This is a genomic window from Microbacterium suaedae, from assembly GCF_003254645.1.
Classification (GTDB): Bacteria; Actinomycetota; Actinomycetes; order Actinomycetales; family Microbacteriaceae; genus Microbacterium; species Microbacterium suaedae.
Genome location: NZ_PNFD01000002.1, coordinates 508,552 through 566,222 on the forward strand (window position 1 = coordinate 508,552; position 57,671 = coordinate 566,222).

Annotated in this window: 52 protein-coding genes and 1 tRNA gene (1 of these 53 running past the window's edge); 12 read left to right on the forward strand and 41 right to left on the reverse strand. The window is 68.6% G+C overall.

Translation table 11 applies throughout. The features are described 5' to 3' along the window. The first annotated feature begins 228 nt into the window (after positions 1-228). Positions 229-756 carry a CGNR zinc finger domain-containing protein gene (locus C0012_RS09035; protein ID WP_110588957.1) on the forward strand — a complete coding sequence of 176 codons (528 nt, stop codon included), beginning with the start codon at positions 229-231 and terminating at the stop codon, positions 754-756. 28 nt (positions 757-784) lie between these two features. Here the strand turns inward: C0012_RS09035 and C0012_RS09040 are convergent, their stop codons facing one another. Both C0012_RS09040 and C0012_RS15805 read right to left on the reverse strand, forming a co-directional pair. Beyond that, on the reverse strand, positions 785-1,213 hold the full coding sequence (locus C0012_RS09040) for a cupin domain-containing protein (RefSeq protein WP_110588956.1): 429 nt from the start codon (positions 1,211-1,213) through the stop codon (positions 785-787). 92 nt (positions 1,214-1,305) lie between these two features. Further along, entirely contained in the window at positions 1,306-2,040 is a 735-nt protein-coding gene (locus C0012_RS15805; protein ID WP_269777933.1) for a transglycosylase family protein, read from the reverse strand. Positions 2,041-2,279: 239 nt separating this feature from the next. Between C0012_RS15805 and C0012_RS15435 the strand changes: the two genes are divergently transcribed. The 4 genes from C0012_RS15435 (at position 2,280) to C0012_RS09060 (ending at position 5,079) form a co-directional block, all read left to right on the forward strand. Then, complete coding sequence (locus tag C0012_RS15435; protein ID WP_162621835.1) at positions 2,280-2,438, forward strand: hypothetical protein; 159 nt, start codon at positions 2,280-2,282, stop codon at positions 2,436-2,438. A 243-nt stretch (positions 2,439-2,681) separates the two neighbouring features. After that, positions 2,682-3,158, forward strand: coding sequence for a hypothetical protein (locus tag C0012_RS09050; protein ID WP_162621834.1), 477 nt, complete (start codon positions 2,682-2,684; stop codon positions 3,156-3,158). Between the two features lie 235 nt (positions 3,159-3,393). Then, positions 3,394-4,446, forward strand: coding sequence for a hypothetical protein (locus C0012_RS09055; RefSeq protein ID WP_162622935.1), 1,053 nt, complete (start codon positions 3,394-3,396; stop codon positions 4,444-4,446). A 129-nt stretch (positions 4,447-4,575) separates the two neighbouring features. Beyond that, positions 4,576-5,079, forward strand: a complete 504-nt coding sequence (locus tag C0012_RS09060) for a sigma-70 family RNA polymerase sigma factor (RefSeq protein ID WP_162621832.1) — start codon at positions 4,576-4,578, stop codon at positions 5,077-5,079. 682 nt (positions 5,080-5,761) lie between these two features. On the opposite strand, the gene C0012_RS09065 is transcribed toward C0012_RS09060, so the two are convergent. After that, the gene (locus C0012_RS09065; protein WP_110589382.1) at positions 5,762-6,493 is read right to left on the reverse strand and encodes a formylglycine-generating enzyme family protein; all 732 of its coding nucleotides are present in this window, start codon (positions 6,491-6,493) and stop codon (positions 5,762-5,764) included. Positions 6,494-6,602: 109 nt separating this feature from the next. On the opposite strand from C0012_RS09065, the gene C0012_RS09070 reads away from it, so the two are divergent. Together C0012_RS09070 and C0012_RS09075 are read left to right on the forward strand one after the other, a co-directional pair. Next, positions 6,603-7,403 carry a hypothetical protein gene (locus C0012_RS09070; RefSeq protein WP_110588951.1) on the forward strand — a complete coding sequence of 267 codons (801 nt, stop codon included), beginning with the start codon at positions 6,603-6,605 and terminating at the stop codon, positions 7,401-7,403. A gap of 87 nt (positions 7,404-7,490) precedes the next feature. Next, entirely contained in the window at positions 7,491-8,063 is a 573-nt protein-coding gene (locus C0012_RS09075) for a nitroreductase family protein (RefSeq protein ID WP_110588950.1), read from the forward strand. Positions 8,064-8,226: 163 nt separating this feature from the next. On the opposite strand, the gene helR is transcribed toward C0012_RS09075, so the two are convergent. Continuing rightward, a complete protein-coding gene (helR, locus tag C0012_RS09080) occupies positions 8,227-10,368 on the reverse strand; it encodes an RNA polymerase recycling motor ATPase HelR (RefSeq protein WP_332835681.1) in 2,142 nt (713 codons plus the stop codon). An 83-nt stretch (positions 10,369-10,451) separates the two neighbouring features. On the opposite strand from helR, the gene C0012_RS09085 reads away from it, so the two are divergent. The 3 genes from C0012_RS09085 (at position 10,452) to gdhA (ending at position 14,179) form a co-directional block, all read left to right on the forward strand. Next, entirely contained in the window at positions 10,452-11,111 is a 660-nt protein-coding gene (locus C0012_RS09085) for a cation transporter (RefSeq protein WP_110588948.1), read from the forward strand. Between the two features lie 35 nt (positions 11,112-11,146). Beyond that, positions 11,147-12,637 (forward strand): deoxyguanosinetriphosphate triphosphohydrolase family protein, encoded by a 1,491-nt coding sequence (locus C0012_RS09090; RefSeq protein ID WP_198411107.1) that lies wholly within the window; start codon positions 11,147-11,149, stop codon positions 12,635-12,637. A 198-nt stretch (positions 12,638-12,835) separates the two neighbouring features. After that, positions 12,836-14,179 (forward strand): NADP-specific glutamate dehydrogenase, encoded by a 1,344-nt coding sequence (gene gdhA, locus C0012_RS09095; protein ID WP_110588946.1) that lies wholly within the window; start codon positions 12,836-12,838, stop codon positions 14,177-14,179. A gap of 54 nt (positions 14,180-14,233) precedes the next feature. On the opposite strand, the gene C0012_RS09100 is transcribed toward gdhA, so the two are convergent. The 5 genes from C0012_RS09100 to polA are packed head-to-tail and all read right to left on the reverse strand — an operon-like array spanning position 14,234 to position 21,785. Next, positions 14,234-15,259 carry an LLM class flavin-dependent oxidoreductase gene (locus C0012_RS09100; protein ID WP_110589381.1) on the reverse strand — a complete coding sequence of 342 codons (1,026 nt, stop codon included), beginning with the start codon at positions 15,257-15,259 and terminating at the stop codon, positions 14,234-14,236. Between the two features lie 44 nt (positions 15,260-15,303). Beyond that, positions 15,304-16,059 carry an SGNH/GDSL hydrolase family protein gene (locus C0012_RS09105; protein ID WP_198411108.1) on the reverse strand — a complete coding sequence of 252 codons (756 nt, stop codon included), beginning with the start codon at positions 16,057-16,059 and terminating at the stop codon, positions 15,304-15,306. Positions 16,060-16,068: 9 nt separating this feature from the next. After that, entirely contained in the window at positions 16,069-17,397 is a 1,329-nt protein-coding gene (locus tag C0012_RS09110; protein WP_232527848.1) for an MFS transporter, read from the reverse strand. 42 nt (positions 17,398-17,439) lie between these two features. After that, positions 17,440-19,113, reverse strand: coding sequence for a DUF885 domain-containing protein (locus C0012_RS09115; protein WP_110588945.1), 1,674 nt, complete (start codon positions 19,111-19,113; stop codon positions 17,440-17,442). A gap of 47 nt (positions 19,114-19,160) precedes the next feature. Beyond that, positions 19,161-21,785, reverse strand: a complete 2,625-nt coding sequence (gene polA / locus C0012_RS09120) for a DNA polymerase I (RefSeq protein ID WP_110588944.1) — start codon at positions 21,783-21,785, stop codon at positions 19,161-19,163. A 60-nt stretch (positions 21,786-21,845) separates the two neighbouring features. Here polA and C0012_RS09125 point away from each other — a divergent pair, with 60 nt between their 5' ends. After that, complete coding sequence (locus C0012_RS09125; protein ID WP_110588943.1) at positions 21,846-22,271, forward strand: hotdog fold thioesterase; 426 nt, start codon at positions 21,846-21,848, stop codon at positions 22,269-22,271. 54 nt (positions 22,272-22,325) lie between these two features. On the opposite strand, the gene C0012_RS09130 is transcribed toward C0012_RS09125, so the two are convergent. The 16 genes from C0012_RS09130 to rpe all read right to left on the reverse strand — a co-directional run bounded on the left by C0012_RS09130 (position 22,326) and on the right by rpe (position 38,814). Continuing rightward, positions 22,326-22,949, reverse strand: coding sequence for an ANTAR domain-containing response regulator (locus C0012_RS09130; protein WP_110588942.1), 624 nt, complete (start codon positions 22,947-22,949; stop codon positions 22,326-22,328). Positions 22,950-23,029: 80 nt separating this feature from the next. Next, positions 23,030-23,112: transfer RNA gene (locus C0012_RS09135), tRNA-Leu, on the reverse strand. Positions 23,113-23,153: 41 nt separating this feature from the next. Further along, entirely contained in the window at positions 23,154-24,596 is a 1,443-nt protein-coding gene (pyk, locus tag C0012_RS09140; RefSeq protein WP_110588941.1) for a pyruvate kinase, read from the reverse strand. 180 nt (positions 24,597-24,776) lie between these two features. Then, a complete protein-coding gene (locus C0012_RS09145) occupies positions 24,777-26,237 on the reverse strand; it encodes a glutamate synthase subunit beta (RefSeq protein WP_110588940.1) in 1,461 nt (486 codons plus the stop codon). Next, positions 26,230-30,804: a glutamate synthase large subunit gene (gene gltB, locus C0012_RS09150; protein ID WP_110588939.1), complete on the reverse strand. Its 4,575-nt coding sequence runs from the start codon at positions 30,802-30,804 to the stop codon at positions 26,230-26,232. Before gltB ends, C0012_RS09145 begins: the two co-directional genes overlap by 8 nt. A 123-nt stretch (positions 30,805-30,927) precedes the next feature. Further along, positions 30,928-31,938, reverse strand: a complete 1,011-nt coding sequence (lgt, locus tag C0012_RS09155; protein ID WP_110588938.1) for a prolipoprotein diacylglyceryl transferase — start codon at positions 31,936-31,938, stop codon at positions 30,928-30,930. 33 nt (positions 31,939-31,971) lie between these two features. Further along, positions 31,972-32,772: a tryptophan synthase subunit alpha gene (gene trpA / locus C0012_RS09160; RefSeq protein ID WP_110588937.1), complete on the reverse strand. Its 801-nt coding sequence runs from the start codon at positions 32,770-32,772 to the stop codon at positions 31,972-31,974. Beyond that, entirely contained in the window at positions 32,769-33,977 is a 1,209-nt protein-coding gene (trpB, locus tag C0012_RS09165) for a tryptophan synthase subunit beta (protein WP_110588936.1), read from the reverse strand. The genes trpA and trpB overlap by 4 nt, the downstream gene beginning before the upstream one ends. Continuing rightward, positions 33,977-34,765, reverse strand: a complete 789-nt coding sequence (trpC, locus tag C0012_RS09170; RefSeq protein WP_110588935.1) for an indole-3-glycerol phosphate synthase TrpC — start codon at positions 34,763-34,765, stop codon at positions 33,977-33,979. Before trpC ends, trpB begins: the two co-directional genes overlap by 1 nt. Continuing rightward, on the reverse strand, positions 34,765-34,995 hold the full coding sequence (locus C0012_RS09175; protein WP_110588934.1) for a DUF6704 family protein: 231 nt from the start codon (positions 34,993-34,995) through the stop codon (positions 34,765-34,767). The genes trpC and C0012_RS09175 overlap by 1 nt, the downstream gene beginning before the upstream one ends. A gap of 48 nt (positions 34,996-35,043) precedes the next feature. Further along, a complete protein-coding gene (locus C0012_RS09180; protein ID WP_162621831.1) occupies positions 35,044-35,688 on the reverse strand; it encodes a Trp biosynthesis-associated membrane protein in 645 nt (214 codons plus the stop codon). Between the two features lie 8 nt (positions 35,689-35,696). Beyond that, positions 35,697-36,113 carry a phosphoribosyl-AMP cyclohydrolase gene (gene hisI / locus C0012_RS09185; RefSeq protein WP_110588932.1) on the reverse strand — a complete coding sequence of 139 codons (417 nt, stop codon included), beginning with the start codon at positions 36,111-36,113 and terminating at the stop codon, positions 35,697-35,699. Between the two features lie 55 nt (positions 36,114-36,168). Next, the gene (hisF, locus tag C0012_RS09190; protein ID WP_110588931.1) at positions 36,169-36,960 is read right to left on the reverse strand and encodes an imidazole glycerol phosphate synthase subunit HisF; all 792 of its coding nucleotides are present in this window, start codon (positions 36,958-36,960) and stop codon (positions 36,169-36,171) included. Between the two features lie 7 nt (positions 36,961-36,967). Then, on the reverse strand, positions 36,968-37,810 hold the full coding sequence (gene hisG / locus C0012_RS09195; protein WP_110588930.1) for an ATP phosphoribosyltransferase: 843 nt from the start codon (positions 37,808-37,810) through the stop codon (positions 36,968-36,970). Between the two features lie 49 nt (positions 37,811-37,859). Beyond that, positions 37,860-38,123, reverse strand: coding sequence for a phosphoribosyl-ATP diphosphatase (locus C0012_RS09200; protein WP_110588929.1), 264 nt, complete (start codon positions 38,121-38,123; stop codon positions 37,860-37,862). Positions 38,124-38,139: 16 nt separating this feature from the next. Then, positions 38,140-38,814, reverse strand: coding sequence for a ribulose-phosphate 3-epimerase (gene rpe, locus C0012_RS09205; protein ID WP_269777934.1), 675 nt, complete (start codon positions 38,812-38,814; stop codon positions 38,140-38,142). Between the two features lie 61 nt (positions 38,815-38,875). Here rpe and C0012_RS09210 point away from each other — a divergent pair, with 61 nt between their 5' ends. Continuing rightward, on the forward strand, positions 38,876-40,384 hold the full coding sequence (locus tag C0012_RS09210; protein ID WP_110588927.1) for a hypothetical protein: 1,509 nt from the start codon (positions 38,876-38,878) through the stop codon (positions 40,382-40,384). Between the two features lie 8 nt (positions 40,385-40,392). Here the strand turns inward: C0012_RS09210 and C0012_RS09215 are convergent, their stop codons facing one another. The 16 genes from C0012_RS09215 to aroB form a co-directional block, all read right to left on the reverse strand. Further along, positions 40,393-41,811: an RsmB/NOP family class I SAM-dependent RNA methyltransferase gene (locus C0012_RS09215; RefSeq protein ID WP_110588926.1), complete on the reverse strand. Its 1,419-nt coding sequence runs from the start codon at positions 41,809-41,811 to the stop codon at positions 40,393-40,395. After that, on the reverse strand, positions 41,808-42,746 hold the full coding sequence (fmt, locus tag C0012_RS09220) for a methionyl-tRNA formyltransferase (RefSeq protein ID WP_110589378.1): 939 nt from the start codon (positions 42,744-42,746) through the stop codon (positions 41,808-41,810). Before fmt ends, C0012_RS09215 begins: the two co-directional genes overlap by 4 nt. Before the next feature lie 26 nt (positions 42,747-42,772). Then, positions 42,773-44,740, reverse strand: a complete 1,968-nt coding sequence (locus tag C0012_RS09225) for a primosomal protein N' family DNA-binding protein (RefSeq protein ID WP_232527850.1) — start codon at positions 44,738-44,740, stop codon at positions 42,773-42,775. Between the two features lie 59 nt (positions 44,741-44,799). After that, on the reverse strand, positions 44,800-45,990 hold the full coding sequence (metK, locus tag C0012_RS09230) for a methionine adenosyltransferase (RefSeq protein ID WP_110588924.1): 1,191 nt from the start codon (positions 45,988-45,990) through the stop codon (positions 44,800-44,802). Between the two features lie 117 nt (positions 45,991-46,107). Next, positions 46,108-46,365, reverse strand: a complete 258-nt coding sequence (rpoZ, locus tag C0012_RS09235) for a DNA-directed RNA polymerase subunit omega (protein WP_110588923.1) — start codon at positions 46,363-46,365, stop codon at positions 46,108-46,110. A gap of 91 nt (positions 46,366-46,456) precedes the next feature. Further along, the gene (gene gmk, locus C0012_RS09240) at positions 46,457-47,374 is read right to left on the reverse strand and encodes a guanylate kinase (RefSeq protein WP_110588922.1); all 918 of its coding nucleotides are present in this window, start codon (positions 47,372-47,374) and stop codon (positions 46,457-46,459) included. Next, entirely contained in the window at positions 47,367-48,245 is an 879-nt protein-coding gene (gene pyrF, locus C0012_RS09245; protein ID WP_110588921.1) for an orotidine-5'-phosphate decarboxylase, read from the reverse strand. Before pyrF ends, gmk begins: the two co-directional genes overlap by 8 nt. Further along, positions 48,242-51,523, reverse strand: coding sequence for a carbamoyl-phosphate synthase large subunit (carB, locus tag C0012_RS09250; protein WP_110588920.1), 3,282 nt, complete (start codon positions 51,521-51,523; stop codon positions 48,242-48,244). The genes pyrF and carB overlap by 4 nt, the downstream gene beginning before the upstream one ends. Next, on the reverse strand, positions 51,516-52,694 hold the full coding sequence (gene carA, locus C0012_RS09255; RefSeq protein ID WP_110588919.1) for a glutamine-hydrolyzing carbamoyl-phosphate synthase small subunit: 1,179 nt from the start codon (positions 52,692-52,694) through the stop codon (positions 51,516-51,518). Before carA ends, carB begins: the two co-directional genes overlap by 8 nt. Then, the gene (locus C0012_RS09260) at positions 52,691-53,194 is read right to left on the reverse strand and encodes a PH-like domain-containing protein (protein WP_110588918.1); all 504 of its coding nucleotides are present in this window, start codon (positions 53,192-53,194) and stop codon (positions 52,691-52,693) included. Before C0012_RS09260 ends, carA begins: the two co-directional genes overlap by 4 nt. Beyond that, complete coding sequence (locus C0012_RS09265) at positions 53,191-54,501, reverse strand: dihydroorotase (RefSeq protein WP_110588917.1); 1,311 nt, start codon at positions 54,499-54,501, stop codon at positions 53,191-53,193. Before C0012_RS09265 ends, C0012_RS09260 begins: the two co-directional genes overlap by 4 nt. Further along, positions 54,498-55,469 carry an aspartate carbamoyltransferase catalytic subunit gene (locus C0012_RS09270; RefSeq protein WP_110588916.1) on the reverse strand — a complete coding sequence of 324 codons (972 nt, stop codon included), beginning with the start codon at positions 55,467-55,469 and terminating at the stop codon, positions 54,498-54,500. The genes C0012_RS09265 and C0012_RS09270 overlap by 4 nt, the downstream gene beginning before the upstream one ends. After that, positions 55,469-56,014 (reverse strand): bifunctional pyr operon transcriptional regulator/uracil phosphoribosyltransferase PyrR, encoded by a 546-nt coding sequence (gene pyrR / locus C0012_RS09275; protein WP_110588915.1) that lies wholly within the window; start codon positions 56,012-56,014, stop codon positions 55,469-55,471. The genes C0012_RS09270 and pyrR overlap by 1 nt, the downstream gene beginning before the upstream one ends. Positions 56,015-56,081: 67 nt before the next feature. Beyond that, positions 56,082-56,492 (reverse strand): transcription antitermination factor NusB, encoded by a 411-nt coding sequence (gene nusB / locus C0012_RS09280; protein ID WP_110588914.1) that lies wholly within the window; start codon positions 56,490-56,492, stop codon positions 56,082-56,084. A 6-nt stretch (positions 56,493-56,498) separates the two neighbouring features. Next, entirely contained in the window at positions 56,499-57,062 is a 564-nt protein-coding gene (efp, locus tag C0012_RS09285) for an elongation factor P (protein WP_110588913.1), read from the reverse strand. A gap of 66 nt (positions 57,063-57,128) precedes the next feature. After that, on the reverse strand, positions 57,129-57,671 hold the final stretch of the coding sequence (gene aroB, locus C0012_RS09290) for a 3-dehydroquinate synthase (RefSeq protein ID WP_110588912.1). The gene runs 576 nt beyond the window's last position; only the last 543 of its 1,119 coding nucleotides appear in the window; its start codon lies off the right edge, out of view; it ends in the stop codon at positions 57,129-57,131.

The window sequence follows — 57,671 nt, forward strand, 5'->3', positions numbered from 1 at the left end:
AGCCCGGCACGATCTCCGATAAGGCGGATGGCGGCGTCGCATGCCGCGCCTGCATATCGACACGCCGTGCGGCGCAGGAAGCACATCGCACATAGCTCACAACCCCCTCGCTCGTGAGGTGCGACGACTCGATTACCCAGCCGTGTTCGTGCACCCGCGATGTCGTGCCGGCTGAGGGATCGATCCGCTGCTCTGTCGCCATGAGACCCAGCGTGCTGTAATGCCCTTATGCATCTCAACCCTTACGGCGAGTACGCCGTGCTCCTCGCCGCCTCGCTCGCGAACGAGTGGCCGGATGATCGCGTAGGGATCGAGTCGCGCACGCGCGAGTTCGGCATGACGATGGACTTTGCATCGTCTGCCGAGGATCACGAGGCGACGCGCCGCGTGATCGACCGGTGGCTCCGCGTCGTCGATGCGTCCGACGACGCCGAGCGCGCCACTCGCCTCAACGCTGAGATGGCCGCCGCGACTGCCTACCCCCGTCTCACAGATCACGATAACGAGGGCTGGCATCTGCACTACCGCGACGAGAATCAATCGCTCGCGCATGTTCTCCACGCCGTGATCAGCGTCGGCACGGCCCTCCACCTCACGACGCGCGGGATGCATCGACTGGGCCGCTGCGCCGCGGATCCGTGCCGTCGCGTGGTCGTCGACATCACGCGAAACGGACGTCAGCGCTTCTGCTCGGTGCGCTGCGCGAACCGCGACGCAGTCCGACGGCACCGGCGGCGATTGCGCACGCAGGCGTAGACGCAGGACTGCGGTCACGCCACTCGGTTCACCACGGCATGGCGCGACCCGGGTCGCGGGTCGCGTCGTCGGGAAGCCGCGGCAGCTGTTCACCGCCGGCCCGGATGCACAGCCACCGCATCTCGCCATCGCCGTCGGGATCTGCGCGCCACGTACGCCAGACGCCCGGGCCGACGCGCACGACGGATCCGGCTCGCACGTCGACGACCTCGTCGTCGAGCCCCATCTGACCCGCGCCGTCGAGGAACACGTACAGCTCTTCGACACGATCGTGCGTGTGCCAGTACCCCGCTTCCTCCCCCGGGAGCATCGCGTTGGCCGTCATGCCGATGTAGGACATGGAGAGTTCGTGGTCGACGACGCGGCGGCCCTGCTTCGACGTCTCGGGCCGGAAACCCCCGAAGTGCTCGCCCCACGCGCCCATCGCGCCAATGTCGTGGATCTCATAGTCGCTCATGGGGAGAACCTATCGCCGACCGCCGACATTCCGAGGAAACGTGTGTGGGCACGCGCCCCAAAGGACGCGCGCCCACACGGGAAGTCGCAGGATCACTCCGCGGGGAGCACCAGGTCCTCGCCGACGAGGATCAGGTCGGGGTTCGAGATCTCGTCCTGATTGACGGCGTAGATGCCGAGCCAGCCGCTGTCGAGGTCGAGCTCCGTCGCGATGTCGAAGAGCGTGTCGCCGGCCTCGACCGTGTAGGTCTCGTCCGACGCCTCGACGTCGGGGAGCTCCGACGGGACGGACGAGGACTGCTCCTCCGCTGCAGGCGCGACGGACGCCTCAGCCGGCTCCGTGGTCGGCGCCTCCTGCGCGGGCGTTTCCTCGACCGGGGCCTGCTCCTCCGGAGCCTGTTCCGTAGAAGTAGCCGCCGACTCTTCGGCGGGTGCCGTCTCGGTCGGCTCCGCCGCGCCCGTGGCACCGATCTGGGCCGAGCAGGTGGGCCATGCGCCCCACCCCTGAGTGGCGAGGACGTTCTCCGCAACGCGGATCTGCTCCTCGCGCGAAGCGTCTGCCGGGTTGCCGCTCCCGCCATTGGCCTGCCAGGTCGGCATCGAGAACTGCAGGCCGCCGTAGTAGCCGTTACCGGTGTTAATCGACCAGTTGCCGCCCGACTCGCACTGCGCGAGGGCGTCCCACGTCGCGCCATCCGCCGCGTTCGCCGCCGTGGGGACGAGTGCGGCGCCGGCGACGGTCGCCAGGCCTGCCGCGACCAGGCCCCCTCGTGCGAGGAACGAGCGTCGTGCGGGGGCGCGGTGCGCCGAGTTCTTCTTCGTGAACACAGTCCATCTCCTCGGACTCGTCTCGACGCACGATCTCCGTGCGCCGCTCCGCCCAGTCATCAGTCTCGTTCGGGTTCGGGGTGCGAGGAGCCTTCGGGCGGATGTGACGGCGGCCCCTCGGAATCGAGTCCGATCACCATACGCTTAGATCACGATCCGATAACAAACCAGTTCAGGGGCTTGTCAGCAAGCTCATCAACTGTGTCAGCCCCCTGTCGGCGTACTGAGATACTTGCCCGATGACCGCCCATGCGCACCGCTTCTCGCTCGATCGGATCGGATCGGGTCTCGTCGTCGCCGACGCTCGCGACGATCTGATCGAGGCGATCGGCGGCGGCGAAGCCATCACCGCACCGCCGGGCACCGGGAAGACCACATGGCAAGTCCGACGCCGTTGACTCAGGTGCCGAACGATTAGGGATTCGCGGTGCGCGCGTCGTGAGGTGTTCCTGGGATCCCCCGCACCAGAGCATGAGCTGGCGGCTGAGCACACCGATGTCCTGTGACTTGACGCGCCTCAGAAGAAGTTCTGGATGACTCAATGTCACATTTCGAGCGCGCCAACCAATGACAGGGGTGAAGGGATGGTGCTTCATCCACAGGGCGCGTGCAGCGCGTCCACGGGCAAGGAGGTCAACTTCATGCACAAGAAGCGGTTCATTGGAACGATGGGCGCAACGTTCACCCTCGTTGCCGCGAGTTTCGGCGTGACTGCGCCGAGTTTCGCGGACGAGACGCAGGACTCGGTGGTCGGGGCTCTCATGGATCTGAACCCGGGAACGAGCGAGGAGCAGTTGCTCACCGAGGCGGAGCAACTGGCTGATGACCTCGGTAATTCCCCGGAAGGGATCCTCGAGCAGCAGCTGGCTGAGGCCGAGGCGTCTGTGGCCGCGGCGTCGATTTCAACGGCCGGGAGCTATTCGGCCAAGAGCAGTGGTGGCGGCACAGTGACGCTGGGAAAGGCTGCACGGAGGGGCGACATCTTCGTCTCGCCTGCATCGACGCTATTCAACCAACACGGGCACACCGGCATCGACCTTGACTCGAACGGCGGACTTGGTGTGTACCCGTACAACATCAAGGACTCGTCGAGGACCGTTACCTACAACACGCTCTGATGCACGACGGGCTCGTTCCGGCCGATGGATGCAGCCGGAGCGAGCCCTGTTCCCGCCCGCCACGAATGAACGGAATGCAATGCGTTGGCCGGGTTTCACGTCCCTCATCGCTCTCGGCTGCCTCGGTGGGCTTCTGGTTGGCTGCTCAAATGCAGAACTGCCCATCGTCGCGGAGAACGATGCTTCCACCGCCGACGCTGTGCTTGCTGTCCGGATGAGCCCGCAGCTATCCGGCATGAACGCGGGCGCCACGGACGGGTATGTGCTCCTCGTCGATGACGACGGTGATGGACAACTCGTTGATATCGGTCCGATGGACATCGGCAAGCTTGCCTGGGGCGACGATGGTCTATATGCATCTGGGCCGACGGACGAGTATCTGTTCACCGATAATGCGGTCACTGCGTTTCCGCGCGGCAGCGAGGAGTTCTACGAGACCTCCCGGTTCCTCGCTCCCGACGACGGATTCGTCTCGGTATACAACGCGGGTTTCGGAGAGAACAGCTACCTCGCACGCGTCACGATGGGAGGCACCGACGGAGTGACTTCCTGGGATGCCACGGGCATGTTCGAGTCGGTCAGCCAGTGCGACGACGTCGTGGTCGGCATGACGAACATTGCAGAAACGACAGCGACCCCCGAAACGGCCGGAACGCTCCGCACCGATGCACTCGTCCAGCTCTACCCCAAGCCCGCAAACGAGGCGTCAGCGATCCTCGCCACGCTTCCGATCCGAGAGCGATCATTCGTGTCGGACTCCACGGACGCGGCCTGTGCTCACGGAGTCTCCTATACCCTCGCCTACCAGTATGACGAGCCCGAAGGTACAGGTGACGGCATCCCGGTGCTTCGCGCGTGGGACACGAGGACCGGAGAACACCGCGTCATTTCATTGATGACGTCCACGGGCGGGGTTTTGGACGTGGAAGTCGACGATCTCCTAGGACGTCCGAGCAACATCATCGACGACGACTACACCTGGGTCGACGCACAGGGGCGGGTCTTCACGACCGATCTGGGCAGCGGCACCACGACAGAGCCCTTCGACATTGACCTGGCCTCCCCCGAGATGGGCGAGTCACAGTACGTCATCACGGACAAGTCGATCTTCGTCCTCGACGTCAGCCAGAACCTCGACGCGCCTCTCGATTTCTCACGTTATGACCTCGTCACCGGGAGCCGGGTCAGAATATTTACTGTTCCCGGCACAGGGGCAGTGCACGATGGACTCAACATGATCATCCGCGACATCGCGCTTGACCCCGACTGGGTGAGCGCCAACGAGTAGACCATGTGCCGGTGGCAGGAGTTGGGCCAGAATTCACGCAAGCGGGTGTCACACTTCACGGTTCCCGAGCAACAGAGAGAATAGGTACCGCAACTCAAACGATGCCCCTGCATATGGAGAGGAGGTGGCGTGAAGAAGTTCTCCACGTTCTTTCGGACGAACTATTCGGTTGTCGTCGGCGTCGCCGAGCGCCGCCTCAGCTCCAAACAGGACGCCGAAGATGTCGCCACCGATGCCTTCCGTATCGTGTGGGAGCGTTACCAGGGAGGCGAGCCGCTCAGCGTACCGTGGCTGTATAGGGTGGTACGAAACCTCGTTGGCGATGAGTATCGGCACCGAGATCGACGAGCCGAACTGCAGCGCCAGCTGAACGAAGACTTCACCCTGAACGTCTCGGTCTCCGGCGACCTGTACGCCGATGTCCTCGACGCGGTCGAGCGGCTGCCGGAGATGCACCGTGAAGTGCTGAAGATGACCTATTGGGAACGTCTGTCGGCGAGCGAGGTCGCCGCGGTTCTCGATGTCAACAGCGCCGCCGTGCGTGCCCGGCTGATGCGGGCACGGCGTTTGCTACGAGCCCCGCTAAGCGAATCGCAAGAACGTCGGGTCGAGGAGGTGTCCACCCGTGAATGACCTGCTGCGCGCAGCTGAACGGGGCACCGTCAAACGCGGCGAACCGCTCTCCGAACGCGGCCTCCGTGAACTTGTCGAATGCGAAGCCAAAGAAGCAGCCCTCGTTCACGGGTCCCGAAACTCTCGACGAACACCGGTGATGGGCCAGAGGGGGAAGTCGGCGTAGTGACGCCGGCAAATGCAACGGCTCCTGAGTTGCTGAACGAGTTGGAGAACGCGCGCCGCACCGACGAAGGACCAGGCAACACGATCCGCGCAGACTTGGACGCCCAACACGACGGTTGGCGCCCGGCATGCCGCGTTCTCCGGAGATGACGCACTCAGCGTAGGCCAGACGCATCGCGAGATCAGCACGACCGTTTCGAACTTCCCGCTCACGCACGAACAGGAACTAGCACTGATCGGCTCCCTCAGCTCCGTGAGCATCATCCAGGTCTCGGCTTCCGCAACCGATCGCCTCGACCGTGCCAGGACCGTCTTCGCCGCGAGCGGCCGCGCCCCAGGCGAGTGCGAAGACCGGCTGATCCTCTCCCCCGCACCGGAAGTTCTCTCGCCGCCGATACGATCTACACCGGCTCCAACCACACCGACATTTCCTCCTCGGCGGTCGCCGACAGTCGAGGCTCGGGGTGTCCGCCGACGGTCGTCGCCAAGGGTGCCTGCCGACGCTCGGGCCTCGGCGTCAACGACCCAAGGGCGTCCACCCCACGGGGACGGGGCCATCGATAACCGCGTTCTCAGCATCGGCCGCCGCCGACCACCCCTGAGCAGCGTCCCCGCCGTCGAAGGCGCCGCGCGCGACGCGAAACCCGACATCGTCGTGGTGCATGCGGGGGCCGCCGCCACGTCGCGCCGATGCGCGCACGCTCCAGGCCTCGTCCGCGAATCCTCCGCCGCGGAAGACGCGATAGTCGCCGTAGCGCGCGGGGTCGAGCAGATCCCAACACCACTCCCAGGCGTTGCCGAGCGTGTCGAAAAGCCCGAACAGATTCGGCATCTTCCCGCCGACATCCTGCGGGTGGTCCACCCGGTCCGCCGCCGTCCACGCCACATCGCGCAGTTCGCCGTACTGAGGCGTCGTCGACCCCGCGCGGCACGCATACTCCCACTCCGCCTCCGTCGGCAGGCGGTAGCCGTCGGAGTCCACGCGCCAACCGATCTCCTCGCCATCGACGCGATAGGCCGGGTCCAGGCCGTCCCACTCGGAGAGCGCGTTGCAGAACCGGATCGCACGCTGCCACGTCAGGTCGACCGCGGGGCGACGCGGGTGCACGCTCGGCACTCCGATCAGCTCCGCCAGCAGCTCCTCCGTGACGGGCCAACTCGCGATCTCGAACGGCTCCAGGGTGACCGTACGCCTGGCCTTGCGGCGCGCATCGTGCAGGGTTACGGATCCGGCGGGCAGCTCCGTCATCTCGATCTCGGGGGTCACCGTGCCAGCGTATGCGCGCGGGCGTCGGAACGAATCTCACCGCACCGCGCGAATGTCGGAGTTACGGAGTGAGCCGTGGTGTGGCTGCGGCGTGTCGCGCCGGAAGGGCGTACCGCTCCGACGGCGGCGCGATGCCGTCTCGGCGGATCCGACGCTCGCGCGCGACGATGATGCGCCGCCTCACGATCCGACAACGCTCCTGGTCGATGTCGGTGAACGGGCGGATACTGACCACATGCGAAATGGGCTCACGGTCGGGGCGTCCGCGGCAGCGATTCTGCTGATGATGACAGGCTGCATGACGGACACGGCTGGACAGGACCCCTCCGGATCGTCGCCGTCAGCCGATGTCGCGTCGCCCGATTCGACCGCCGGCTCCGACGACGTGGTCGCCCTCACGACGCCGTATCCGATCACGGTCCTCGAGAAGGATTCTCGCGGCGATGGCCCGCAACTCTGCGTCGGCGGGGTCGCCGAGTCGTTTCCCCCGCAGTGCTCGGGCGTCGACCTTCTCGACTGGAGCTGGGATGACGAAGCAGGCGCCTTCCAGGAGCGCGCGGGTGTGCGCTGGGGCGAGTTCATGGTGACGGGCGACTTCTCCCCGGCCGACCACACGATGCGGGTCACGGACGTGCAGACCGATGGTCCGGAACCGAGCCCCCGCCCGCCCCGGTGCACGGACGACTGCGAACAGCCGACCGACGAACTCCTCGCCATCGCGAGCGAGATCACCGGCGAGTACGACGGCGTCCACTCCTCGGCGGTCGACGGCACGGGCACCGTCGAGGTCGGCGTCAGCTACGACGACGGATCCCTGCAACGCGCGCTCGACGAGAAGTACGGCGCGGGACTCATCCGGGTCGAATCGACCCTCGTCCCGGTCGAGGAGTGACCGCCGGCGACAGCGTCGTGGCATGTTCCCGACGCTGACGACGCTCTTCGCCGGGCACGTAATCACCGCGGACGATAGCGTCGTGGCATGGCCCCCGCTGATCTCGACGCACTCTTGGCCCGACGCCGCTCGACGAAGCGGTTCTCCGCACGGCCTCTCGCCCTGCACGCGCTCGCGAGCCTCGTTCAGGCGGTCTTCCACGCCGATGAAGGTCGCCACACCTACGCGTCGGCGCATGCGCGATACCCCGTGGCGGCGTCGCTCGTCGTGGGCGGCGTCGACGGCCTCGAGCAGGGGACGTTCGGTCTCACAGGTGGATCCCTCGATCGTCTCGACGATGAGGATCACCGCGCCGCGCTCGCCGCGGCAAGCCTCGATGCGCCGTGGCTCGCCGCCTGCCCAGCACTGATCGTTCTTACCGCCGACCTGGCCGTCGAGAACGAGGCCTTCGCCGCGCAGGGGCCCGCGCAGGGCGAACGCTTCGTCGCGATGGAGGCGGGGATGATCGCGCAGTCCGTGCATCTCGCCGCCGAGGACCGCAGCCTCGGGACCGTGCTGATCGCGGGCATCGACCGGGTGCGGGCGCACCAGATCCCATCGAGCGTCGTCCCGTCCGGGCACGAGCTTCTCGGGATCATGCCAATCGGCCACCCCGCATGACAGGAGTTCGCCCTCGCCCCGACGGAGGTCACCCCTCCACAATCACGCGACGCGCCGTCGCGCGAATCATCGCGGCATTGCCGTACGGCCCCGCGGCGCCGTCCCTGAGGGACGAGGGCTCGACCGTTGCCGCCCCTCGACGAGGATCAGCTCTCCTCGAACCTCACTCCTCCACGATCACGAGACGCTCCGTCGCGCGGGTCATCGCGACATAGCGGTCGACGGCCCCCGCGATGCCGTCGCCGAAGGACGAGGGCTCGACGACCGCAACGAAATCGAACTCGAGGCCCTTCGCGTCGGCCGGCGCGAGCGACGCGACGCGGGCGAGGTTCGGCGCCTCCTGGGCGCCGATCACGCACGCCACGCCGTCGGCGTGCTCCGCGAGCCACTCCTCGAGGATCCGCGGAAGGTCCGCGACGATCGCGCGTTCCACCGGCACACCGGTCGAGCGCACCGATGCCGGCACGTTCGCGTCCGGGATCGCCGCCCGGATCGCCGGAGCGGCTTCCTCCATCACCTCGCTCGGCGTGCGGTAGTTGATCGTGAGCCCCGACACCTGCACGCGGGAGATCCCGACGTCGGCGAGGCGTTGCTCCCACGAGCGGGTGAATCCGTGGCGCGCCTGCGCGCGGTCGCCGACGATCGTGAAGCTCTTCGAGGGACAGCGCCGGATGAGCATGCGCCACTCCGCGTCCGATAGCTCCTGCGCTTCGTCGACGATCACGTGCGCGAAGGGTCCTGCGAGCGCGTCCGCGCCCAGTGCCGGAAGCGCCCCCTCGTCGACCAGGCGTTCCTGCATGTCGGCGGCGTGCAGCATGAGAGACGACCCCTCGCCGTCTTCGTCGGCGTCCGACAGGTACTCCACGACGCGCTCGATGCGATCGCGCTCCGCGGCCAGGGCCGCGTTCCGTTCCCGTCGCCGTTCCGTCGCCGCTGGATCGCCCATGATGTCACGCGCCGCGTCGATGAGCGGCACGTCCGATTCTGTCCACGCCGCGCCTACCGGACACTGCAACGCCGCCACCTCGTCTTCCGACAGCCACGGGGCGAAGCGGCGAAGCAACTCCGGCGACGTCCAGAACGCCGCCACGAGCCGAGCGGGATCCAGCATGGGCCACGCCCGGTCGAACATCTCGCGCAGTCCCGTGTGTCCCTCGAGCTCACGCCGTGCGAGGTGCGGCGGCATCTCGGTCACCTTCGCCGTGAGGATCTCGAGGAGCTCGTCCCAGACGATGTCGCAGGCGTCATTGTGCGGCGTGCCGTCGTCGGCGGCCTCGAACGCCTCGGCCCATTCCTCCGGCTCGATGTCGATGTCGGCCCACGACGCCGGGACCACGGAGACATCCTCCGGCGGGCGCTCATAGTGACGCACGACGCGTTCGATGGCACTTTCGATCCCCGCGGATCCCTTGAGCCGCGCCACGCGTGGATCCTGCTCCGGCACAGCATCGTCGCCCTCCGGAGTGAGGCGGCGCAGCGTCGCGATCCGCACGCTGTCCTCGCCCAGACTCGGCAGCACGTCATCGACGTACGACAGATACCGGTCATTCGGCCCGACGAAGAGCACGCCTCCGCCACCCGACTGCTTCACCCGCGCGTCCGAGTACAGCAGGTACGCCGCGCGGTGCAGGGCCACGACCGTCTTGCCCGTACCGGGGCCGCCGTCGACGACGAGCGCTCCGTCAGAGCCCGCGCGGATGATCTCGTCCTGATCTGCCTGGATCGTTCCGAGGACGTCGCGCATGCGGTGCGTTCGCGACTGTCCGAGGCTGCGGATGAACGCCGACTGGTCGTCGAGAGACGCTTCGCTTTCCGCTCCGGCATCCGAGAACAGTTCGTCCCAGTAGTCGACGACGCGGCCGCCGAGCCAGCGGAAGCGACGGCGGCTCGCGAGGCCCATGGGGTTCGCATGCGTCGCCGCGAAGAAGGGCTCGGCCGCGGGCGCACGCCAGTCGACGAGCAGTCGCACGCCCTCCGGTGAGACGAGCCCCGTCCGGCCGATGTAGAGCGGTTCCGACGAACCCTCCGGCACGATCCGACCGAGGCAGAGATCGAGCGAGAAGCGGCCCAGAATGCTCTGGCGCGAGGCGAGGCGGTGCACCGCGATGTCGCGGTCCATCGCGTCCTGCCCCTCGCCGCCATCGGCGCGACGAGCGGCCTCGAGCCGCCGCGCGACTTCGTCTCGATTCGCCGTGAGCGCGCGATCGATCTCGCGGAATCGCTCCTCGTCGGCGGCGATCAGATCGGGGCTCGCCTTTGCGGCGAGGTTCTCGGGCAGGGCGAACGTGGATCCGGAGGAAGTCACGATGATCCATTCTCCGTCACATGGCGACGTCGGGCGCGCGACCCGGCGGCCTTCTCCCGCCAGACTCCTCTTACGATCGAAGGATGACGTCCCTCGCCCCCGCGCGCCACGCCGTGCTCGAACGCCGTATCCGGCTCATCGTCGCCGGGACGATCGCCTACAACGTGATCGAGGCGATCATCGCGATCTCGGCCGGAACGATCGCGTCGTCGGGCGCGCTGATCGGCTTCGGAATCGATTCGACGATCGAGGTGCTCTCTGCCGCCGCCGTCGCATGGCAGTTCACCCGTCGTGATCCGGAGCGGTGGGAGAAGCCGACGCTGCGGGTCATCGCGATCGCGTTCTTCGCGCTCGCCGCCTATGTGACTGTGTCGTCGATCACGACGCTCGCGGGCGCGACCGACGTGCAGCACAGCCCCGTCGGCATCGCGCTCACGGCCGCGAGTGTCGTGATCATGCCGCTGCTGTCGTTCGCCGAGCGTCGTGCCGGACGCGAGCTCGGCTCCGCGACCGCCGTCGCCGACTCGAAGCAGACACTCATCTGCAGCTACCTGTCGGTCGCCGTGCTCGCCGGGCTCGTGCTCAACAGCCTGCTCGGCTGGTGGTGGGCCGACGCGATCGCCGGATTCGTCATCGCCGTCTTCGCGATCCGCGAGGGCCTCGAGGCATGGCGGGGCGATGCCTGCGCGACGAGCGTCGGCATGCTCCTCGAGGACGAGCACGACGACGAGCACCACCACTGACGGCGCTCGAGCACGAGATGCGACAGGATGGGCGCATGACGCCAGCCGATCCGCGCCTCGCGAGGCGCGCGCACGAGGAGCTCGACGAGTTCCAACTCGCCGAGACGAACCCCGACTTCCGCGTCGACATCGAGCGGATCCGGTTCTCGCCGTACTTCTCTCGCCTGTCCGCCGTCACCCAGGTGATCGCGCAGACGGGTGCCGGCCTCGCCGTGCACAACCGGCTCACACACTCCGTCAAGGTGGCGGCCGTCGCGCGCGCGATCGCGATGCACCTGCACCGCGCCGAGGGGCGCACCGGCGCCATCGTCGAAGAGCTCGGCGGCTGCCACCCCGTCGTCGTACAGGCGGCGGCCAGCGCGCACGATGTCGGGCACCCGCCCTTCGGGCACCTCGGCGAGCACACGCTCGACCGGCTCGCCCGCGATCGTTTCCACCTCAAAGAGGGATTCGAGGGCAACGCCCAGACCTTCCGGATCCTCACCCGCCTCGATGAGCACGACCAACCCGGGGTCGGCCTCAACCTCACGAGCGCCGTCCGCGCGGCGGTGCTGAAGTATCCGTGGCAGCGCGGCCAGGGCGGCGGACGCCGCGGCGGCGCGAGCAAGTTCTCGATGTACGCCGTCGACGTCGGCGACGCCCACGACGCCCTCCGCGCCTATCCGCGGATCGCCGAGGGGCAGCAGACCCTCGAATGCTCCGTCATGGACATCTCCGACGACATCGCGTACTCGCTGCACGATCTCGACGACTTCTACCGTGCGGGGCTGCTCAATCAGGCGACGATCTCGGGCGAGTTCCGTGCCTGGCGACGAGACCTCGCCGAGCTGCGCGCCCTCGACACGCCATCGCTCGCGGTCGCTGCACGCTCCCCCGGTCACTCGCTCGAGCTGCTGTGGCGCCGACTCGCCGACAGAGACCCGTGGATCGCCGACGCCGACGCCTTCGAACAGGCCGTCTCGAAGGTGACGACGGAGGTGATCGATGGGCTCCTGACCGTGCCGTTCGACGGATCCCTCGCCGCCGAACGCTCGCTCGCCTCCTTCACCTCTGCCTGGATCTCCCACCTGCAGTCGTCGGTCGAAGTGCATCGCGATCCGCCGTACCGCTCCGGGCACGCGAGCCTCGACCGCACCGCCTGGCACGAGGTGGCCGTGCTCAAGTTCCTGCATGAGCGCTTCATCCTCGACCGTCCCGACCTCGCGGTCTATCAGCGCGGGCAGGCGAGCGTGCTGGAGCGCCTGGTCGACGGGTTCACGGCGTGGCTCGAAGACGCCTACGACGTTCGCCGTGCTCCGCGCCGGCTCCTCGACCTCGTTGATCTCGCGACGGAGGATCACCTCGCCACCCGCCGTGAACGACCCGATCTGCTCCCGACGACGGACGAGGCCGAGCTGCGTCGACGTGCGGTCGGACGCGGGGTGATCGACTACGTCGCCTCGCTCACCGACGCCCAGACCACCCAGCTCGACGCCCTGCTCATCGGTCAGACCGAGCGTCTCTGGGATGCCGGCCAGGGGCTCTGATCCTCACGTGCGCACCGGTGCGTCCGCTGCATTGTGAGCCGATGGCCTCGAGCGGATAGCATGACGCCGGACTCGTTTCACCACGGCCCGAACGGTCGGTATTCCCCCGGAGCGCGTCCCGTTTCATGAGCGCGGCTTCTGTGCGCGTCTCCCCCGTCGCTCGACGGTGCCCGCGCGATCCGCGCAGAAAGGACATTCATGTTCGATACCTCCCTGCAGGAGACGCTCGACTCCGTCATCGCGCGGAACCCCGGAGAACCGGAATTCCACCAGGCCGTTCGCGAGGTGTTCGACTCCCTCGCCGTCATCCAGGAACGTCACCCCGAGTACAACGATCTGGCGATCCTCACGCGGCTGTGCGAGCCCGAGCGGCAGATCATCTTCCGTGTGCCGTGGGTCGACGATCGAGGTGCCGTTCGCGTCAACCGCGGATTCCGGGTCGAGTTCAACTCGGCGCTCGGTCCGTACAAGGGCGGCCTCCGCTTCCGCGAATCCGTCAACCTCGGCATCGTCAAGTTCCTCGGCTTCGAGCAGATCTTCAAAAACTCCCTCACGGGCCTTCCGATCGGCGGCGGCAAGGGCGGATCCGACTTCGATCCGGCCGGAAAGTCCGACGGTGAGGTCATGCGATTCTGTCAGTCGTTCATGACGGAACTCCATCGTCATATCGGCGAGCACACCGACGTGCCCGCGGGTGACATCGGAGTCGGTGCCCGCGAGATCGGATACATGTTCGGGCAGTACAAGCGTCTGACCAATCGCTACGAGGCGGGCGTGCTGACGGGCAAGGGCCTCGACTGGGGCGGCTCCCTCGTCCGCAAGGAGGCGACGGGCTATGGAACCGCCGTCTTCGCCGAGGAGATGCTTGCCGCACGAGGCGAGGGGCTCGACGGACGCCCCGTCGCAGTGTCCGGATCGGGAAATGTCGCTCTGTACGCCATCGAGAAGGTCCATCAGCTCGGCGGCCGGGTCGTGACGGCTTCCGACTCCACCGGCTACATCGTCGACGAGGCGGGGATCGACCTCGATCTGCTCAAGCAGATCAAGGAGGTCGAGCGCGGCAGGATCCGCGAGTACGCCGAGCGCCGCGGCGGGAGCGCGCGCTTCGTCTCCGGTGGATCGGTGTGGGACGTCCCCGTCGACGTCGCCCTCCCCTGCGCGACGCAGAACGAGCTGCACGAGTCCGACGCGAAGTCCCTGATCGGCAACGGCGTCGTGGTTGTCGCCGAAGGTGCGAACATGCCCTGCACGCCGGAGGCCGTCGAGCTGTTCCGCGCGGCCGGAATCGCGTTCGGCCCCGGCAAGGCCGCGAACGCGGGAGGCGTCGCCACGAGCGCCCTCGAGATGCAGCAGAACGCGTCGCGCGATGCGTGGACGTTCGACTACGCGGAGGGACGACTCACCGAGATCATGCGCTCGATCCACGCGAACTGCCTCGAGACAGCGGAAGAGTACGGGCGACCGGGCGACTATGTCGTCGGGGCGAACGTCGCGGGGTTCCGCAAGGTCGCCGACGCGATGATGGCTTTCGGCGTCATCTGATCCACCGTCTCGGCGCGGGCGGAGAGAGGATCTCGGACGCCCGCGCCGAGCGGATCAGCGCCAGCCGAGCGCCGGCGCCACCTGCGTCAGGATCGACTCGATGAGGTGCGCGTTGTAGTCGACGCCGAGCTGGTTCGGCACGGTCACGAGCAGCGTGTCGGCCTCTTCGATCGCCGAGTCATGCCGCAGCTGCTCGATAAGCGCGTCGGGCTCATCGGTGTAGGAGCGGCCGAAGATCGCTCGGGTGGACTCGTCGATCATGCCGATCTGGTCCTCGGAGTCTCCGCCGCCGAGGAAGTAGCGCCGGTCGGTGTCGTTCGTGATCGCGATGATCGATCGCGAGACCGAGGTGCGCGGCGCGAATCCCCATCGCTCCGCGTCCCACGCTTCCTTGTACGCGCGCAGCTGCGTCGCCTGCTGGACGTGGAAGGGCTCCCCCGACTCGTCGTCCTTGAGCGTCGAACTCATGAGGTTCATGCCCTGCTCGGCCGCCCAGCGTGCCGTCGCGTCGGATCCGGCGCCCCACCAGATGCGCTCCCGCAGCCCTTCGCTGTGCGGCTCGAGCCGCAGGGCGCCGGGCGGGTTCGGGAACATCGGCCGGGGGTTCGGTTCCGCGAAGCCGTGGCCCTCGAGCAGCTGCAGCAGGAGCTCTGTCTTCTGCCGCGCCGCCTCGGCGCCATTCGGGTCGTCCGGCGCCGAGGAGTAGCCGAAGTGCTTCCACCCGTCGATGACCTGCTCGGGGGATCCGCGCGAGATGCCGAGCTGCAGGCGCCCGTCGGCGATGAGGTCTGCGGCGCCAGCATCCTCCACCATGTACATCGGGTTCTCGTAGCGCATATCGATCACGCCCGTGCCGAGCTCGATGCGGCTCGTCTTCGCGCCCGCGGCCGCCAACAGCGGGAAGGGCGACGAGAGCTGACGCGCGAAGTGGTGCACGCGGAAGTAGGCGCCGTCGGCGCCCAGATCCTCGGCGGCCTGCGCAAGATCGATCGACTGATGCAGAACGTCGCTCGCGGACTGCGTCGCCGACTGTGGGTGGGGCGTCCAGTGCCCGAATGAGAGGAACCCGATCTTCTTCATGGTTCCATTCTCGCGCATAAATTGTCGGTGCGCCCCGCGCGTCGCTAATCGTTCGCCACGCGGATCCAGTCGGCATGCTTCGGAACGCGGCCGTCACCCGACGAGCGCCCCGTGAGGCGGCGCCGCACCCAGGGGGCGACGTGAGCACGGTAGTAGTCGCGCGTATCGAGGTGCGGCGCGGGCTCGCCCGGATGCTCCCACCACTCGCCCGGTGTTTCGAGTCCGAGTGCCTGCAGCACGCGCGCCGCCACGCGGTGATGTCCACGCGCGTTCATGTGCAGGCGATCGGGAGCCCAGAACGACGGATCGCGCAAGCGCTCGTCGGTCCAGTTGATCGCCCAGACGATGCGTTCATCGCGGCGCAGTCGCGCGGTGACCGCCGCGGTCAGTGCGTCCCCGCGGCGGCGGATCAGCGCCGACATCGGCAGCCCGTCTGACGGATCGGCGCCCGCCAGCAGCACCGGCACGACGCCCTCCTCGGCGCAGCGTCGCGCGACCGTGACGAACGCGTCCACGATCGAGGAGATCTTCGTCCCTGGGCGCAGCATGTCGTTTCCGCCCCCGTTGAACGACAGATGCGTCGGGCGCAGGGCGAGAGCCGCTTCGAGCTGCTCGTCGACGACGGGCCACGCGAGGCGTCCGCGGATCGCGAGATTCGCGTACTCGACCGATTCACCGATCGCCGCCGACCAGCCTTCGGCAGTCAGATCCGCCCAGCCGCGCGGCGTACCGTCCGGCCGCTCGTCGCCGACGCCCTCCGTGAAGGAATCCCCGATAGCTACATACCGCACGCGTGTCACAGCGCGAGTCTACGTGGCTTCGAGGGCAACGCCCTTCAGCTCGCGCAGGCCCCACGTTGCTGCGGCCGCGATCGCGAAGAAGATCGCGAAGACCGTGAAGACCAGACCCGCACCACCGATTCCCAGGGCCCACGGAGTGAACAGAGGCGCGATGATCGACGCGATGCGACCGAAAGCCGCCGCCCAGCCCGCGCCCGTTGCGCGGACGGATGTCGGGTAGAGCTCGGGCGTGACGGCGTAGAGCGCACCCCATGCCCCGAGATTGAAGAACGACAGCAGGCACCCGAACGCGAGGATCTGCCAGACCTCGCCCGCTGTTCCGAACAGCATGGCGGCGACGGCGGATCCGACGAGGAACGTCGACAGTGTCGCGCGGCGCCCCCACACTTCGATGAGCCATGCCGCGACGGCATAGCCCGGCAGCTGCGCGAGCGTGATGATGAGCGTGTACTCGAAGGAACGGATCAGATCGAAGCCCTGCGCGACGAGGATCGACGGAATCCAGATGAACGCTCCGTAGTACGAGAAGTTCACGAAGAACCAGACGGTCCAGAGCGCGACGGTGCGGGTGGCGAGCCCCGCGCGAAACAGAGATCCGACGCCGGCGCGAGCCGGACGAGCGCGCGCGGAGGTCGCGGGTGCCGGAGCCGGAGGTGCCGGCTTCGCGTGTGCCGGATCCGCGCTCTCAAACTGCCGCACGACGCGCTCGGCCTCGGCGACGCGACCACGCGATTCGAGCCATCGCGCCGACTCGGGCAGCCCCCAGCGCACGATGATCGCGTACAGGGCGGGGATCGCGCCGATCGCGAAGGCCCAACGCCAGCCGTTCTCGAGCGGAACGACGAAGTAGCCGATGACGGCGGAGGCCGTCCACCCGACCGCCCAGAACGCCTCGAGGATCACGACGACGCGGCCGCGGATACGTGCGGGGGCGAATTCGCTGACATAGGTCGACGCGACCGGCAGCTCGGATCCGAGGCCGAGGCCGACGAGGAAACGCAGCACGAGCAGTGCTCCGACGCCGCCGACGAGCGCGCTCGCCCCCGTCGCCACACCGTAGACGAGCAGAGTGAGCGCGAAGACCTGCCGCCGACCGAGGCGGTCGGCAAGCAGGCCGCCCACGCTGGCGCCGATCGCCATCCCCACGAAGCCGATCGAGGTGATCCACCCCGCCGTCGAACCGTCAAGGCCCCATTCGGCGGACAGCGCGGCGATGATGAACGCGATGAGCCCGACATCCATGGCGTCGAGGGCCCAGCCGAGGCCGGAGCCGGAGAGGACGCGCAGATGCGCGCGGGAGAAGCGCAGACCGTCGAGGCGCGCGGAGGGAGAGGTCACACCGACAGGTTAATGTCGATGTGACCTTTCGGCGAATCGTGGTCAGCCGAGCAGCTCGTTGCGCAGCGTGTCGAGCCCGACCCCGCCGAGGTCGAGCGCGCGACGGTGGAACGCCTTCATCGAGAAGGCGTCGCCCTCGCGCTCGGCGACACCGGCCCGCAGCTCCTCCCAGATGCGCTGTCCGACCTTGTACGACGGTGCCTGGCCCGGCCAACCGAGATAGCGGTTGACCTCGAAGCGCACGAAGGGATCGGGCATGTTGACGTTGCGCCGCATGAAGTCGAGCGCGTAGTCGGCGTCCCACTTCTGGTAGCTGTCGGGGCGGCGCTTGCCGAGGTGCACGCCGATGTCGAGCACCACGCGCGCGGCGCGCATGCGCTGTCCGTCGAGCATTCCGAACCGCGCGGCCGGATCGTCCAGGTATCCGAGCTCCTCCATGAGGCGCTCGGCGTAGAGCGCCCAGCCTTCCGCGTGGCCCGAGGAGCCCGCGAGCAGACGTCGCCAGCTGTTGAGCTGGGAGCGGTTGTACACGGCCTGCCCGATCTGCAGGTGGTGACCCGGAACACCCTCGTGGTAGACGGTCGTGAGTTCGCGCCAGGTATCGAAGGCACGCACGCCCTCGGGGACGGACCACCACATGCGCCCAGGCCGGGAGAAGTCGTCGCTCGGCGCGGTGTAGTAGATCTCACCCGACGTGGTCGGCGCGATCATGCACTCGACACGGCGCACGGGCTCGGGAATGTCGAAGTGCGTCTCGCCGAGCTCGGCGATGGCGGCGTCGGCGGTCGACTGCATCCACTCGCGCAGGGCATCGGTGCCCACGAGCTTGCGGGTCATGTCGTGTTCGAGGAACGACACGGCCTCGTCGACGCTTGCGCCCGGCACGATCTCGCGCGCGAGGGACTCCTGCTCGGCGCGTACCTTCGCGAGTTCTTGGAGCCCCCACTCGTAGGTCTCATCGAGATCGACCTGTGCGCCGAGGAAACGGCGCGAGTGCAGCTCGTACAGCTCCCGCCCCACCGCGTCGTCCTCGGTCGCGCGCGGCGCGAGGACGCCGTCCAGGAAGCGCGCGAAACGTCCGTAGGCGCTGCGCGCAGCGTCTGCGCCGTCCGCGAGGTCGCGCCGCAGAGCCGCAGGGATCTCGTCGCCGCTCACCGCGGCCCCCGCGACCAGCTGGTCGAAGAAACCATCGGGGAACGCGTAGCTCCGGGCCTGTTCGGCGACCTCGTGCACCTGGCGCATCGCCGGGACGACATCGGCGTGGATGCCCTCGCGCAGCGTCGCCATGTAACCGTCGATCGCGTCGGGCACTCCGGCGAGGCGCTTGGCGAACATCGCCCAATCGTCGACCGTCTCGGTCGGCATGAGGTCGTACGCCTGGCGGATGTCCTGCGACGGGCTTTCGAGCACGTTGATGTCGCGCAGGTGCCACTGCGCGTCGTACAGCTCGAGATCGAGGTTCAGCTCACGCGACAGATCGGCCTTCGTCACGCGGTCGACATCGTCTGCGGGCTCCGCCGCCTCAAGGCGAGCGAGCGTGGCGCGTGCGGCGTCGGCATGGGCGGCGTGACCGTCGGGCCCATAGTCGCCGTAACGGTCGTTCACCTCAGTTCGGCCGATGTAGGTGCCCACCGTGGGAACAAGGCCGACGAGCGTGTCGACCCACTCCTCTGCGATGGTATCGATCAGGGACTGGGGGCGTGTATTCGGATCCATGAGTTGTTCCAGGGTATCGGCCGAGGCGCGCTCGTCCGATTCGAGACTCAGTGTGCGGCCTGATTCCAGTTGTCGCCTCGGCCGACCTGCACCGAGAGCGGCACACGCAATTCGGTCGCGCTGCCCATCTGGCGACGGACGATCTCCTCGACGCGATCCCACTCCCCCGGCGCAACCTCGATGACGACCTCGTCGTGGATCTGCAGCAGAAGTCGCGACGTGAGCGAACGAAGATCGGCATGGATACGGAACAGTGCGATCTTCATGATGTCGGCCGCGCTGCCCTGGATCGGAGCGTTGAGGGCGGCGCGCTCGGCATTCTCGCGGAGCACGCGGTTCGGACTCGTGAGATCGGGGAACGGCCGGCGGCGACCGAAGATCGTCTCGGTGTACCCGTCTTCGCGCGCCTTCTCGACCGACGACCGGAGATAGTCGCGGACGGCGCCGAAGCGCTCGAAGTAGCCGAGCATCAGCTGCTTGGCCTCTTTCTGTTCGATGCCGAGCTGCTTCGAGAGGCCGAACGCACTCAGCCCGTAGACGAGCCCATACGACATCGCCTTGACCTTGCTGCGCATCTCGCCCGTGACGTCCTCGGGAGCCACGCCGAAGACCTGCGCTCCGACGTAACGGTGGAGGTCTTCTCCGTCATTGAAGGCCGCGACGAGCCCCGGATCCTCGGAGAGGTGCGCCATGATGCGCATCTCGATCTGCGAGTAGTCGGCCGTGAGAAGGGTCTCCCATCCCTCGCCGACCTCGAAGGCCGAGCGGATGCGCCGCGACTCTTCCGTGCGCACCGGGATGTTCTGCAGATTGGGGTCGGTGCTCGACAGGCGCCCCGTCTGGCTCCCGGTCTGCAGGTACGTCGTGTGCACGCGCCCGTCGGCACCGATCGCCTGATCGAGTCCGTCGATGATCTGCTTGAGCTTCGTCGCCTCGCGGTGCGCGAGCAGTTGCCCGAGGAATGGATGCCCGGTCTTGACCTGGAGATCGGAAAGGGCACTCGCGTCGGTCGTGTACCCAGTCTTGGTCTTGCGGGTCTTCGGGAGCTCGAGCTCTTCGAACAGCACCTGCTGCAGTTGCTTGGGCGAGCCGAGATTCACCTCGCGCCCGAGCTCCGCGTAGGCCTCGGCAGCGATCGACGACGCCCGCTCTCCGAGTTCGTCGGAGAAGCCGGAGAGCTTCTCGTGGGACACGGCGACGCCCGCGATCTCCATATCGGCGAGGGCGAGCAGCGTGGGCATCTCGATGTCGTTGAGAACCGCGCGCTCGCGCTCGGGGAGTTCGGCGACGACGGCTTCTGCGACACGCAGTGCGTACCACGACAGCTGGCCGGGAGTCGCGCCATCGTTCTCGGGCACGAGCTGGTCAGGGCTGGCCACGGGCAGGCGCTCGCCCAGGTATCGATCGACAAGGTGAGCGAGCGTTTTGTCAGGGAACGAGGGGCGCGCAACCCACCCAGCGATGAGCGCGTCGTTCTGCAGCGCGCGCAGTTCGACGCCCGCGCGAGCGAGGGCCTTGACCTGCGTCTTCGCGTCGCACATCACCTTCGGCGCGTCTGACGCGCACCACGGGGCAATTGCGTCGCGCACCGCGTCGGACCACTCCGCTTCGACCGCCGCGTCCACCGTCGCGAGACCGACACGCACGGGGAAGCCCCCTTCCGTGACGACCGTGAGCCCGATCGGGCGTTCGGGATCGGTGAACCAGCGCTCGAGAGCATCGGCATCGAGCTGCAGGACGGCGGGTGCGACCAGCTGCGGGGCTGCCTCGATCGCGTCCTCGCCTCCCATCGCATCGAGCACGCGCTTCAGAAGCGATCGGAACTCCAGCTTCGAGAAGATGTCGCGCACGGCGGCGTCGTCAGCCGCCCCCACCTCGAGCGCATCGAGCTCGACGGGGACGTCGATGTCGTCCAGCAGACGGTTCAGACGCCGGTTGCGGCGAACGTCGTCGAGGTGATCGCGCAGGTTCTGACCGACGACGCCCTTGATCGTGTCGGCTCCCTCGAGAACGGCGTCGAGCGACCCGAACTGCGTCAGCCACTTGACGGCCGTCTTTTCGCCGACCTTCGGCACACCGGGCAGATTGTCGGCCTTCTCCCCCACCAGCGCGGCGATGTCAGGGTACTGCTCGGGCGGAACGCCGTACCGCTCCTCGACCGCCGGCGGATCGTAGCGCTTGAGCTTCGACACGCCCTGCACCGACGGGTAGAGCAGCGTCACCCGATCGTTCACGAGCTGAATCGAGTCGCGGTCCCCCGAGCAGACGAGAACGTCGTACCCCGCATCGACACCGCGCCGCGCGAGCGTCGCGAGGATGTCGTCGGCCTCGAACCCGTCCTTCTCGAGCACCGTGATGTTCATCGCCTCGAGACACTGCTTCAACAGCGGGATCTGCCCGCTGAACTCCTTCGGGGTCTCCTGGCGCCCCTCCTTGTAGTCGGGGTACTCGTCCTTGCGGAAGGTCTTGTCGGAGACGTCGAACGCCACGGCGACGTGCGTCGGCTTTTCGTTCTTCAGCAGATTGATGAACATCGACAGGAAGCCATGGATGCCGTTCGTATGCTGACCCTCCTTGTTCTGGAAGGTGTCGACCGGCAGAGCGAAGAAGGCGCGAAAGGCAAGCGAATGGCCGTCGACAATGAGCAGAGTAGGCTTCGTGGGGTCCGTCACCCTTCCAGGGTATGTGGGACCGCCGACATTCGAGAGACCGTCACCGCCAGGAGAGCCCAGATGACCGCGAAGACGCCCGCCCGGACCCTCGGAATCGAATGGGTGCGCGAACGCGGGATCGGCGCGCTCGCCGAGCGCATGGGCATCGAGTTCTCCGAGTTCTCGGCGGAGCGCGCCGTCGCGACGATGCCCGTCGAAGGCAACACCCAGCCCGTGGGCCTGCTCCACGGCGGCGCGTACGTCGTCCTCGGCGAGTCGCTCGGGTCGATGGCAGCGAACTTCCACGCGGGGCCGGGCCGGCTGGCGGTCGGCCTCGACATCAACGCCACGCACACGGCGTCCGCGACGTCCGGGATCGTCACGGGAACCTGCACGGCGATTCATCTCGGCCGCACCATCGCGGTGCACGAGATCGTGGTGGCCGACGAGCGCGGACGTCGCTGCTCGACGATCCGGATCACGAACCTCATCAAGGACCTGGGCTGAACGACGACGGCGGCGACCCCGCGAGGGGGTCGCCGCCGTCGCTCAGACGAAGAGTCAGTCCTTCTTGGGCGAGAGCTGCTCGATGATGGCCTTCGCGACGTCCTGCATCGTGAGGCGGCGATCCATCGAGGCCTTCTGGATCCAGCGGAACGACTCGGGCTCGCTGAGGCCCATCTTCTCGTTGAGGAGGCCCTTCGCGCGGTCGACGAGCTTGCGCGTCTCGAAACGCTCGACCATGTCCTGCACCTCGGCCTCGAGCGTGATGATCTGCTCGTAGCGGGCCAGCGCGATCTCGATGGCGGGGAGCAGGTCGTTCGGCGTGAACGGCTTCACGACGTAGGCGAGGGCTCCGGCCTCTGTCGCGCGCTCGACAAGCTCCTTCTGGCTGAACGCCGTGAGGAGGACGACCGGTGCGACGTGGTCGCGGCTCAGCTGTTCAGCGGCCGAGATGCCGTCGAGCTGCGGCATCTTCACGTCCATCACGACGAGGTCGGGTCGCAGCTCGGTCGCGAGCTGCACCGCCGTCTCGCCGTCGCCCGCCTCGCCGACGACCTCGTAGCCGTTGTCCCGAAGGATCTCGACGATGTCCATCCGGATCAGGGACTCGTCCTCAGCCACCACTACTCGGCGCGGCGCGGACTCCGCGTTCTCGTTCTGCTCTTCGCTCACGTCGTCCATCCTATGGCCGGGGCCTGTATTCGTCGTCAGCGCGTTTCCAGTTCGCGCTCGTTCTCCGGCGATCGCGTCGCGATCGCCCGTGCCGGTGGTGGGACTCGAACCCACACGCCCTTGCGGACAGCGCATTTTGAGTGCGCCGCGTCTGCCATTCCGCCACACCGGCTCGTGGGTGACGATCCTACGGGACCATCACCCACGTTCGACCTACGCCTTGTACGCCGGCGCGGCGCCGTGGATGGCGTCGCCGACACGGTGCACGCGAAGATCGTTCGTCGAGCCCGCGATCCCGGGAGGGGAACCGGAGATGACGATCACCTTGTCGCCGACGCGGGCGAGATCGTTCGACAGCAGGTAGTCGTCGACCTGCAGGAACATGAGATCGGTGTGCTCGACGAGGTCGACGAGGGCCGAGCGGATACCCCACGTCAACTGCATACGGCGTCGGGTCTCCTCCTCGATCGTGAACGCGATCATGGGACGCGACGAGCGCAGGCGCGACATGCGGCGGGCCGAGTCGCCCGTCTGCGTGAAGATGCAGAGGAACTTCGCCTCGACGAAGTCGGCCACCTCGACGGCCGCGAGCGTGATCGCACCACCCTGTGTCCGAGGCGTGCTCGTGAGCGACTCGATGCGGTCGAGCCCGTGCTCCTCCGTCGACTCGACGATGCGGGCCATCGTCTGGACCGTCACGACGGGATAGTCGCCGACGCTCGTCTCGCCCGAGAGCATGACCGCGTCGGCGCCATCGAGAACGGCATTCGCGACATCGCTCGTCTCAGCTCGGGTGGGCACCGGGCTCTGGATCATCGACTCGAGCATCTGCGTCGCGACGATGACCGGCTTTGCGAGACGGCGCGCGATGCTGATCGCCTTCTTCTGCACGATCGGAACCGCCTCGAGGGGCAGCTCCACGCCCAGATCGCCACGGGCGACCATGATCCCGTCGAATGCTTCGACGATCTCCTCGAGCACGTCGACGGCCTGCGGCTTCTCGATCTTCGCGATGATCGGGACCCGTCGTCCCTCCTCGGCCATGATCACATGCGCGCGCTGCACGTCCTTCGCGCTGCGCACGAACGACAGGGCGATGATGTCGGCACCCTTGCGCAGAGCCCACCGCAGGTCGGCCTCGTCCTTCTCGGTGAGGGCGGGGACGTTGACCGCGACACCCGGGAGATTGATGCCCTTGTTGTTGCTGACCGGGCCGCCGACGATGACCTCCGTCGTCACGGTCGTGCCATCGGTCTCGAGGACCTTCACGCGGACCTTGCCGTCGTCGATGAGGAGGAAGTCGCCGGGGGCGACATCGTCCGCGAGGCCCTTGAAGGTCGTGCCGACAAGCTCCTTCGTGCCCTCGACGTCATCGACGGTGATCTTGAACACGTCGCCGGGGGCGAGAGTGTGGGGACCGTCGGCGAACGTGCCGAGACGGATCTTCGGACCCTGCAGGTCGGCGAGGACCGCAACGGGCCGACCGGCCTCCTCCGCTGCGCCCCGGACGTTCTCGAAGTTGTTGTCGTGAACGGAGTAGTCGCCGTGGCTGAGATTGAATCGCGCGACATCGAGTCCCGCGTCGATCAGCTCCCGGACGGTCTCCTTGGTCGAGGTCGCCGGCCCGAGGGTCGCGACGATCTTGGCTCGTCTCACAGAATTGCCTTCCGCACTGCTGGGCATGCCTGCCCGTGGCTATGGAGATGCGTTCGCCGCTCGCCAGCGACACCGCACGTGTCGGCGAGGCGGACACTGCCCGAACGCGCCTCTCACACTACGCGCTGTCGGGCTCCTGCCGCGACGCCGGAGCGCCGCGGCAGGGCACACATCTGTCGATCAGACGTGCATGCCGACATCGGTCGGCTGCACGGGAGCGGGGAGGAACGTCTCCCCCATCAGGTACTCGTCGACCTTCGCTGCGGCCGCACGCCCCTCGGCGATCGCCCACACGATGAGCGACTGACCGCGGCCCGCGTCTCCCGCGACGAACACGCCCGGGTCGGCCGTCTCGTAGCGGTCGTCGCGCTCGATCGCGCCGCGCGAGGTGAACTGCGTGGAGAGCTGGTCCTCGAGGCGATCGCGCTCCGGTCCCGTGAAGCCCATCGCGATGAGGACGAGGTCTGCGGGGATCTCGTGCTCGGTTCCGCTCTTCGGAACACGACGACCGTCGGGAAGGTACTCCGTCTCTGCCACACGCAGAGCGCGCACCTCGCCGGCCTCGTTGCCGAGGAACTCGACCGTCGAGGCCAGGAAGCGACGCTCGCCGCCCTCTTCGTGCGCCGAGGAGACCTCGAACACGGTCGGGTCGGTCGGCCACGGCTGGTGCTCGGGACGCGTCTCGCTCGGCTTGGTGCCGATCGCGAGATTCGTCACGCTCAGGGCGCCGTGACGGTGCGCGGTGCCGATGCAGTCCGCGCCCGTGTCGCCGCCGCCGATCACGATGACATGCTTGCCTTCGGCCGTGATCTGGTTCGGTACGTCGTCGCCCGCGCCTGCGCGGTTCTGTTCGACGAGGTACTCCATCGCGTAGTGCACGCCGGCTAGATCGCGCCCCGGAATCGAGAGATCGCGCGGGACAGTGGCGCCCGTCGCGACGACCACCGCGTCGTAGCGCTGTCGAAGCTCATCCCATGCGATGTCCTCGCCGATCGTCACGCCGGCGCGGAAGCGGGTGCCCTCGTCGCGCATCTGGCGCAGGCGCATCTCGAGGTGCTTCTTCTCCATCTTGAAGTCGGGGATCCCGTAGCGCAGCAGGCCGCCGATGCGATCGTCGCGCTCGTAGACCGCGACCGTGTGCCCGGCGCGCGTGAGCTGCTGCGCGGCCGCGAGGCCCGCGGGACCGGATCCGACCACCGCGACGGTCTTGCCCGTCAGGCGCGTCGGCGGCTTCGGCTCGACCCAGCCGTTCGATACGGCCTCGTCGATGATCGACACCTCGATCTGCTTGATCGTGACGGCGGGCTGATTGATGCCCAGCACACACGCGCTCTCGCAGGGAGCCGGGCACAGCCGGCCCGTGAACTCCGGGAAGTTGTTCGTCGCGTGGAGCCGATCGATCGCCGATCGGTCCTCGCCCTTCCAGGTGAGGTCGTTCCATTCCGGGATCAGATTCCCCAGCGGGCAACCCTGATGGCAGAACGGAACACCGCAGTCCATGCAGCGACCGGCCTGGCGCGTGAGGACGGCCTTGTCACCCGGCTCGTACACTTCCTTCCAATCGAGGATGCGCACGGGCACGGGTCGGCGAGCGGGAAGCTCCCGCTCGGTCACCTTCAGAAAGCCTTTGGGGTCAGCCACCGGTCACCTCCAGGATTCGGTTCCAGACGACGTCGCCGTCGGGGTCAAGTCCCTCGTCGGACGCCTCCTGGCGTGTCTTCTGCACGGCGGCAAAGTCACGCGGGAGCACCCGCACGAACTCGTCCGCCTCGGTCTCGAAATCGTCGAGCATTCGCTGCGCCAGCTGGGAGCCGGTCTCGGCGACATGGCGCTCGAGCATGTCGCGCAGGATCTCGCGGTCGCTCGACCCGAGCGCGCCCAGCGTGAGCTCGCCCGACGCGATCGCCTGGGCGTTGACGCGGTCGTCCGTCAGCCGGTGCACGTACGCCGTGCCGCCCGACATGCCGGCGCCGAGATTGCGCCCCGTCTCGCCGAGAATCACGGCCAGCCCGCCGGTCATGTACTCGAGCGCATGGTCACCCACGCCCTCGACGACGGCCGTCGCGCCGGAATTCCGGACAAGGAACCGCTCGCCGACGACGCCGCCGAGGAACATCGATCCCTGCGTCGCCCCATAGCCGATGACATTGCCCGCGATGACGTTCTGGGAGGCGTCGAATGCGGCTCCGCGCGGGGGCCGGACGACGATATGACCTCCCGAAAGGCCCTTGCCGACGTAGTCGTTCGCGTCGCCCTCGAGTCGCAGCGAGACTCCGCTCGGCAGGAACGCGCCGAACGACTGTCCAGACGAGCCGTGCAGATTCACCGTGATGGATCCCCGCGGCATGCCGTGCTCGCCGTGCGCCTTCGTCACCTCGTGGCCGAGCATCGTACCGACGGCCCGCGCGGTGTTCTTCACGGGAAGGTCGATCTCGATGTCGCCACCCGACGCGATGACATCTCGTGCGCGCTCGATGAGCTGCACGTCGAAGTGCGAGGCGAGCTCGTGATCCTGCTCGCGCACGTGCGCCCGCGGCTCGGTGTCGGCGAACGCCGGGCCGTGCAGGATCGGCGCGAGATCGAGCCCGTCGGCCTTCCAGTGCTCGATGGCGTGGTTCACATCAAGGGCGCCGACCTGTCCGATCGCCTCGTCGAGCGAGCGGAAGCCGAGCTCAGCGAGGTACTCGCGTACCTCCTGCGCGATGAACTCCATGAAGTTCACGACGTACTCGACCTTGCCCGAGAAACGCGAGCGCAGAACCGGGTTCTGTGTCGCGACGCCGACGGGGCACGTGTCGAGGTGGCACACGCGCATCATGATGCAGCCCTCGACGACGAGAGGCGCGGTTGCGAAGCCGTACTCCTCCGCCCCGAGGAGCGCCGCGATCACGACGTCGCGGCCCGTCTTCATCTGCCCGTCTGCCTGCACGACCACGCGGTCGCGCATGCCGTTGAGCATGAGCGTCTGCTGCGTCTCGGCGAGTCCGAGCTCCCACGGCGTTCCCGCGTGCTTGAGCGAGTTCAGGGGGCTCGCTCCCGTGCCGCCGTCGTGGCCGGAGACGAGGATCACGTCGCTGAGCGCCTTGGCGACGCCCGCCGCGACCGCGCCGATGCCCGACTGACTCACGAGCTTCGTGTGCACGCGCGCCGACGGATTCGCCCGCTTCAGATCGAAGATCAGCTGCTTGAGGTCTTCGATCGAGTAGATGTCGTGGTGCGGCGGCGGCGAGATGAGCCCGACACCGGGGGTCGAGTGGCGGGTGCGCGCGACCCACGGATAGACCTTGCCCGGAGGCAGCTGACCGCCCTCGCCGGGCTTCGCGCCCTGCGCGAGCTTGATCTGGATGTCGTCCGCGTGCGTGAGGTACATGCTCGTCACGCCGAAACGCCCCGAGGCCACCTGCTTGATCGAGCTCCGCCGCTCCGGGTCGAGCAGGCGGTCGACGTCCTCGCCGCCCTCGCCCGTGTTCGACTTGCCGCCGAGGCGGTTCATCGCGATCGCGAGCGTCTCGTGCGCCTCGCGCGAGATGGATCCGTAGCTCATCGCGCCGGTCGAGAATCGCTTCACGATCTCGGACACCGGCTCGACCTCGTCGATCGGCACGGGCTTCCGCGCGCCCTTCTTGAACTCGAAGAGTCCGCGCAGGGTCTTGAGCTCGGCGGCCTGATCGTCGACGAGCTTCGTGTACTCGCGGAAGATGTCGTAGCGGCCAGTGCGCGTCGAGTGCTGCAGACGGAACACCGTCTCGGGGTTGAACAGGTGCGCGGATCCGTCACGGCGCCACTGGTACTCGCCTCCGGTCCACAGACGCTCGTGCGCCCGGGGCGAGCGGTCCTCGGGATAGGCGAATGCGTGGCGCTCGGCCGTCTCGCGAGCGATCGCCTCGAGGCCGACGCCCTCGATCTTCGTCTCGGTGCCCGTGAAGTACTTCTCGACGAGCCGGGACGACAGGCCCACGGCCTCGAACACCTGGGCGCCCGAGTACGACGACACCGTCGAGATGCCGATCTTCGACATGATCTTCAGCACGCCCTTGCCGAGCGCGTAGATGAGGTTGCGAACGGCGGTCTCGGCGTCCACGCCCGCAACGGATCCGCTGCGCACGAGGTGCTCGACCGTCTCCATCGCGAGATAGGGGTTGACAGCCGTCGCGCCGAAACCGAGCAGCGTCGCCACGTGGTGCACCTCACGCACATCACCGGCCTCGACGACGAGGCCGACCTTCATACGCGTCGACGCCTTGATGAGGTGGTGATGCACCGCCGACACCGCCAGGAGCGACGGGATCGGCGCGAGATCCTGGTTCGAATCGCGGTCGCTGATGACGACGAACTCGGCGCCGTCCTCGATCGCGCGATCGACTTCGGCGCACATGCGCTCGAGTCGCTTCTCCATGCCCTTTGCCCCCGCCGAGACGCGGTAGAGCGCGGGGATGGTGACGGAGGTGCGGCCCGGAAGTGCCGAGTCGATGTGCTGGATCTTCGCCAGCTCGTCATTGTCGATCACCGGGAAGTCGAGACCGACGCCCCGGGCGTGGTCCGGGCCCCACGACAGGAGGTTCTCCTCCGGCCCGAGGCTCTGCGTGAGACTCGTCACGACCTCTTCGCGGATCGAGTCGAGCGGCGGATTCGTCACCTGGGCGAACTGCTGGACGAAGTAATCGAAGAGCAGGCGGGGTCGGCTGCTGAGCACGGCGATCGGCGTGTCGGATCCCATGGCGCCGAGCGGCTCGGCGCCCGTGCGCCCCATCGGACCGAGAAGGATCTTGAGCTCTTCCTCGGTGTAGCCGAAGGTGCGCTGGCGACGCCGGATCGAGGCGATCGGGTGCACGAGGTGCTCGCGCTCGGGCAGGTCCGCGAGACGCACCGTGCCCTTGTCGAGCCACTCCTGCCACGGCTCCATGGCGGCGAGGTCGCCCTTCACCTCGGCGTCCGCGAGGATGCGCCCCTCGGCCGTGTCGACGACGAACATCGTGCCGGGCTGCAGGCGGCCGCGACGCGCGATGCGCTCGGGCTCGAACTCGAGGACGCCCGTCTCCGAGCCGATGACGACGAGGCCGTCATTCGTGACCGTCCAGCGTCCCGGGCGCAGGCCGTTGCGGTCGAGGGTCGCGCAGACCTGCGTGCCGTCGGTGGCGAGGAGCGCGGCAGGGCCGTCCCACGGCTCCATGATCCCCGCGTGGTACTCGTAGAAGGCCTTCAGAGCGGGGTCGAGGCCCGTCTTCTTCTCGTGCGCCTCCGGCACCATCATCAGCATGGCGTGCGGGAGCGAGCGTCCGCCCAGCGTGAGGAGCTCGAGCGTCTCGTCGAACGAGGCCGAGTCGGATTCGTGGTCGGAGCAGATCGGCAGCAGCGGTGCCATGTCGCCGAGCAGCTCGCTCGACAGCTGCGACTCGCGTGCGCGCATCCAGTTGCGGTTGCCGCTGACCGTGTTGATCTCGCCGTTGTGCGCGAGCATCCGCAGCGGCTGGGCAAGCGGCCAGGAGGGGAAGGTGTTCGTCGAGTAGCGGGAGTGAACCACCGCGAGCTCTGTCGCGAAGCGCTCATCCTGCAGGTCGAGGTAGAACGGCTCGAGCTGCAGAGTCGTGACCATGCCCTTGTAGCCGAGGGTGCGGCTCGACAGCGAGACGAAATACGCGTCGAGCTCGTGCTGCGCCCGCTTGCGCAGGCGGTATGCACGCCGGTCGAGCGCAATCCCCTCGAGCGGCGGCTGATGACCCGCCTGCGCGCTTGCGAGGAAGAGCTGCTCGATCGCCGGCTGCGCTTCTCGCGCCAGCCGCCCGAGGTTGTCAGGAACCGTCGGCACCTCGCGCCATCCGAGGACGTGCAGGTTCTCGGAGGAGGCGATCTGCTCGATGTCGCGCTTCTGCGCGGCCCGCGCCCCCTCGTCCGTCGGCAGGAACGCCATTCCCGCGGCATACTGCCCGACGGGGGGCAGATCGAATCCGACGACCGCGCGCAGGAACGAGTCGGGCATCTGCGTGAGGATGCCGGCGCCGTCACCCGTGCCGGCGTCGGATCCGATCGCGCCGCGGTGTTCGAGGTTGCGAAGCGCCTCGAGCGCCAGGGCGACGATGTCGTGCCCGGCCTCTCCCCTCAGCGTCGCGACCATGGCCAGGCCGCAGGCGTCCTTCTCGAAGCGGGGATCGTACATTCCCTGCCGCGGAGGGTGGGTGCCCGGGGCACCATTCTGAGGCTGGAACTGCATAGACGTAGTCCTTCAGTCGGGGGGTTCGATGACCGTGCGGGCGTCGTCGGCCCTGGCTGAGCCGTCTTCCGCGCGAGAAGTCCTCGTGCCCTTTCCGAAAGGACAGCGTAAGGATCTAGTTCATCACGACGTTGCTTGTGGCGACGGCCGAGCGTCGACTTCCTCGCTCACAGCCGGGTCGCTGACATCGACGAAGTCGCTCTCGGACGAGTGTAGCGCCTTCTCACCGTTCCACTGACGCCCCGGGCGGTACACGGAGGGCTCGGTGCCGTGGTGACGCCGCAGCACGACCAGCAGGACGAGGCCGAGGACGACCGCCGCGATGGCCGCCCACACATTCGTCCGCAGTCCGAGGAAGACCTGGCTGGGATCGATGCGGATCGACTCCCAGACGATGCGACCGGCGCCATACCAGATGAGGTAGCTCGCGAACAGGCGACCCCACTGCATCGAGACCCGTCGCCCGAGCCAGAGCAGCACGACGACGCCCAACGCGTTCCAGATCACTTCGTAGAGGAACGTCGGATGGAACAGCGTTCCCTCCGGCAGCCCCGCAGGGATCGCCGCGTTGTCGGCGTCGATCTCGAGACCCCACGGAAGATCCGTCGGCAGCCCGAACAGCTCCTGGTTGAACCAGTTGCCGAAGCGGCCGATGGCCTGGGCAAGGAGCAGCCCGGGCGCGAGAGCGTCAGCGAAGGCAGAGAAACGGATGCCCGTCCAACGGCAGCCGATCCAGGCACCCAGCCCGCCACCGAGAAGGGCACCGAAGATCGCGATCCCACCGTCCCAGATATTCCAGACGGCGTTCTCGACCATCGGGTTCCACCACTCGCGATCGCCCTCGAAGTAGAAGCTCCAGTGCGTCACGACGTGGAAGGCGCGCGCGCCGATGAGAGCGAGGACGACGGCGGGCAGGCCGATGTCGATGACAACCCACGGCTCGCCACCGCGCCTCGTCAGACGGCGGTGCGTGAGGATCGTGGCGATCACGATTCCCGCGAGGATGCACAGGGCATAGAAGTGGATCGTGAAGGGGCCGAAGGCGAACGACCCGATCGTCCACTCGCTCCCGAAGGTGAACGACGAGATCGGCGGACTGGGGATGCTCGCGGGGAGCGCAGGCGAAGACAGCATGATGGGGAGAGTTTAGATCCTTGTCTGGGGGTCTCAGTCTGTGACGGCGGGGATCCGCGTGCCGGCCGCGAGTTCGCGCGCCTTGGCTGCGAGGCCTTCGACGCCGCCGTCGCGGAGGGCGCGCACGAGCGCCGTCCCCACGATGGCGCCGTCCGCGTAGGAGACGACGCTCGCGACATGGTCTGCGGTCGTCACGCCGATTCCGACGCAGGCGCGTTCGGCCCCGTTCGCGCGGAGGCGCTCGACGACGCTCCGCGCCGCCGCATCGAGGTCAGTGCGCTCGCCCGTGATCCCCATCGTCGAGACCGTGTAGACGAACCCCGTCGACACCTCGGCGATCATGCGAAGGCGCTCATCGGACGTTGTGGGGGCGGCGAGGAAGACGCGGTCGAGGCCCGCTTCCTCAGACGCGCGAATCCACTCGGACCCCGCGTCGGGCGTGATGTCGGGAGTGATGAGGCCCGCTCCCCCGGCGGCGGCGAGGTCGCGCGCGTATCGCTCGACGCCGTACTGCACGACGAGGTTCCAGTAGGTCATCACCAGGACCGGGACGTTCGTGCGCGACGTGATCTCTCGCAGCGCTGTGAACAGATCCGCGGTGCGGAAGCCGGCCTCGAGGGCCTGGTTCGTCGCCTCCTGGATGACGGGCCCGTCCATGACCGGGTCGCTGTAGGGCGGACCGAGCTCGAGCACGTCGGCGCCGTTCTCTGCCAGCGCAACAGCGGCGTCGATGGAGGTCTGCAGATCGGGGTACCCCACCGGGAGGTACCCGATGAACGCGCCTCGCCCCTCGGCCCGTGCCGCGTCGATCGCGTTCTCGACGGATGACGTCATTCGCTCGACTCCTCGTCGTACAGGCCGAAGTAGGTGGCGGCGGTGTCCATGTCCTTGTCGCCGCGCCCCGACAGGCAGATCGCGATCGTCGCATCGGGCCCGAGTTCGCGGCCGAGCCGCAGGGCGCCGGCGAGGGCGTGCGCCGATTCGATCGCGGGGATGATCCCCTCGGTCTCGGTGAGCAGGCGGAGCGCCTGCATCGCCTCGTCGTCTGTCGCGGGCACGTAGGTCGCACGCCCGGTGGCAGCGAGCCATGCGTGTTCCGGGCCGACGCCGGGATAGTCGAGCCCCGCAGAGATCGAGTGCGACTCGATCGTCTGCCCGTCATCGTCCATCAGAACGTAGGTGCGCGCACCGTGGAGGACCCCGGGTCGCCCGCGCTCGATCGAGGCCGCGTGACGCGGTGTGTCGACGCCGTCGCCGGCCGCCTCGACGCCCACGAGGCGGACGTCGGCGTCGTCGATGAACGCGTCGAACATGCCGATCGCGTTGGATCCGCCGCCGACGCAGGCGACGACCGCGTCGGGAAGGCTCCCCGTGCGATCGAGGAGCTGCTGACGAGCCTCCTCGGAGATGACCTTCTGGAAGTCGCGAACCATCGCCGGGAAGGGATGCGGGCCCGCGGCCGTGCCGAAGATGTAGTTCGTCGTCTCGACGCTCGCGACCCAGTCCCGATAGGCCTCGTTGATGGCGTCCTTGAGCGTGCGAGACCCGTTCTTCACGGGCACGACCTCGGCGCCGAGCAGCCGCATCCGGGCGACGTTCAGGGCCTGTCGCTCGGTGTCGACCTCACCCATGTAGATCGTGCACTCCATGCCGAAGAGTGCCGCTGCCGTCGCGGTCGCCACGCCGTGCTGGCCCGCGCCCGTCTCCGCGATCACGCGGGTCTTGCCGAGGCGCTTCGTGAGGAGCGCCTGGCCGAGCACGTTGTTGATCTTGTGGCTGCCCGTGTGGTTGAGATCTTCTCGCTTGAGGAAGACCCGAGCGCCTCCGGCGTGCGCGGCGAAGCGCGGCACCTCGGTCAGCGGCGAGGGTCGGCCCGCATAGTCGGTCAGCAGCGCCGCCAGCTCCGCGAGGAAGGACGGATCGGCCATCGCCTCGGCGTGGGCCGCCGCGAGGTCGTCGATGGCCGCGATGAGCGACTCGGGCATGTACCGCCCGCCGAAGTCGCCGAAGAACGGGCCCGGCTGGTCGCGCAGTGACATCAGATCCCTTCGGTGGCCGAGATGAATGAACGGAGGGAACGGACGGGATCGCCCGTCACGAGGGCCTCGCCGATCAGGACGGCGTCGGCGCCGTCGCGCCGATAGCGCACGACATCGTCGGGGGTCGACACCGCCGACTCGGCGACCCGGATGGTCCCCTCGGGAATGCCGGACGCGAGACGCGCGAACAGCTCTCGGTCGAGCGAGAAGTCGGAGAGGTCACGGGCGTTGACGCCGATGATCGGCGCGCCGAGGTCAGCGGCGATCGACACCTCGTCGGCCGTGTGGGCCTCGACAAGGGGGGTCATGCCCATCTCGACGATCAGGCCAAACAGCTCGGCGAGCTGACGGCGTTCAAGCGCGGCGACGATCAGCAGCACCATATCGGCGCCCGCGGCGCGAGCCTCCGCGACCTGATACGGCGTCGCCACGAAGTCCTTGCGGAGGACGGGGACGCCCACCCGTTCCTTGACGGCCGTGAGATCGGCGAGGGAGCCCTTGAATCGGCGCCCCTCCGTGAGCACGCTGATCGCAGCGGCTCCGCCGGATTCGTACAGGCTCGCCTGATGAGACGGATCCGGGATCGCGGCGAGATCGCCGCGCGACGGGCTCGCGCGCTTGACTTCCGCGATCACGCGGATCGTCTCGGTGCGAGCAAGGAACTCGGTCGCGTCGAGCGCGGGCGAGCGCTCCTCCGCGATCCGTTCGACCTCTGCGAGGGGCCGCTGCGCGCGTCGAGATTCGGCGTCCTCGACCGCCCCGGTCGTGAGGTCGGCGAGGAGCGACATCAGTGCCCCTTCGGCTGGTACTTGGGGCCGTTCGCGCCGAAACCGGCCTTCGCCATGATGAGACCGACGATCGGACCGACGACGAACAGGACAGCCGCCGCGAGAACGAGCCACATCACGTCGAAGAACAGCGCCGCCGTACCGATCGAGATCGCGATCAGCATGATGATGACGTTGGTCCAAGCCGCGGGCGAGTGGCCGTGGCCCGGGTCTCCGATGGGATTGCTCATGAGGCTGCTCCTGAAGAATCGTGCAGGGGATGAATCGAGTCTAGGGGATCACGCCTCGGGATCCCCGCGGCGCGGGGGCTCGTCGGCGTGCGTCTCGGTCGGGTCGTCGCCACGAGAGAGGTCGTCCCAGGTATCGACCGCGTCGAGCGGGCCGGCGCCCGGCAGAGATCGCGGCACCGCGCTCTCGTAGCGTCGCCCGGCACGCGCCCATCTCGCGCCGGTCGAGAGCGCGAGCGCGCCTCCGGCGAAGACGATGACCGCACCAGCGACTCCCGCCCAGGCCCAGGGTCCGGCGGAAACCTCGTCGACGAGCTCGGCCACGCTGGCCGAACCCGCGATGCCCGTGTGCTCCGTGACGGCGGTCTCGATCGCCGAGACGGGTGCCGCGGAGGCGACAGGTACCGAGAAGGCGACGAGCAGCGCCCCGATCGCGGCGGCGGCCGCTGCGAGAACCAGGCGCACGACGCGCCCTGTGAGGGCGAGCGCGAGCGACGAAGCCAGTGCCGCGAGCGAGAGCGGCTGCAGAAGCGGGACCGCGTCCGCTCCCGTCGACGAGACGATGGCGCCCGAGATCTCGGTCGTCGCCCAGGTCTGCGTCGATGAGATGAGCGCGATCGCGGATCCGCCCAGGAGAGTGACGACGCTCGCCGTGCGCCCGCGACGCACGGTCCAGCCCGCGGATGCGGCGGTCACGATCCCCACTACTTCTCGTTCCGCCGCTCCGCGTCGCCACGAGCACCCTCGTCGCGTGGGCCCACGACCGGCTGGAGGTCGCGCTCGGCGCCATCGAAACACGTTCGCGTGCCGGTGTGGCAGGCGGCGCCGGTCTGCTCGACATCCAGCAGCACGACGTCACCGTCGCAGTCGATGCGGGCGCCCTTCACGATCTGCACGTGGCCGGACGTGTCGCCCTTGCGCCAGTACTCCTGGCGGCTGCGCGACCAGTACGTGACGCGCCCCTCGGTGAGGGTGCGACGCAGGGCCTCCGCGTCCATCCACGCGAGCATGAGCACATCGTGCGTGGTGTGCTCCTGCACCACGGCGGGCACGAGGCCGTCGTCTCCGAACCGCACGCGTGACATGCGCAGCGCGAGATCGAGGTCGTTCGGTGCGTTCATCGGGTGAAAGCTCTCCTGTCAGCGCGGCGTCGCGACGGCGCGCCGTTCGGAATGGTCATCGGATCAGGATCCCCTCATCGCGCATGGCCTGCTTGACCTGCGTGATGGTGATCTGCCCGGAATGGAACACGGTCGCCGCGAGCACGGCATCGGCGCCCGCGCGCACCGCCGGGGCGAAGTGCGCGGCCTCCCCCGCACCCCCCGAGGCGATGATCGGCACATCGGCGCACTCGCGCACGGCGGTCGTCAGCTCCAGATCGAATCCGGCCCGGGTGCCGTCGGCGTCGATCGAATTGACGAGCAACTCTCCCGCGCCGCGTTCGACGGCCTCCCGCGCCCAGGCGATGGCGTCGATGTCGGTCTCCGTGCGACCGCCGTGGGTCGTCACGACGAATCCGCTCTCGGTCTTCTCCGACCGCTTGATGTCGAGAGAGAGCACGAGCGCCTGCGCGCCGAAACGGTCGGCGATCTCGTCCAGCAGCCCCGGCCTCGCGATCGCCGCCGAGTTCACGCCGACCTTGTCGGCGCCGACCTCCTGCAGGCGGGCCACGTCCTCGACCGACCGCACACCTCCCCCGACCGTGAGCGGAATGAAGACCTGCTCGGCCGTCGAGCGGACGACGTCGTACATCGTCGCGCGCTCCTCGACCGAGGCCCCCACATCGAGGAAGGTGAGCTCGTCAGCACCCTGCGCGTAGTACTCGCGCGCCAGTTCGACGGGATCCCCCATCTCGCGAAGATTCTCGAAGTTGACGCCCTTGACGACGCGCCCGCCCGACACATCGAGGCAGGGGATGACGCGCGTCGCGACGCCGAGATCCGAGGCCGTCGCGTGCTGCGGAGTCATGCCAGCCTCACAGTCGCGCGTTGTCGATCGCGGTCACGAGCAGTGCCCGCGCGCCGAGAGCGTAGAGGTCGTCCATGATCCGGTTCGCCTCGAGCCGGGGCACCATGACGCGCACGGCGACCCAGCCTTCGCGCTGCAGAGGCGACACGGTCGGCGACTGCATGCCCTGCGCGACCTCGCTCGCACGGTCGAGCAGATCAGCCGGCAGATCGTAGTCGAGCATGACGTAGCGGCGCGCGACGAGGACACCGCGCAGACGGCGCAGCAGCGTGTCGACCCCCGCCGGGTCGCTCGGCCCCTGGATGAGGATGGCTTCGGACTCCAGCATGACGGGCCCGAAGATCTCGAGGCCTGCCTGCCGGAGCGTCGTCCCCGTCGACACGACGTCTGCCACGGCGTCGGCGACACCGAGACGGACGGCAGACTCGACCGCACCGTTCAGCGGCACCACGTCGACGGACACACCGTGTTCCGCGAGAAACGACTCGACGAGCCCCGCATAGCTCGTCGCCACGCGCTTGCCGTCGAGATCTTCGAGCGAAGCGAATCGGCCGGTGGGGGCGGCGAAGCGGAACGTCGAGTCGCCGAATCCGAGCGCCTCGATCTCGCGAGCCTCCGGTAGGCGCACATCGAGAAGCAGATCGCGGCCGGTCAGGCCGACGTCGAGCGCGCCGTGAGCGACATACGTCGCGATATCGCGGGGGCGCAGATAGAAGAACTCGACGCCGTTCGCGTCGTCGATGAGGTGCAGGGTCTTCGAGTCACGGCGAGTGGCATAGCCGGCCTCAGCCAGCATCTGCACGGCGGTCTCGGACAGCGAGCCCTTGTTGGGGATGGCGATACGCAGCACGGGTGGGGTCTTTCCTGATCGGTGGGCGTGGCGGAACGGCGAACGCGGATCAGAGATGTCGATAGACGTCGTCGAGGCTGAGCCCCTTCGCGAGCATCATCACCTGCAGGTGATACAGGAGCTGGGACATCTCCTCGGCCGTCTCCGCGTCGGACTGGTACTCCGACGCCATCCAGACCTCGGCAGCTTCCTCGACGATCTTCTTGCCGATGAAATGCACGCCGCGATCCAGCTCGTCGACGGTGCCGGATCCCTCGGGGCGGGTCTGTGCCTTCTCGCTCAGCTCGGCGAACAGGTCCTCGAACGTCTTCACCCGTCCAGGCTACCGCTCAGTGGCTGTGCGCTCGCGCCAGCTCCCGCAGCTGGGCAATGCGCGCGTCGATGTCGTCGGCGCCGAACACGGCCGAGCCCGCGACGAAGGTGTCCGCTCCGGCCGCGGCGGCCTGCTCGATCGTGCCCGGGCCGATGCCGCCGTCGACCTGCAGCCAGACGTCGGCACCCGTCCGTGAGGCTGCCTCGCGCAGCTCCGCCAGCTTCGGCATCGTCTCCGGCATGAAGCTCTGCCCACCGAACCCCGGCTCGACCGTCATCACGAGCACCTGGTCGAACTCGCCGAGATGGTCGAGAAGCGGTTCCACCGACGTGCCGGGCTTCGCCGCGATTCCCGCACGCGCGCCGATGTCGCGGATCCGTCGTGCGAGGGCGATGGGATCCCGTGCCGCCTCGACATGGAAGGTGACGGAGGCCGCGCCGATCTCGGCGTAGCCGGGAGCCCAGCGATCCGGATCGCTGATCATGAGGTGCACGTCCAACGGGATCGGGCTCGTCGCCTGCACGCGCTCGACCATCTGCGGGCCGAAGGTGAGGTTCGGCACGAAATGGTTGTCCATGACGTCGACGTGCACGAGGTCGGCCCCCGCGATGCGCTCGAGGTCGCGCTGCATGTTCACGAAGTCGGCGGACAGGATGCTCGGGTTGATGCGCGGGGCTCCGGGAAGTGTCACCCCGTCATTATCCCCGGGTCGCCGTCGGTAGTGTGAAGCGAGCATTCGAGGGGGTGGGGAATTGGGCGATTTCCCGTGGCAGAAGGGCGGGCACCGCGACGACACGTTCCGCTGGGACAGGCGGATGCCGTGGCAGCGGGACGGCGAGCCGAGCCCTTCCGAGCACGGCGACGAGGCGGAGGCAGCTTCCGATGTCTCGGTCTCGGAAGTCACGTCTCCGGAGGAAACGTCCCCGGAGAGGCTCTCCCCGGAGGCCGCGTCTCCGGAGGAACTGTTCTCGGAGGAGATCTCCCCTGCGCCCCCGTCCGGCTCCGAAACGGGCGGCGAGAAGGCCGGCATCCAGGACACGACGGCGCGCCCGTCGACCGGGCGTTCCGCCCCCGCCACGGAGCAACCGGCCGCCACACCCTCGACGCCCGAGCCGTCATCGGAGCCCGAGCGGAACCCGTTTCTTCGCCCCGCGGCGCCTCACGGATCGTCGCGGGCACCGCGCACGGCTCGTCCTGCGAAGAGGGGATTCCGGATCGCGGCGTGGACCGTGGGCGGCGCCGTCGCCCTTCCTGTGATCTTCGGTGTGATCGGCTCGGCGATCGGCGACGGCGACGACAACGGCGGCGATCGCGAGGCGGCACCGGAAGTGCCTCAGCAGGAGATCGCGCAGATCACGCATGATTTCTTTGCGGCGGTTTCGGATGCCGATCTCGACGAGGCAATGGCCCGGCTCGACGTCGACCACGAACCCGACGGAGACTATGAGAGCCATGCCCTGCTCACGCAGGAAGTCCTCGACGGCATCTCTCAACGGGCGCCGATATCCGATATCTCGATCGGCGAGGTGTCCCCCGACCCGGAGCACGACTGGCGCGCGACGGTCGAGGTCGGCTATCGCCTCGGCGACGGTCCGCACACGGTCCACGAGATCGAGGTTTACGAGTCGGCGTGGGCGACGACGGACTGGGCCATCGCTCCTGTGAACTTCTCACAGTGGCTGTCCCCCGAGACGCTGCCCACGGAGCTCCAGATCGAGGGGGTTCCGATCGACGAAGAGAACCGGTACGTCCTCCTCCCCGGACTGTACGAGTTCGACACGGGATCCGATCGGACGACGCTCTGGGCCGCCGACGAGAACGGCGATCAGGTGCTGTTCGAGGATCGGCTTCTCGCGATCCCCGGGGCCTGGGAGGCGATCGTCGGCACCGAGATCACGGAGGAAGGGCGTCGACAGGTCATCGCGGCGGTCGACGCGTCACTCGATGCGTGCGTCGCCGAGGACACCCTCGAGACGGCCTGCGGATCCCTCGACGCCAACGCGTTCGGCGGCGGGATCCCGATCGACGGGACGCTCCGCCGCGAGCTCACGTACGACGTCGGTGCCGAAGCCGTCGTCTCGCTGCACTTCGACGATCCGAGCACGGCCATCGCTTACCGCTCCGTCACGATCGGGACGACGGCGAGATGCGCCGATGGCGACGACGAGGTCGAGTGCGTCGCCGACGAGCTTCTCGAACGGGCGGTCATCGACGTCTCCGACCCCGACCTTCGGGTGCGATGGGAGAGCGACGCCCCCTGAGCAGGCGGTCAGCGTCGCCGCAGGAGCGCGAGGAACATGGCATCGGTCCCGTGACGATGGGGCCAGAGCTGAGCGACGGGGAGCCCCTCATCGCGCGTCCCGAGTTCCAGACGCTCGCGAGACACGGCCTGCAGAGCGGCCGGCGCGTCGAGCATCTCGACGGCGTCGCCCCGGCGCTCGACGACGGTGCGGACGACCGCGCTCGTCTCGGCCAGGTGGGGCGAGCACGTGACGTAGGCGACGATGCCGCCCGGCGCGAGCGCCTCCACGGCGGCGTCAAGGAGCTCCTCCTGCAGAGCCGCGAGCCCGCCGACGTCGTCGGGTCGCTTGCGCCAGCGCGCCTCCGGGCGGCGACGCAACGCGCCGAGGCCCGTGCAGGGCGCGTCGACGAGGATCCGATCGAATTCTCCTGCGTTCTCCCTCGCAAGCTCACGTCCGTCACGCTCATGGACGGGGACGTCGCCCGGAACGGCCTCGAGCGCTCTGCGCACCAGGCCCGCGCGCGCGGGCACGACTTCGTTCGCTTCGAGGTGCGCGCCGACGGTGCGCGCCTCCGCCGCGAGGAGCGCCGTCTTGCCGCCGGGCCCGGCGCACAGGTCGAGCCACCGCTCTCCGACGTGCACAGGATCGAGCCGCGCGAGCGCGAGGGCGACGAGCTGGGATCCCTCGTCCTGTACGCGCTGTGCACCACGAGAAGCGCGTACGAGCCCCTCGGGGTCGCCCGCAGGCGCGCGAAAGCCGATGGGCGAGAAGGGTGTGCGCGGCGGGACCGGCTCCGCGAGATCAGGCAGGGCCGCCATCGTGACGGCCGGAGAGGAGTTGTCGGCAGCAAGCAGCTCGTCGAGCTCATCGGCACGCCCCTCGGCGGCCAGAGAGCGGCGAAGTGCGCGCACGATCCACACCGGATGCGACGTCGTCCGCCCCAGCGCCTCGTCGTCGCTCCGCGCCGCAGCCACGATCGCATCGTGCCATTCGCCAGGAGTGTCCCGAGAGATCCGACGGAGCACGGCGTTGGCGAATCCGGCCGCACCACGGCCGCTTGCGCGCCGCGCGAGCACGACGGCCTCATTGACGGCGGCGTGCGAGGCGACCCGCGTCGCCAGCAGCTGATGAGCACCGAGCCGGAGCGCATCGAGGACCCCCGCGTCGATCGCAGAGACCTCGCGGCCGGACGCAAGCTCGATGATCGCGTCGTACATGCCTCGCCCGCGCAGTGTGCCGTAGGTGAGTTCGGTCGCCAGAGCGGCGTCGCCGGCCGAGAGGCCGGCCCGCTCGATCTCAGCGGGCAGAAGCAGGTTCGCATAGGCGTCGTCTGATTCGACGGCGCGGAGCACGCGGAAAGCGACCTCTCTGGACGCCTGCACGACCTCGGGTGCGTCGCCTCGCCCCCGGCGCGGGTGCGGAGCTCGCCGGCGCGCGCCGCTCATGCGCCGAGAACCACCGCGTCGCGGAGACCGCGGTGCCAGTCGGCGGCCGCCATCGCGGGCTTGCCCGAGGGCTGGACGCGTTCGACGAGGATCGGCATCGTGCCGGTTCCCACAAGCACCCCGCCCCGGGTCGAGGAGACCGCCCCGGGGGCGAGCGCCTCCGTGGCATCCGACCTCCGCGCGGCGAGGATCTTGAACCGCTCCCCCGCAAGCGTCGTATGTGCACCGGGCTCGGGGGTCACGCCGCGGAACCGCGCCAGCACTTCGTCAGCCGAGGCGTCCCAGCGAAGCCGGGCGTCGTCGAGCGAGAGCTTCGGCGCGAATGTGGGCGTGCCACGCTGGGGCTCAGCGACGGCCGTGCCACCCTCGATCCCTGCGACCGTGTCGACAAGCAGCTCCGCTCCCGAGCCTGCGAGCGAGGTCAGGACATCACCGGCCGTGTCGTCGGCCCCGGGCGCGTGGACGCGAACACCGAACACGTCCCCGGCGTCGAGCTCGGGAACGAGGCGGAAAACGCTTGACCCCGTCTCGGAGTCGCCCGCGATGAGCGCGTGCTGCACGGGCGCTGCTCCGCGCCAACGCGGCAGCAGCGAGAAGTGCAGATTGATCCACCCGTGGTCCGGAGCCGACAGCAGCGGCTCGCGTACGAGCCCGCCATAGGCGACGATCACACCGAGATCGGGCGCGAAGTCCTGGATCCGAGCGGTCGCTTCGTCGTCGAGCCGCGCGGCCTTCACGACGGGAAGGCCCAGTTCGTCCGCGGCGCGCGCGACGGGCGAAGGCGTGAGGATGCGGCGACGACCCAGGGGCGCGTCGGGCCGCGTCACGACCGCGGCGATCTCATGGCCCGCAGCGTGCAGAGCATGCAGCGAGGGGACGGCGACGTCGGGGGTCCCGGCGAAGACGATGCGAAGACGATCGCTGGTGTGCGGCATGACGAGGGGCGTCCTTTCGACGGGGCTCACAGCTCGGGATCGACGACATCGAGCCGCACTGCGAGTGTATTGGCCGGACTCCGAGTGCGACCCGAGTTCTCCTCGCGGCGAGGGCGTCGCGAGCGCGATGTCACGGCCGCCTGCACGACCGAGGCGCGGAGGCTCCGTGCGACGTCGGCCCCGCGCGCGTAGTCGAAGCGCACGAGCGCGCGCACCCGCTTGCGCCCAGCGATCTCGTCCGTCGGCACCGGGCCCAGCACGGCATCGTCGGGCAGATCCGGCACATCGACTCGGAGGCGCGCCAAGGCATCGGACATCTGCGGCACGTCACCCTCGATGCGCGCGACCCGTGACGCCGGCGGCATCTTCACCGGCGCGCGCTCCGCGAGCTCGGCACGCGCGTAGGCAGGGTGTGTCCACGTCGCGAGGGCGCGCGCCACGGGGCCGGTCACCCCGACGAGATGGATCGTCGCATCGGGCGACGCGAGGGCCGCCGCATTCGACCATCCGCGGAGACACGCCTCGCCGATGCGGAGATCGGGCGCCTGCAGCATCCTCTCGCCGTCGAGGAGCAGCACCGCCCGGTAACCCCGCGGCGTCCACGGCTCGGCCCCGCGCGTCGCAACGACGAGGGCCGGCGCATCGTCAACCCTCTCGACGGGATGCGCGCCGTCTGCGACGATCACGCGGACGCCGGGAAATGCCCGTCCGAGTTCGTCCGCTGTGCGCTCAGAACCGCTCGACGCCAGCCGCACGCGTGTCGAGGCGCACTGCGCACACTGCCACCCGTGCGCCGAGCGCCCGCACCAGCCGCAACTCGGCGTCGCGCCGCGTGCCGGGGCGAACAGCGGGCCTCCGCACGGCGCACAGCGTGCCGGCGCGCGACACTCGGCGCAGACGAGCGTCGGTGCGTATCCGGGGCGCGCGACCTGTACGAGGACGGGCCCGTGTTCGATCGCCTCGCGCGCCGTGCGGAATGCCGCCGACGGGATCCGCGCCGTGTTCGGTGAATCCTGCGGGGCGGCGAGGACGACGCGCGGCGTGACGCGCCGCGCGGGCAGCACCTCGGTCACGAAGCCGATGCCGATGAGGCGCTCGACGTCCGAGGACCGTGTATGACCGCAGAATACGAGCGCCCCGCCTTCGAGGCGTTGTCGCACGAGAGCGGCGTCGCGGGCATGCACATACGGCGCGAGCGGTTCTTCGAACAGTCCGTCGCCGTCGTCCCAGAGAGCAACGAGTCCGGCATCGGCGACGGGCGCGAGCACGGCGGATCTGTTGCCGATGACGACGCAGGGCGTCGGCTCGAGCGTGCGCAGATAGTTCGCGTAGCGCTCGGGCCCCGGCTGCCGGGCGTCGATGCGCACGACGGCCTCGCTCGGGAGAACCTCGCGCACGGCTTCCTCGAGGCGCGTCAGGTCACGGTGATCAGGAACGGCGAGGATCGACGACCGCCCGCCCGCAAGGGTCGTCGCCGCGGCAGCGGCGAGAAGCCGCGCCCAGGAGGGCGTGCCGCCCGTCGCTCCCGGAGGCGCATCGAACGCGACGCGCTCCTCCCCCGCGAGGCGCGCGGCCAGGCCGGGAAACGCGTCGAGTTCCGCCTCAACCCGGACGAGCGCCTCGGCAGCCACCGCGGGAGTGTCGCGTCCTTCGCGCCCCAGCCACGCCTTCTCGGCACGCACCATGCGCCGCGGGATCGCGAGACGCAGCACATCGATCTCCGAGCCCGCGGCCCGGTCGGCGATCGCCCGCGCGAGCGCGTGCAGCCGCGCGGGCAAGACCTGGGCGGCCGAGATCACGGTCTCGATCTCTGCGAGGGCGCGCTCCGCGTCGGGCTCTTCGCCGACATCGACGATGAAGCCCTGCAGCACACGCCCCGCACTGCGCAGCGGCACCTTCACCCGGACCCCCGGGCGTGCCTCGTCCACGAGCTCGGCCGGGATCGCGTAGTCGAAGAGCCGGTCCAGCTGCGGGAGCGGCGAGTCGACGATCACACGCGCGATCGGGCGCGGTGAGCGCCTCGACTCGTCGGCGTGCGCGACCACGGACGCCGTCAGAGCCCCGCGGCTGCTCGCAGCTGTTCAACGCGGTCGGTCCGCTCCCACGTGAAGTCGGGAAGCTCGCGGCCGAAGTGACCGTAGGCGGCCGTCTGCGCATAGATGGGACGCAGAAGATCGAGATCGCGCACGATCGCCGCCGGGCGCAGATCGAACACCTCGTCGATGGCCTGGGTGATCACCGCATCGCTCACCGCGCCCGTGCCGAAGGTCTCGACGTACAGCCCGACCGGATGTGCCTTGCCGATCGCATAGGCGATCTGCACCTCGAGCCGTTCGGCGAGCCCGGCGGCGACAGCGTTCTTCGCGACCCAGCGCATGGCGTATGCGGCCGAGCGATCGACCTTGGACGGGTCCTTGCCGCTGAAAGCGCCGCCACCGTGCCGCGACGCGCCGCCGTAGGTGTCGATGATGATCTTCCGCCCGGTCAGCCCCGCGTCGGCCTTGGGGCCGCCGAGTGTGAAACTGCCGGAGGGGTTGATGTGCAGCGCGAGCCCCGAGGTGTCGAGCCCCGTGTCCTCGAGAACGGGACGGATGACGAGTCGCTCCACCGCTTCGGCCAGATCGGACTGCGAGATGTCCGGGCTGTGCTGCGTGGAGAGCACGACCGTCTCGACCGTGCGCGGCGTGTGCCCCTCGTAGCCGAGCGTGACCTGGGTCTTGCCATCGGGGCGCAGGAAGGCGAGCTCTCCCGAACGACGCACCTTCGTCAGTCGCTCGGCCAGACGATGCGCCGTCCAGATCGCCATCGGCATATAGCTGGGGGTCTCGTTCGTCGCGTACCCGAACATGATGCCCTGGTCGCCCGCGCCCTGCTCATCCAACGCGTCGCCGTCATCGCCGCCGCGGTGCTCCGCGCTCGTCGTCACGCCGTCGCCGATCTCCCGCGACTGCTCCCCGACCGAGACGGTCACGCCACACGAATCGGCGTCGAAGCCCATATCGCTGGAGGTGTACCCGATGCGGCGAATGACGTCGCGCACGATCGTCTGCACGTCGGCGTACCCCTCGGTGCGGATCTCGCCCGCGACGTGCACAAGGCCTGTCGTCACGAGCGTCTCGACGGCGACGCGCGCGTCGGGATCCTGCGCGAGGAGCGCGTCGAGCACGCTGTCGCTGATCTGATCGCAGATCTTGTCGGGGTGTCCTTCGGTGACCGACTCGGAGGTGAAAAGGCGCAGGCTCATCGCGGATCCTCGAAAAGTGCGTGGGCGAATGGGACGGCAGGAAACGTGCCGAGACAGAGTATGCCGAGGACCCCCGACAAACGAATGACGGGGGCCCTCAGAACGCGGACGGGAGCGTCACTCCCCGATGTGGCGCAGGCGCAGCTTGTCCTGGTGGATCTCGCGCAGCGCGATCGAGAGCGGCTTGTCCTCGACGGCCGAGTCGACGAGCGGCCCGACGTTGTCGAACAGCGACCCCTCCTGGAGGTCGGTGTAGTAGTCGTTGATCTGACGCGCCCGCTTCGAGCTGTAGATCACGAGCTGGTACTTCGAGTCGACGCGGTCGAGAAGCTCGTCGATCGGCGGATCGATGATGCCCTTGTTCTCCGTGGCCATAGTTCTCCTTCTGTTTTCTCGCGCGCGGCATGCGACCGGAGGTCGCTCACCATGTGAGGCAGGCGGGATCTTCTCTCGCGAAGAGGGAACGTCACGCCCCCGGGCGCGCGGACGCCTGCATCAAGTCTACGACCTGCCGAGCCGCATCGGCGACGTCCTCGTTCACGATGCGGTAGTCGAACTCACCCTGAGCGGCGAGCTCCGCGCGAGCCGTGCGCAAGCGACGCGCGCGCTCTTCCTCGTCTTCGGTTCCGCGGCCGACCAACCGGCTCACAAGCTCGTCCCAGGTCGGCGGGAGCAGGAACACGAGGGTCGCGCGCGGCTCCGACGCCCGTACCTGGAAGGCGCCCTGCATGTCGATCTCGAGCAGCACCGACCGCCCCTCGGCGAGGGCGCGGTCGATGGGCCCCCGGGGCGTTCCGTAACGATGCGTGCCGTGTACGGTCGCCCATTCGAGGAGCTCGTGCTCGGCGACCATGCGGTCGAACTCGGCATCGTCGACGAAGTAGTAGTGGCGGCCGTTCTCCTCGCCGGGGCGCGGCGCGCGCGTCGTCGCCGAGACCGACAGGAGCACGTCGGGATGGTTCTCGCGGATATGCGTCGCGACGGTGCCCTTGCCCACGGCAGTCGGGCCCGCCAGCACCACGAGGCTGCTGCGTCCAGGGCGCGGCTCAGGCTCGGGAGAACGGTCGTCCAGCCACCCGCGCAGCGCGTCACGCTGGCGTGATCCCAGCCCGCCCAGGCGCTTGACGGGTGAGATCTGCAGCTCCGCGAGGATCCTGTCGCGCTTGCCCTCGCCGATCGCCGGGAGCGAGGTGAGGAACTCCGGAACGCGCAGCGTCCCGGCCGCCGACGACGAATCCGCGACGGCTCGGCGCAGCACCTCCTGCGGTGTGACGACGCGCGTCGCGAGGTCACGCTTCAGACTGGCGCGGGCACGGCGGGCCGCGACGGCCTTGCGGGAGGCGGCGACACGGTCGACCTCGGGCGGGCGGAGTGTCTCAGTCATCCTTCGGCTCCCGGCTCTCGCTCCCCCGGTGTGCTCGCGCCCTGCGGGCGGCATGAGCATGTTCATCGATCACGTCTCCGATCCTGTCGGATCCAGCCGAGAGAATGCTCCGGCTCTCGCTCATGAGAACGGCGTCGGCCATCGGCCCGTAGATGCGAGCCGCATCATCCGGGCGGGCCCCCTGATGGCCGAAGCCAGGCCCCAGGATCGGCGCGACGGGCGCGTACGGCGCGATGCCGGCGGAGGCCCAGTCGACCGTGGCGCCGATCACGAAACCGGCGCTGCCCCACTCATCCGGCCGTGCGTGGGCGGCGTTGAGCGACGACACCTCGTCGATGACGCGCTGCGAGACGCTCCGGCCCTCGGGATCCGTCGAGCGCTGCACGCCCGCCGCCTCCGGATTGCTCGTGGCCGCGAGAACGAAGACGCCCTTTCCGTGCTCGTATGCGGTCGAGACGGTGCCCGTGAGCGCGCCCACGCCGAGGAAAGGGCTGACCGTCAGCGCATCGGCCTCGAGCGGTGCGCCCGGCGTGAGCCAGGCACGGGCGTATGCGTCCATCGTCGAGCCGATGTCGCCGCGTTTCGCGTCCGCGATGACGAGCAGGCCCGCGGAACGAGCCTCCCGCATCACATCCTCGAGCGCCGCGAGCCCCGCGGATCCGTGGCGCTCGAAGAAGGACACCTGCGGCTTCACGAACGCGAGCCTCTCTGCCGCGGCCTCGACGACGCGCAGGCCGAACTCGCGCACGCCGTTCGCGTCCTGCGCGAGATCCCACTCGTCGAGCAGGGCCGGATGCGGGTCGACGCCGACGCACAGCGGCCCGCGCCGGTCGATGCCGGCGCGGGCGCGCTGCCCGAAGCTCGTCGTCACGCGGCGCGCTCCGCCTGGAACTCCTGCAGGCTCTTGACGGCGAAGCCGCCCGACATCGAGTCCATGGCGCTCACGGCCGCACCCAGCGTGGCGATCGTCGTGAACAGGGCCTTGTCGGCGCCGACCGCCGCCGCACGGATCTCGTAGCCGTCCGCACGGGCCGACATTCCGCTCGGCGTGTTGACGATGATGTCTACCTCGCCGCGGGTGATGAGGTCGACGATGTTGTCCTCGCCGCTCTCCTGTGTCGCCGAGTACTTCTGGACCACCTCTACGGCGATGCCGTTGCGCGCCAGGATCTCGGCCGTGCCCTCGGTCGCGAGGAGACGGAAGCCGAGCTGCCGCAGCCGGTGAGCCGGCAGGATCACGTCGCGCTTGTCGCTGTCGGCGACCGAGATGAAGACGGTCCCCTCCAGGGGGATGCCGCCGTACGCCGCCGACTGACTCTTGGCGAAGGCGGTCGGGAAATCGCGATCGATGCCCATGACCTCGCCCGTCGAACGCATCTCGGGCCCCAGCACCGAGTCGACGATGAGGCCCTCGGCCGTGCGGAAGCGCTTGAACGGCAGCACGGCCTCCTTCACGGCGACAGGCGCGTCGATCGGCACCGCGGATCCATCCGCCTCCGGCAGCAGGCCCTCGGCGCGGAGCTCGGCGATCGTCGACCCCGCCATCACGCGGCTCGCCGCCTTCGCGAGCTGGATCCCGAGCGCCTTCGACACAAACGGCACGGTGCGGCTCGCACGCGGGTTCGCCTCGATGACGTAGAGCACACCTGCGCTGATCGCGTACTGCACGTTGAGCAGCCCGCGCACACCCACGCCCTCGGCGATCGCCCGCGTGGCGTGGACGACACGCTCGATCTCGCTGCGTCCGAGCGACATGGGCGGCAGCGTGCACGACGAGTCACCCGAGTGGATCCCGGCCTCCTCAAGATGCTCCATGATGCCGCCGATGTAGAGGTCCTCGCCGTCGAAGATGGCGTCGACGTCGATCTCCACAGCGTCGTCCAGGAAGCGGTCCACGAGCAGCGGCGCGTCAGGGCCGATGATGGCGCTCGCGGCGATCCGGTCGAAGTAGTCGTGGAGACTCTCGGTGTCGTAGACGATCTCCATCCCGCGCCCTCCCAGAACGAAGGACGGGCGCACGAGTACGGGGTAGCCGATGTCCTCGGCGATCACGACCGCCTCGTCGACGCTCGTCGCCGTGCCGTTGCGGGGCGCCACGAGCGCGCCGCGCTCCAGGATCTCGCCGAACAGCTTGCGGTCCTCGGCGAGGTCGATCGCCGCAGGGCTCGTGCCGAGGATCGTGTACCCGGCGTCCTGGATCCCCTGTGCGAGGCCCAGCGGCGTCTGCCCGCCGAGCTGGCAGATCACGCCGACGATCTCGCCCGACTGCGCCTCGGCGTAGAGGACCTCGAGGACGTCCTCCAGCGTCAAGGGCTCGAAGTACAGGCGGTCCGAGGTGTCGTAGTCGGTCGACACGGTCTCGGGGTTGCAGTTGATCATGACCGTCTCGAAGCCCGCGTCGCTCAGAGCGAACGAGGCATGCACGCACGAGTAGTCGAACTCGACGCCCTGACCGATGCGGTTGGGGCCCGAGCCGATGATGACGGCCTTCCGGCGATCGCTCGGCGCGACCTCCGTCTCGGCGTCATAGGACGAGTAGTGGTACGGCGTCAGAGCGGGGAACTCTCCGGCGCAGGTGTCGACCGTCTTGAAGACCGGGCGCACCCCGAGCCCGTAACGAGCATCGCGGACATCTTCCTCGCTCAGGCCACGCAGCTCAGCGATCTGCGCGTCCGAGAAGCCGTGTTCCTTCGCAAGCCGCAGCACGCGCTCGTCGAGCTCACCCGCGGCGGCGATCGCGCCAGCCACCTCGTTGATGAGCACGATCTGGTCGATGAACCAGGGGTCGATCTTCGTGGACTCGAAGACCTGCTCGGCCGTTGCGCCGAGCCGCAGTGCCTGCTGCACATCGACGATCCGGCCGTCTGTCGGAGTGCGCATCGAGTCGAGCAGCTCGTCCACCGAGCGCGTCTCCTCGCCCCAGTGGAAGCTGGATCCGCGCTTCTCGACCGAGCGCAGCGCCTTCTGCAGCGCCGTCGCGTAGTTGCGACCGATCGCCATCGCCTCGCCGACCGACTTCATGGTCGTCGTGAGAGTCGGATCCGCCGCCGGGAACTTCTCGAAGGCGAAGCGCGGAACCTTCACCACGACGTAATCGAGCGTCGGCTCGAAGGATGCCGGCGTCTGCTTCGTGATGTCGTTGGGCACCTCATCGAGGCGGTAGCCAAGCGCGAGCTTCGCCGCGAGCTTGGCGATCGGGAATCCCGTCGCCTTCGAGGCGAGCGCCGACGATCGGGACACGCGCGGGTTCATCTCGATGACGATGATGCGTCCGTCATCGGGGTTGATCGCGAACTGGATGTTGCAGCCGCCCGTGTCGACGCCGACGGCGCGGATGATGTCGATTCCGATGTCGCGCAGCGACTGGTACTCGCGGTCGGTGAGCGTGAGGGACGGCGCGACGGTGATCGAGTCGCCCGTGTGCACGCCGACGGGGTCGACGTTCTCGATCGAGCAGACGACGACCGTGTTGTCGGCCGTGTCGCGCATGAGCTCGAGCTCGTATTCCTTCCACCCGAGGATCGACTCCTCGAGCAGAACTTCGGTCGTGGTCGACTCGACGAGACCCTGCCCGGCCATGCGGCGCAGCTCCGCCTCGTCGTGCGCGAAGCCCGAGCCGAGGCCTCCCATCGTGAAGGAGGGGCGCACGACAAGCGGGTAGCCGAGCTCGTCGGCCGCCGCCAGCACCTCGTCCATCGTGTGGGCGATGCGGCTGCGGGCGACGTCTGCCCCCGACTCGACCACGAGCTCCTTGAAGACCTGGCGGTCCTCACCCTTGCGGATCGCCTCGACGTTCGCTCCGATGAGCTCCACGTCGTGCTTCTCGAGCAGACCGCGGTCGTGGAGCGCCATGGCGGCGTTGAGGGCCGTCTGCCCGCCGAGAGTGGGAAGGATCGCGTCCGGACGCTCCTTGATGATGATCGACTCGATCACCTCGGGCGTGATCGGCTCGATGTACGTCGCATCGGCGAAGTCGGGATCGGTCATGATCGTCGCCGGGTTCGAGTTGACGAGGATGACACGCACGCCCTCCTCGCGCAGCACACGGCAGGCCTGCGTGCCGGAATAGTCGAATTCGCACGCCTGGCCGATGACAATCGGCCCGGAGCCGATGACGAGGACGGAGGAGATGTCGTCGCGCTTAGGCATGGGCGCCCTTCTTGCTGAGGGTCTCGATGACGAGATCCCGGAAACGGTCGAACAGGTAGTTGGCGTCGTGCGGACCGCCCGCAGCCTCGGGGTGGTACTGCACGCTGAAAGCGGGGATGTCGAGCGCCTGGAGGCCCTCGACGACGTCGTCGTTGAGGCCGACGTGGCTGACCTCGACGCGTCCGAATCCGGCGGGGCTGTCGAAGACGCCCTCGAGAGGAGCGTCCACCGCGAAGCCGTGATTGTGCGCCGTGATCTCGACGCGGCCCGTCTGCTTGTCGCGCACGGGCTGGTTGATGCCACGGTGGCCGAACGGCAGCTTGTAGGTCCCGAGACCGAGCGCGCGCCCGAAGAGCTGGTTTCCGAAGCAGATGCCGAAGAACGGCAGACCGTCGCGCAGAACACCGCGGAGGAGCTCGACGTGCGCGTCCGAGGCGGACGGGTCACCCGGGCCGTTCGAGTAGAAGACAGCGACGGGATCGATCGCCCACAGCTCGTCGGCCGTCACCTGCTGGGGAAGCACGTGCACCTCGAAGCCGCGTCGCGCGAGATTGTCGATCGTCGCCTGCTTGATGCCGAGGTCGATGACCGCGAGGTTGCCCAGCTTCTCGCCCTCAGCAGGCGTCACCGCGGCGACCTCGACCGACACCTCGGACGAGAGGTTTCGACCCGACATCTCGGGTGCTTCACGCACGAGGCGCAGCTGTTCCTCGGCCGGCAGCTCGGCCGCGTCACCGGAGAACACGCCCCCGCGCATGGATCCCTCGGAGCGGATGCGCCGCGTGACGGCGCGTGTGTCGATTCCGGAGATTCCGACGATCCCGTCGCGCGCGAGCGCCGCGTCGAGAGATTCGTCCGCTCGCCAATTCGACACGACGCGCGAGGGGTCCCGCACGATGTAGCCGGCGACCCAGATGCGTCGGGACTCGGGATCCTCTGCGTTCACGCCGGTGTTGCCGATGTGCGGCGCCGTCTGGAGAACGATCTGTCCCGCGTACGACGGGTCGGTGAGGGTCTCCTGGTATCCGGTCATCCCGGTCGAGAACACGACCTCGCCGAGCGTCGTGCCGCGCGCGCCGTAGGCGGCGCCCGCGTAGCGGGTGCCGTCTTCGAGGACGAGGACGGCCGAATCCCGCTCGAGGAGGGAAATGGCGGAGTCGGTGGGGGTCATGATGTCGCTCCCGTGGGTGTGCCCGCCGCCGAGATGTCGTCGATCGCGCTCTCGAGGAGGGCGGGATCGTCGTCCGGCAGGCGGAGGTAGGTGTCGAATGTCTGGGATCCGTCGCTCCAGGCGACGAGGACGAGGCCGTCACGCTCGACGACCCGGTCGATCGTCCACGTCGCGCGCCCCGCGCCGAGGAGTCGAGCGGCGGGAATGAAGATCGGGCTCTCCCCCGGCATCGCGAGCCCAAGGCCTGCCGAGGTCACCGTGATGTCGGCCCGTGATCGGAAGGCGAGAGGCCGTGCCGCGACGCGATCGAGCGGTGCGTCGTGACGGGTCGTGGCAACGAGCAGGCCGGAGAACGATGCGAGGATCTCGCCCGAGAGCTCGCCGAAAGGCACGCGCACTCCGGCATCGCGCCGGGTTCGTCGTCGCCAGCCCCACGCCATGAGTGCGAGCGCGATGAGCGCGAGCGCCACCATCACGAGCGACGCCGCCTCGCGGGTCATGCTCGCCCCCCGGGGAGGTCGACGATCTCGCCGTCGGCGAGCGTCGCCTGGCCGCGATGGATCGTCCATCGCACGCTGCCGGGGAGTTCTCGTCCGAGGTACGGGGAGTTGGTGCTGCGCCCACGAAGATCGTCCGACGAGAACGGCGCGCGCGGAGCCGGATCATAGAGCGTGAGCTCGGCCGGCTGACCGGCCGCGATCGGCGTGCCGTGTCCGTCCAGTCCGCCGATACGGGCCGGAGCCTCGGACAGCACGCGCGCGACGTCGGAGAAGTCGAACGGCCCATCCGCGATCATCGTGTCGTGCACGACGCGCAGGGCGCTCTCGAGCCCCACCATCCCGTGCGCGGCGGCGGCCCATTCGGCGCTCTTCGCCTCGGAGGGGTGGGGGGCGTGATCGGTCGCGACGATATCGATCGTGCCGTCAGCGAGCCCCTCGCGCACGGCGCGCACGTCCTCTTCACGTCGCAGCGGCGGATTCACCTTGAACCGCGCATCGTATCCGCGGGCGCTCTCGTCCGTGAGAAGAAGATGATGCGGAGTCACCTCTGCAGTGACGGCGATCCCACGCTTCTTCGCCCAGCGGACGATGTCGACGCTGCCCGCCGTCGAGAGGTGGCACACGTGCAGCCGGGATCCGACATGCTCGGCGAGGAGCACATCACGCGCGATGATCGACTCCTCGGCCACCGCGGGCCACCCGGGCAGGCCGAGCTCCGCCGACACGGCACCCTCGTTCATCTGCGCGCCCTCCGTGAGACGCGGATCCTGGGCGTGCTGCGCAACGACGCCGCCGAAGGACTTCACATACTCGAGCGCGCGACGCATGAGCAGCGGATCCCACACACAGAAGCCGTCGTCGCTGAACACCCGCACACGGGCGCGGGAGTGTGCCATCGCGCCGAGCTCCGCGAGCCGTTCGCCCTTCTGCCCGACCGTGACAGCGCCGATCGGCTGCACGGTCGCGTACCCGGCCGACTCTCCGAGCGCGGCGACCTGCTCCACGACGCCGGCCGTGTCGGCGACGGGATGCGTGTTCGGCATCGCGAAGACGGCGGTGAATCCACCGGCCGCCGCGGCCCGCGTGCCGGTTGCGACGGTCTCGCTCGCTTCGAAGCCCGGCTCACGCAGGTGGGTGTGCAGATCGACGAGACCCGGCAGCGCGACGAGGCCGTCCGCGTCGATCGCGCGCGCGCCGGCTCGGCTGAGCCCCGTGCCGATCTCAGCGATCCGTCCCTCCTCGATGAGGATGTCGGCCCGCTCGGCGCCCACGATCGACGCGCCCTGGATGAGGAGCACCTCGCTCATCGGTCCTCCTTCGTCTCGGTTTCCGTGTGCTCTCCTGCCAGCAGCAGATAGAGCACGGCCATTCGCACGGACACTCCGTTCGCGACCTGCTCGCGTACCGTGGCGCGAGGCGAGTCGGCGGCTGCGGCGCAGATCTCCAGCCCCCGATTCATGGGCCCGGGGTGCATCACGATCGTATCGTTCGGCAGCTTCTGGAACCTCACCGGATCGAGGCCCCACAGGCGCGCGTACTCGCGCTCGCTGGGGAAGAAGGATCCCGACATGCGCTCGGTCTGGATGCGGAGCATCATGAGCGCGTCGGGGGCCGCATCGATCGCCTCGTCAAGGCTGTACACGACGCGCGCCGGCCAGAGCGACACATCCTGCGGCACGAGCGTCGGCGGCGCGACGAGAGTCACGTCGGCGCCGAGCGCGTCGAGCAGCCAGACGTTGGATCGCGCGACGCGCGAGTGCAGCACGTCCCCGACGATCGCGACGCGATATCCGGCGAGGTCACGGCCGCGGCTCGCATCCGCGCCGTATCGCCGCCGGCGCATCGTGAAGGCGTCGAGAAGCGCCTGCGTCGGGTGCTCGTGCGTGCCGTCCCCCGCGTTGACCACGCCCGCATCGATCCAGCCGCTCGCGGCGAGGGTGCGCGGAGCGCCGGAGGCGCCGTGACGCACCACGACCGCGTCGGCGCCCATCGCCTCCAGCGTCTGAGCCGTGTCCTGCAGGGTCTCCCCCTTCGACACGCTGGAGCCCTTCGCGGAGAAGTTGATCACATCGGCCGAAAGCCGCTTCGCCGCCGCTTCGAATGAGATGCGCGTCCGCGTCGAGTCCTCGAAGAAGAGGTTCACGACGGTCTTGCCACGCAGCGTCGGCAGCTTCTTCACCTGGCGGCTCTGCGTCGCGGCCATGTCCTCCGCGACATCGAGGATCCGGATCGCCTCGTCGCGCGTGAGCGAGCGGGTATCGAGCAGGTGCCGCATCACGCGTCCTCCCCCGCAGCAGCGATCGTGACCTCGTCGACCCCGTCGACCTCGGTCACGGAAACGTTCACGCGCTCCGTGCGCGCTGACGGAAGGTTTTTGCCGACGAAGTCGGGGCGGATCGGCAGCTCGCGGTGTCCGCGGTCGATGAGGATCGCGAGGCGCACGGCCGACGGGCGGCCGATATCGCCGAGCGCGTCGAGCGCCGCGCGGATCGACCGGCCCGAGAAGAGCACATCGTCCACGAGCACGACCACGCGTCCATCGATGCCGCCGTCCGGAATCGAGGTCGGGCGCGGAGCGCGCGTCGGGTGCTTCGCCAGATCGTCTCGGTACATCGTGACGTCGAGCTGCCCGACGGCGACCGGGGCGCCGCCGAAGCGCTCGATGAGCGTCGCAAGTCGATCGGCGAGTGAAACGCCGCGGGTCGGGATCCCGAGGAGCACGAGCCCATCGGGCCCCTTGTTCGACTCGAGGATCTCGTGCGCGATGCGCGTGAGCGCACGCGAGATGTCGGCTTCATGCAGCACGGTTCTCGTGCCCATCTGCCGCTCCCTTCTCCGCCTCACGGGACGGGGTTAAAGGTGCAGGTGTCGCGTGAGAGCAGTCTACTCAGTTCGATCGCGCGATGCGCGCCAGCACGCCGTGGACGAACGCGCCGGATTCCTCGGTCGAGAGCTCCTTGGCGAGCTCGACCGCCTCGTCGATCGCCACGGCCGTGGGCACCTCGTCGTTGAAGACGAGCTCCCAGGTCGCGAGGCGCAGCAGCGCCCGATCCACGGCAGGCATGCGCTCGAGCTTCCAGTCGCGACTGTGCGCGGTGATCTGCTCGTCGATCTCGCCCGCGTGGTCCACGACGCCGTCGACGATCTCACGCGCATACAGCCAGGACGACTGACGTTCGGGCTCGCTTGCGGCCCGCTTCGCCTCGGCGGCGAGGGCGACGGCAAGGTCGTCGCCCCGCACATCGGCGGAGAAGAGGAGGTTCAGCGCGCGGCGGCGCGCCTTGGTGCGTGCGCTCACAGGGCGTCAGTCGTTGACACGGCTGAGGTACTCACCCGTGCGCGTGTCGACCTTGACCTTCGTGCCTTCGCCCACGAAGAGCGGCACCTGGATCTCGGCACCGGTCTCGACCGTCGCGGGCTTCGTGCCCGCGTTGGAGCGGTCGCCCTGCAGGCCGGGCTCGGTGTACGTGATCTCCAGGACCACCGACGGGGGCAGCTCAGCGTAGAGCGGCTGACCGTCGTGCATCGCGATCGTGACCATCATGTTCTCGAGCATGAAGCGGGCCTGGTCCCCGACGAGCGCCGTCGGGACGTTGATCTGGTCGTAGTCGGACACGTCCATGAAGACGAACGACTCGCCGTCGTTGTACAGGTACTGATAGTCGCGGCGATCGACGTTCTGGATGTCGACCTTCGAGCCGGCGTTGAAGGTCTTGTCGACGATCTTGCCCGAGACGACGTTCTTCAGCTTCGTGCGGACGAACGCGCCACCCTTGCCCGGCTTCACGTGCTGGAACTCCACGACGCTCCAGAGCTGTCCGTCGATCGAAAGGACGACGCCGTTGCGGATATCTGCAGTGGATGCCATGAAAGAGGAGTTCCGTTTCGTGATTGTGAGGTGTGCGAGGGCCGCAGTCGGACCCGAGGGATGATCCTATCGCGAACCCGTCTGGACGATTCCGCCCTGCTGCTCTTCGGCGACCTCCTGGTACGCCGCGAAGAGCAGCGACTGATCGGGCGCCTGTAGGACCGAGGGCTTCCCGAGGTCGTCGAGAACGATGAAGCGCAGCTGACCTGCGCGCGCCTTCTTGTCGCGCTGCATCGTCGCGTGAAGCTGATTCCACGCGCCCGCGCGGTAGCTCGTCGGCAGACCGAGAAGAGTGAGGATCCGGCGATGCCGGTCGACGGCCGCGTCGCTCAGGCGACCCGCGAGTCGCGAGAGCTCGGCCGCGAACATCATGCCGATCGAGATCGCGGCACCGTGTCGCCACTGGTAACGCTCGGCGTGCTCGATCGCGTGCCCGAGAGTGTGTCCGTAGTTGAGCGTCTCGCGCAGACCCGCCTCACGGAAGTCCTCGCCGACGACGTCAGCCTTCATCTGGATCGCAAGTTCGATGCATCGACGGAACTCGGCTCCCGTGACGTCGAGCGCGCGCTCGGGGTCGGACTCGACGATGTCGAGGATCTCGGGGAAGCG

Excerpts from the sequence above, each read along its gene's own strand:
- C0012_RS09035 (WP_110588957.1), top strand. The coding sequence starts at position 229 with ATGCATCTCAACCCTTACGGCGAGTACGCCGTGCTCCTCGCCGCCTCG.
- C0012_RS09040 (WP_110588956.1), bottom strand. The coding sequence starts at position 1,213 with ATGAGCGACTATGAGATCCACGACATTGGCGCGATGGGCGCGTGGGGC.
- C0012_RS15435 (WP_162621835.1), top strand. The coding sequence starts at position 2,280 with ATGACCGCCCATGCGCACCGCTTCTCGCTCGATCGGATCGGATCGGGT.
- C0012_RS09050 (WP_162621834.1), top strand. The coding sequence starts at position 2,682 with ATGCACAAGAAGCGGTTCATTGGAACGATGGGCGCAACGTTCACCCTC.
- C0012_RS09055 (WP_162622935.1), top strand. The coding sequence starts at position 3,394 with ATGAACGCGGGCGCCACGGACGGGTATGTGCTCCTCGTCGATGACGAC.
- C0012_RS09065 (WP_110589382.1), bottom strand. The coding sequence starts at position 6,493 with ATGACGGAGCTGCCCGCCGGATCCGTAACCCTGCACGATGCGCGCCGC.
- C0012_RS09075 (WP_110588950.1), top strand. The coding sequence starts at position 7,491 with ATGGCCCCCGCTGATCTCGACGCACTCTTGGCCCGACGCCGCTCGACG.
- C0012_RS09085 (WP_110588948.1), top strand. The coding sequence starts at position 10,452 with ATGACGTCCCTCGCCCCCGCGCGCCACGCCGTGCTCGAACGCCGTATC.
- C0012_RS09090 (WP_198411107.1), top strand. The coding sequence starts at position 11,147 with ATGACGCCAGCCGATCCGCGCCTCGCGAGGCGCGCGCACGAGGAGCTC.
- gdhA (WP_110588946.1), top strand. The coding sequence starts at position 12,836 with ATGTTCGATACCTCCCTGCAGGAGACGCTCGACTCCGTCATCGCGCGG.
- C0012_RS09100 (WP_110589381.1), bottom strand. The coding sequence starts at position 15,259 with ATGAAGAAGATCGGGTTCCTCTCATTCGGGCACTGGACGCCCCACCCA.
- C0012_RS09115 (WP_110588945.1), bottom strand. The coding sequence starts at position 19,113 with ATGGATCCGAATACACGCCCCCAGTCCCTGATCGATACCATCGCAGAG.
- C0012_RS09125 (WP_110588943.1), top strand. The coding sequence starts at position 21,846 with ATGACCGCGAAGACGCCCGCCCGGACCCTCGGAATCGAATGGGTGCGC.
- C0012_RS09130 (WP_110588942.1), bottom strand. The coding sequence starts at position 22,949 with ATGGACGACGTGAGCGAAGAGCAGAACGAGAACGCGGAGTCCGCGCCG.
- gltB (WP_110588939.1), bottom strand. The coding sequence starts at position 30,804 with ATGCAGTTCCAGCCTCAGAATGGTGCCCCGGGCACCCACCCTCCGCGG.
- lgt (WP_110588938.1), bottom strand. The coding sequence starts at position 31,938 with ATGCTGTCTTCGCCTGCGCTCCCCGCGAGCATCCCCAGTCCGCCGATC.
- trpA (WP_110588937.1), bottom strand. The coding sequence starts at position 32,772 with ATGACGTCATCCGTCGAGAACGCGATCGACGCGGCACGGGCCGAGGGG.
- trpB (WP_110588936.1), bottom strand. The coding sequence starts at position 33,977 with ATGTCACTGCGCGACCAGCCGGGCCCGTTCTTCGGCGACTTCGGCGGG.
- trpC (WP_110588935.1), bottom strand. The coding sequence starts at position 34,765 with ATGTCGCTCCTCGCCGACCTCACGACCGGGGCGGTCGAGGACGCCGAA.
- C0012_RS09175 (WP_110588934.1), bottom strand. The coding sequence starts at position 34,995 with ATGAGCAATCCCATCGGAGACCCGGGCCACGGCCACTCGCCCGCGGCT.
- hisI (WP_110588932.1), bottom strand. The coding sequence starts at position 36,113 with ATGAACGCACCGAACGACCTCGATCTCGCGCTGCGCATGTCACGCGTG.
- hisF (WP_110588931.1), bottom strand. The coding sequence starts at position 36,960 with ATGACTCCGCAGCACGCGACGGCCTCGGATCTCGGCGTCGCGACGCGC.
- C0012_RS09215 (WP_110588926.1), bottom strand. The coding sequence starts at position 41,811 with ATGAGCGGCGCGCGCCGGCGAGCTCCGCACCCGCGCCGGGGGCGAGGC.
- fmt (WP_110589378.1), bottom strand. The coding sequence starts at position 42,746 with ATGCCGCACACCAGCGATCGTCTTCGCATCGTCTTCGCCGGGACCCCC.
- metK (WP_110588924.1), bottom strand. The coding sequence starts at position 45,990 with ATGAGCCTGCGCCTTTTCACCTCCGAGTCGGTCACCGAAGGACACCCC.
- rpoZ (WP_110588923.1), bottom strand. The coding sequence starts at position 46,365 with ATGGCCACGGAGAACAAGGGCATCATCGATCCGCCGATCGACGAGCTT.
- gmk (WP_110588922.1), bottom strand. The coding sequence starts at position 47,374 with ATGACTGAGACACTCCGCCCGCCCGAGGTCGACCGTGTCGCCGCCTCC.
- carB (WP_110588920.1), bottom strand. The coding sequence starts at position 51,523 with ATGCCTAAGCGCGACGACATCTCCTCCGTCCTCGTCATCGGCTCCGGG.
- carA (WP_110588919.1), bottom strand. The coding sequence starts at position 52,694 with ATGACCCCCACCGACTCCGCCATTTCCCTCCTCGAGCGGGATTCGGCC.
- C0012_RS09260 (WP_110588918.1), bottom strand. The coding sequence starts at position 53,194 with ATGACCCGCGAGGCGGCGTCGCTCGTGATGGTGGCGCTCGCGCTCATC.
- C0012_RS09265 (WP_110588917.1), bottom strand. The coding sequence starts at position 54,501 with ATGAGCGAGGTGCTCCTCATCCAGGGCGCGTCGATCGTGGGCGCCGAG.
- C0012_RS09270 (WP_110588916.1), bottom strand. The coding sequence starts at position 55,469 with ATGCGGCACCTGCTCGATACCCGCTCGCTCACGCGCGACGAGGCGATC.
- pyrR (WP_110588915.1), bottom strand. The coding sequence starts at position 56,014 with ATGGGCACGAGAACCGTGCTGCATGAAGCCGACATCTCGCGTGCGCTC.
- efp (WP_110588913.1), bottom strand. The coding sequence starts at position 57,062 with ATGGCATCCACTGCAGATATCCGCAACGGCGTCGTCCTTTCGATCGAC.